Annotated in this window: 52 protein-coding genes (2 of these 52 only partly in view); 33 read left to right on the top strand and 19 right to left on the bottom strand. The window is 66.2% G+C overall.

The features are described from left to right. Positions 1-304, bottom strand: partial view of a P-II family nitrogen regulator gene (locus tag IG178_RS11225; protein ID WP_035610395.1) — the 5' portion only. Its footprint begins 44 nt before the window's first position; the window shows 304 of its 348 coding nt (coding positions 1-304); the start codon lies at positions 302-304; its stop codon lies beyond the left edge, outside the window. Between the two features lie 210 nt (positions 305-514). On the opposite strand from IG178_RS11225, the gene IG178_RS11220 reads away from it, so the two are divergent. The 5 genes from IG178_RS11220 to IG178_RS11200 all read left to right on the top strand — a co-directional run bounded on the left by IG178_RS11220 (position 515) and on the right by IG178_RS11200 (position 3,941). After that, positions 515-1,855 (top strand): radical SAM protein, encoded by a 1,341-nt coding sequence (locus IG178_RS11220; RefSeq protein ID WP_193212639.1) that lies wholly within the window; start codon positions 515-517, stop codon positions 1,853-1,855. Next, positions 1,852-2,202: a hypothetical protein gene (locus tag IG178_RS11215; protein ID WP_193212638.1), complete on the top strand. Its 351-nt coding sequence runs from the start codon at positions 1,852-1,854 to the stop codon at positions 2,200-2,202. The genes IG178_RS11220 and IG178_RS11215 overlap by 4 nt, the downstream gene beginning before the upstream one ends. A 9-nt stretch (positions 2,203-2,211) precedes the next feature. Beyond that, the gene (locus tag IG178_RS11210) at positions 2,212-2,907 is read left to right on the top strand and encodes a prolipoprotein diacylglyceryl transferase family protein (RefSeq protein WP_193212637.1); all 696 of its coding nucleotides are present in this window, start codon (positions 2,212-2,214) and stop codon (positions 2,905-2,907) included. A 115-nt stretch (positions 2,908-3,022) separates the two neighbouring features. Then, entirely contained in the window at positions 3,023-3,490 is a 468-nt protein-coding gene (locus tag IG178_RS11205; protein WP_193212636.1) for a c-type cytochrome, read from the top strand. Positions 3,491-3,494: 4 nt separating this feature from the next. Next, the gene (locus IG178_RS11200; protein ID WP_193212635.1) at positions 3,495-3,941 is read left to right on the top strand and encodes a plastocyanin/azurin family copper-binding protein; all 447 of its coding nucleotides are present in this window, start codon (positions 3,495-3,497) and stop codon (positions 3,939-3,941) included. A gap of 5 nt (positions 3,942-3,946) precedes the next feature. On the opposite strand, the gene IG178_RS11195 is transcribed toward IG178_RS11200, so the two are convergent. The 3 genes from IG178_RS11195 to prfB all read right to left on the bottom strand — a co-directional run bounded on the left by IG178_RS11195 (position 3,947) and on the right by prfB (position 6,399). Next, positions 3,947-4,654 (bottom strand): putative signal transducing protein, encoded by a 708-nt coding sequence (locus IG178_RS11195; protein ID WP_193212634.1) that lies wholly within the window; start codon positions 4,652-4,654, stop codon positions 3,947-3,949. 31 nt (positions 4,655-4,685) lie between these two features. Continuing rightward, complete coding sequence (gene mscL, locus IG178_RS11190) at positions 4,686-5,108, bottom strand: large conductance mechanosensitive channel protein MscL (RefSeq protein ID WP_193212633.1); 423 nt, start codon at positions 5,106-5,108, stop codon at positions 4,686-4,688. Positions 5,109-5,258: 150 nt separating this feature from the next. Beyond that, positions 5,259-6,399, bottom strand: a protein-coding gene (prfB, locus tag IG178_RS11185) for a peptide chain release factor 2 (protein WP_226895317.1) whose coding sequence is annotated in 2 segments (ribosomal slippage) — positions 5,259-6,320 and positions 6,322-6,399 — 1,140 coding nt in all. Because the reading frame shifts where the segments join, the coding sequence is not laid out codon by codon here. A gap of 327 nt (positions 6,400-6,726) precedes the next feature. Between prfB and IG178_RS11180 the strand changes: the two genes are divergently transcribed. The 8 genes from IG178_RS11180 to IG178_RS11145 all read left to right on the top strand — a co-directional run bounded on the left by IG178_RS11180 (position 6,727) and on the right by IG178_RS11145 (position 19,155). Continuing rightward, positions 6,727-7,002, top strand: coding sequence for a metal-sensitive transcriptional regulator (locus tag IG178_RS11180; RefSeq protein ID WP_193212631.1), 276 nt, complete (start codon positions 6,727-6,729; stop codon positions 7,000-7,002). Continuing rightward, positions 6,999-8,132, top strand: coding sequence for a permease (locus IG178_RS11175; RefSeq protein ID WP_193212630.1), 1,134 nt, complete (start codon positions 6,999-7,001; stop codon positions 8,130-8,132). Before IG178_RS11180 ends, IG178_RS11175 begins: the two co-directional genes overlap by 4 nt. Then, positions 8,129-10,408 carry a heavy metal translocating P-type ATPase gene (locus tag IG178_RS11170; protein WP_193212629.1) on the top strand — a complete coding sequence of 760 codons (2,280 nt, stop codon included), beginning with the start codon at positions 8,129-8,131 and terminating at the stop codon, positions 10,406-10,408. Before IG178_RS11175 ends, IG178_RS11170 begins: the two co-directional genes overlap by 4 nt. Positions 10,409-10,486: 78 nt before the next feature. Then, the gene (locus IG178_RS11165) at positions 10,487-10,858 is read left to right on the top strand and encodes a hypothetical protein (protein ID WP_193212628.1); all 372 of its coding nucleotides are present in this window, start codon (positions 10,487-10,489) and stop codon (positions 10,856-10,858) included. Between the two features lie 151 nt (positions 10,859-11,009). Next, on the top strand, positions 11,010-11,294 hold the full coding sequence (locus IG178_RS11160; RefSeq protein ID WP_193212627.1) for a hypothetical protein: 285 nt from the start codon (positions 11,010-11,012) through the stop codon (positions 11,292-11,294). A gap of 34 nt (positions 11,295-11,328) precedes the next feature. Then, the gene (locus tag IG178_RS11155; protein WP_193212626.1) at positions 11,329-12,651 is read left to right on the top strand and encodes a TolC family protein; all 1,323 of its coding nucleotides are present in this window, start codon (positions 11,329-11,331) and stop codon (positions 12,649-12,651) included. A 257-nt stretch (positions 12,652-12,908) separates the two neighbouring features. Next, positions 12,909-15,116, top strand: coding sequence for a heavy metal-binding domain-containing protein (locus tag IG178_RS11150; RefSeq protein WP_193212625.1), 2,208 nt, complete (start codon positions 12,909-12,911; stop codon positions 15,114-15,116). Positions 15,117-15,264: 148 nt separating this feature from the next. Then, entirely contained in the window at positions 15,265-19,155 is a 3,891-nt protein-coding gene (locus IG178_RS11145; protein WP_193212624.1) for an efflux RND transporter permease subunit, read from the top strand. Between the two features lie 64 nt (positions 19,156-19,219). Here the strand turns inward: IG178_RS11145 and IG178_RS11140 are convergent, their stop codons facing one another. After that, positions 19,220-19,720: a hypothetical protein gene (locus IG178_RS11140; RefSeq protein ID WP_193212623.1), complete on the bottom strand. Its 501-nt coding sequence runs from the start codon at positions 19,718-19,720 to the stop codon at positions 19,220-19,222. After that, positions 19,687-20,088, bottom strand: a complete 402-nt coding sequence (locus tag IG178_RS11135) for a hypothetical protein (protein ID WP_193212622.1) — start codon at positions 20,086-20,088, stop codon at positions 19,687-19,689. Before IG178_RS11135 ends, IG178_RS11140 begins: the two co-directional genes overlap by 34 nt. A gap of 39 nt (positions 20,089-20,127) precedes the next feature. On the opposite strand from IG178_RS11135, the gene IG178_RS11130 reads away from it, so the two are divergent. After that, positions 20,128-24,489 carry a LamG-like jellyroll fold domain-containing protein gene (locus IG178_RS11130; protein WP_193212621.1) on the top strand — a complete coding sequence of 1,454 codons (4,362 nt, stop codon included), beginning with the start codon at positions 20,128-20,130 and terminating at the stop codon, positions 24,487-24,489. 2 nt (positions 24,490-24,491) lie between these two features. Here the strand turns inward: IG178_RS11130 and IG178_RS11125 are convergent, their stop codons facing one another. Next, positions 24,492-25,805, bottom strand: a complete 1,314-nt coding sequence (locus IG178_RS11125; protein WP_193212620.1) for a cytochrome-c peroxidase — start codon at positions 25,803-25,805, stop codon at positions 24,492-24,494. A gap of 172 nt (positions 25,806-25,977) precedes the next feature. Here IG178_RS11125 and ilvD point away from each other — a divergent pair, with 172 nt between their 5' ends. Then, on the top strand, positions 25,978-27,819 hold the full coding sequence (gene ilvD / locus IG178_RS11120; RefSeq protein WP_193212619.1) for a dihydroxy-acid dehydratase: 1,842 nt from the start codon (positions 25,978-25,980) through the stop codon (positions 27,817-27,819). On the opposite strand, the gene IG178_RS11115 is transcribed toward ilvD, so the two are convergent. Further along, positions 27,765-28,202 carry a helix-turn-helix transcriptional regulator gene (locus tag IG178_RS11115; protein WP_193212618.1) on the bottom strand — a complete coding sequence of 146 codons (438 nt, stop codon included), beginning with the start codon at positions 28,200-28,202 and terminating at the stop codon, positions 27,765-27,767. The genes ilvD and IG178_RS11115 overlap by 55 nt on opposite strands. A 5-nt stretch (positions 28,203-28,207) precedes the next feature. Here IG178_RS11115 and IG178_RS11110 point away from each other — a divergent pair, with 5 nt between their 5' ends. Continuing rightward, entirely contained in the window at positions 28,208-29,215 is a 1,008-nt protein-coding gene (locus IG178_RS11110; RefSeq protein WP_193212617.1) for a Fic family protein, read from the top strand. A gap of 70 nt (positions 29,216-29,285) precedes the next feature. On the opposite strand, the gene IG178_RS11105 is transcribed toward IG178_RS11110, so the two are convergent. Next, entirely contained in the window at positions 29,286-30,158 is an 873-nt protein-coding gene (locus IG178_RS11105; protein WP_226895316.1) for an AraC family transcriptional regulator, read from the bottom strand. A gap of 257 nt (positions 30,159-30,415) precedes the next feature. Here IG178_RS11105 and IG178_RS11100 point away from each other — a divergent pair, with 257 nt between their 5' ends. The 5 genes from IG178_RS11100 to IG178_RS11080 all read left to right on the top strand — a co-directional run bounded on the left by IG178_RS11100 (position 30,416) and on the right by IG178_RS11080 (position 35,092). Beyond that, on the top strand, positions 30,416-31,387 hold the full coding sequence (locus IG178_RS11100; protein ID WP_193212615.1) for an alpha/beta hydrolase family protein: 972 nt from the start codon (positions 30,416-30,418) through the stop codon (positions 31,385-31,387). A 58-nt stretch (positions 31,388-31,445) separates the two neighbouring features. After that, positions 31,446-31,805, top strand: coding sequence for a low temperature requirement protein A (locus IG178_RS11095; protein WP_226895315.1), 360 nt, complete (start codon positions 31,446-31,448; stop codon positions 31,803-31,805). A 122-nt stretch (positions 31,806-31,927) separates the two neighbouring features. Beyond that, a complete protein-coding gene (locus tag IG178_RS11090; RefSeq protein ID WP_193212614.1) occupies positions 31,928-33,028 on the top strand; it encodes a TlpA family protein disulfide reductase in 1,101 nt (366 codons plus the stop codon). Positions 33,029-33,062: 34 nt separating this feature from the next. Next, complete coding sequence (locus IG178_RS11085) at positions 33,063-34,598, top strand: sulfatase family protein (protein WP_193212613.1); 1,536 nt, start codon at positions 33,063-33,065, stop codon at positions 34,596-34,598. Positions 34,599-34,660: 62 nt separating this feature from the next. Next, positions 34,661-35,092 carry a hypothetical protein gene (locus tag IG178_RS11080; RefSeq protein WP_193212612.1) on the top strand — a complete coding sequence of 144 codons (432 nt, stop codon included), beginning with the start codon at positions 34,661-34,663 and terminating at the stop codon, positions 35,090-35,092. A gap of 28 nt (positions 35,093-35,120) precedes the next feature. On the opposite strand, the gene IG178_RS11075 is transcribed toward IG178_RS11080, so the two are convergent. Beyond that, positions 35,121-35,477 (bottom strand): DUF2200 domain-containing protein, encoded by a 357-nt coding sequence (locus IG178_RS11075; protein WP_193212611.1) that lies wholly within the window; start codon positions 35,475-35,477, stop codon positions 35,121-35,123. A 154-nt stretch (positions 35,478-35,631) separates the two neighbouring features. Here IG178_RS11075 and IG178_RS11070 point away from each other — a divergent pair, with 154 nt between their 5' ends. Beyond that, complete coding sequence (locus tag IG178_RS11070) at positions 35,632-35,907, top strand: hypothetical protein (RefSeq protein WP_193212610.1); 276 nt, start codon at positions 35,632-35,634, stop codon at positions 35,905-35,907. Between the two features lie 10 nt (positions 35,908-35,917). Here IG178_RS11070 and IG178_RS11065 read toward each other — a convergent pair whose 3' ends face one another. Both IG178_RS11065 and IG178_RS11060 read right to left on the bottom strand, forming a co-directional pair. Beyond that, the gene (locus IG178_RS11065) at positions 35,918-36,394 is read right to left on the bottom strand and encodes a cupin domain-containing protein (protein WP_193212609.1); all 477 of its coding nucleotides are present in this window, start codon (positions 36,392-36,394) and stop codon (positions 35,918-35,920) included. An 80-nt stretch (positions 36,395-36,474) separates the two neighbouring features. Next, complete coding sequence (locus tag IG178_RS11060) at positions 36,475-37,092, bottom strand: trimeric intracellular cation channel family protein (RefSeq protein ID WP_193212608.1); 618 nt, start codon at positions 37,090-37,092, stop codon at positions 36,475-36,477. Positions 37,093-37,099: 7 nt separating this feature from the next. On the opposite strand from IG178_RS11060, the gene IG178_RS11055 reads away from it, so the two are divergent. The 5 genes from IG178_RS11055 to IG178_RS11035 all read left to right on the top strand — a co-directional run bounded on the left by IG178_RS11055 (position 37,100) and on the right by IG178_RS11035 (position 42,396). Next, positions 37,100-38,308 carry a Gfo/Idh/MocA family protein gene (locus tag IG178_RS11055; protein WP_226895314.1) on the top strand — a complete coding sequence of 403 codons (1,209 nt, stop codon included), beginning with the start codon at positions 37,100-37,102 and terminating at the stop codon, positions 38,306-38,308. A gap of 63 nt (positions 38,309-38,371) precedes the next feature. After that, positions 38,372-39,214, top strand: a complete 843-nt coding sequence (locus tag IG178_RS11050; protein ID WP_193212606.1) for an NAD(P)-dependent oxidoreductase — start codon at positions 38,372-38,374, stop codon at positions 39,212-39,214. 57 nt (positions 39,215-39,271) lie between these two features. Beyond that, complete coding sequence (locus tag IG178_RS11045) at positions 39,272-39,829, top strand: hypothetical protein (protein ID WP_193212605.1); 558 nt, start codon at positions 39,272-39,274, stop codon at positions 39,827-39,829. 49 nt (positions 39,830-39,878) lie between these two features. After that, on the top strand, positions 39,879-41,906 hold the full coding sequence (locus IG178_RS11040) for a S46 family peptidase (RefSeq protein ID WP_193212604.1): 2,028 nt from the start codon (positions 39,879-39,881) through the stop codon (positions 41,904-41,906). Between the two features lie 31 nt (positions 41,907-41,937). Beyond that, entirely contained in the window at positions 41,938-42,396 is a 459-nt protein-coding gene (locus IG178_RS11035; RefSeq protein ID WP_193212603.1) for a tRNA (cytidine(34)-2'-O)-methyltransferase, read from the top strand. 6 nt (positions 42,397-42,402) lie between these two features. On the opposite strand, the gene rseP is transcribed toward IG178_RS11035, so the two are convergent. After that, positions 42,403-43,821: an RIP metalloprotease RseP gene (gene rseP, locus IG178_RS11030; RefSeq protein ID WP_193212602.1), complete on the bottom strand. Its 1,419-nt coding sequence runs from the start codon at positions 43,819-43,821 to the stop codon at positions 42,403-42,405. A 110-nt stretch (positions 43,822-43,931) separates the two neighbouring features. On the opposite strand from rseP, the gene IG178_RS11025 reads away from it, so the two are divergent. Further along, positions 43,932-45,056, top strand: a complete 1,125-nt coding sequence (locus tag IG178_RS11025) for a hypothetical protein (RefSeq protein ID WP_193212601.1) — start codon at positions 43,932-43,934, stop codon at positions 45,054-45,056. Between the two features lie 39 nt (positions 45,057-45,095). Beyond that, positions 45,096-45,275: a small secreted protein gene (locus IG178_RS11020; protein WP_193212600.1), complete on the top strand. Its 180-nt coding sequence runs from the start codon at positions 45,096-45,098 to the stop codon at positions 45,273-45,275. A gap of 28 nt (positions 45,276-45,303) precedes the next feature. On the opposite strand, the gene IG178_RS11015 is transcribed toward IG178_RS11020, so the two are convergent. The 3 genes from IG178_RS11015 to IG178_RS11005 form a co-directional block, all read right to left on the bottom strand. Beyond that, a complete protein-coding gene (locus IG178_RS11015) occupies positions 45,304-45,891 on the bottom strand; it encodes a hypothetical protein (RefSeq protein WP_193212599.1) in 588 nt (195 codons plus the stop codon). Positions 45,892-45,954: 63 nt separating this feature from the next. Continuing rightward, positions 45,955-47,415: a hypothetical protein gene (locus IG178_RS11010; RefSeq protein WP_193212598.1), complete on the bottom strand. Its 1,461-nt coding sequence runs from the start codon at positions 47,413-47,415 to the stop codon at positions 45,955-45,957. 260 nt (positions 47,416-47,675) lie between these two features. Then, the gene (locus tag IG178_RS11005) at positions 47,676-48,041 is read right to left on the bottom strand and encodes a hypothetical protein (protein ID WP_193212597.1); all 366 of its coding nucleotides are present in this window, start codon (positions 48,039-48,041) and stop codon (positions 47,676-47,678) included. Between the two features lie 23 nt (positions 48,042-48,064). Here IG178_RS11005 and IG178_RS11000 point away from each other — a divergent pair, with 23 nt between their 5' ends. Next, a complete protein-coding gene (locus tag IG178_RS11000; protein ID WP_193212596.1) occupies positions 48,065-50,128 on the top strand; it encodes a S9 family peptidase in 2,064 nt (687 codons plus the stop codon). A 9-nt stretch (positions 50,129-50,137) separates the two neighbouring features. On the opposite strand, the gene IG178_RS10995 is transcribed toward IG178_RS11000, so the two are convergent. Continuing rightward, positions 50,138-51,262 (bottom strand): substrate-binding domain-containing protein, encoded by a 1,125-nt coding sequence (locus IG178_RS10995; protein WP_193212595.1) that lies wholly within the window; start codon positions 51,260-51,262, stop codon positions 50,138-50,140. 110 nt (positions 51,263-51,372) lie between these two features. On the opposite strand from IG178_RS10995, the gene IG178_RS10990 reads away from it, so the two are divergent. The 3 genes from IG178_RS10990 to IG178_RS10980 are packed head-to-tail and all read left to right on the top strand — an operon-like array spanning position 51,373 to position 55,113. Beyond that, positions 51,373-52,758 (top strand): sugar porter family MFS transporter, encoded by a 1,386-nt coding sequence (locus IG178_RS10990; protein ID WP_226895313.1) that lies wholly within the window; start codon positions 51,373-51,375, stop codon positions 52,756-52,758. Positions 52,759-52,777: 19 nt separating this feature from the next. After that, the gene (locus IG178_RS10985; RefSeq protein WP_193212594.1) at positions 52,778-53,251 is read left to right on the top strand and encodes a hypothetical protein; all 474 of its coding nucleotides are present in this window, start codon (positions 52,778-52,780) and stop codon (positions 53,249-53,251) included. Further along, a complete protein-coding gene (locus IG178_RS10980) occupies positions 53,248-55,113 on the top strand; it encodes a glycoside hydrolase family 32 protein (RefSeq protein WP_193212593.1) in 1,866 nt (621 codons plus the stop codon). The genes IG178_RS10985 and IG178_RS10980 overlap by 4 nt, the downstream gene beginning before the upstream one ends. Before the next feature lie 10 nt (positions 55,114-55,123). Here the strand turns inward: IG178_RS10980 and IG178_RS10975 are convergent, their stop codons facing one another. Both IG178_RS10975 and IG178_RS10970 read right to left on the bottom strand, forming a co-directional pair. After that, entirely contained in the window at positions 55,124-56,083 is a 960-nt protein-coding gene (locus IG178_RS10975; RefSeq protein ID WP_193212592.1) for a carbohydrate kinase family protein, read from the bottom strand. A 118-nt stretch (positions 56,084-56,201) separates the two neighbouring features. Continuing rightward, a protein-coding gene (locus IG178_RS10970; RefSeq protein ID WP_193212591.1) for a beta strand repeat-containing protein crosses the window boundary here: on the bottom strand, positions 56,202-56,275 show its final stretch. It continues 3,778 nt past the right edge of the window; only the last 74 of its 3,852 coding nucleotides appear in the window; its start codon lies beyond the right edge, outside the window; it ends in the stop codon at positions 56,202-56,204.

The raw sequence follows: 56,275 nt of genomic DNA, 5'->3' as shown, positions 1-56,275 counted from the left end.
TGCGGATGGCTTCTTCGATGGTGGAGATGAAGACCTTGCCGTCACCAATCTTGCCGGTGTTCGCGCTCTTGACGATGGCTTCCGCCACGGAGCCCGCTTGCGCGTCGTCCACCACGATCTCGATCTTCACTTTGGGAAGGAAATCGACGGTGTATTCGGAGCCGCGATAGATTTCAGTGTGGCCTTTTTGACGGCCGAAACCTTTGACTTCAGTGACAGTCATGCCTTGAACACCCACTTCTGCGAGGGCTTCCTTCACTTCCTCCAACTTGAACGGTTTGATGATCGCTTCGATTTTCTTCATGGTGCGGCGGATTGGTCAAAGTCAGCTAAGCAATGCCCGTGCCAACGGCGGCAGGGAATTTTTTAAAACTATGTGAGGCTACGTAGGGGCATGGTTTTTGGCGAGTTAAAATCCGGTCAGTTTCTTTGATTTCCGGGCATTCGCTTGAATCGAACGAGCCCGCCGGTTTTTCGATGATGGCTTGTCGGGTGACTTTGTTAGCTTGAGACCATGTTGGTCTCCCTGAGGGAAACGTTGAAGCGGACGACGTCGCGTTGTCCGGTATGTCACGCGGCTTGTCCGGCGGAGGTATGGAAGACCGGAGGCAGCCCGGCGCAGGTCTGGATGAGCCGGACATGCCCGGACCACGGGGTCCACGACGCCTGCCTGGCGAGCGATGCCCGCTTCTACTGGCTCGCCCAGGGCGATCCCACGAATGCCTGCGGCGACGCTTGCGCCTGTGCGGCGGATCCGTCCGGGGCCGCCGGCACCCTGGGCCGCAACGCCGGCAAGGCGGGAACGCCGGAACTGCTGTCGACCTGCCTCGCGCTGATCGAGATTGTCGACTCGTGCAATCTCGCCTGCCCGACCTGCTTTGCCGATTCGCCGGCCGGTGCGGCGGGCGAGCGGCTCAAGGCCCATTCCCTGGCGTCGATCCAGCAGCGGATCCGCGGGGTCCTGGAGCGGAAGGGCAAGATCGAGCTCCTGCAGCTTTCCGGCGGCGAGCCGACGCTGCATCCGGACTTCTTCGAGCTGCTCGACTGGATCCACGCGGAGCCCCGGATCGACTACTGCCTGGTCAACACCAACGGCGTCCGGATCGCCCGCGAGCCGGACTTCGCCGCCAGCCTTGGCGAGCGTGGCCGGCGCGGGGCGCTGCAACTTTACCTCCAGTACGACGGCCCCCAGGAAGCGGGGCAGGTGGAGCTGAGGGGCAAGGACTTGCGTTCGCTCAAGCACGACGTGATGGAGTGCTGCGAGCGGGAGAAGGTTCCCTTTACGCTGGCGATGACGGTGACGCCCGACAACCTCCCGCATCTCTGGGACACGGTGAAGACGGGGTTGATGTTCGATACCTGCCGCGGGGTGGCCTTCCAGCCGGTCTTCGGCAGCGGCCGGGGAACCGCAAGCCGGCGCTTGAACTCGGCCGACCTGCTGCTGGCGTGCATCGGGCAGTCGGGAGGTGCCCTCGGCGAGCGCGACTTCACCCCGCTGCCATGCGGCGACCCGAATTGCGCGATCATCGGTTACCTGCTGCGCACGCCATACGGCACCCGTAGTATTTCGGAGTTCGTCGACTTCGCCTCCGTCCAGGGCTTCCTGCGCGACAAGGTGCGCTACGAACTGTCCGACCTGATCCAGTGCGGCTGCGAAAATACCGAGCTCGGTGAAATGCTGCACCGCCTCGAGATGAAGGAAAAAGATGCGTTCCGCCTGTTCATCAAGCCGTTCATGGATGCCTGGACCTGGGACGAGGACCGCATCGACCGCTGCTGCACCCACGTCATCCGGCCCGACGGCAAGCTGGATTCGTTCTGCCGCTATTATTCGGGATTCCCGGGCGCCAAATGACGGATGATCCCCCTTCCGCGAACCGGGCGCTCGGCTGGTACCGCTTCGTCCTGTGGTGCTTGCCGTGGTCGGTCGCGGTGATCACATGGATCGGGGTGGCCTGGTTGGGAGCGAAGTTCCGTGGGCTCGAGCAACTGTTGAGCGGGGTCTGGTTGATGGGAAATCTCGCGGCCACCGTCGGAATCGGTGCCCTGGACGACCGCGTGAAATCGTCGCTGCTACGGGAGACCAGGCCGGTGAACCGGGCTAACGTGGCGAATTTCGTGTTCGTCCAGATCCTGTTGGTGCCGTGGTTCGTGATGGCCATCCTCTTTTCGGTTTGCGCGCTGGTTGGAAGCCTCTTCTGAATTTCGGCCATGCCCCAGCCCTCCGGATCTCCCGTCTACGCCCTGATGCTCGTTCTCGGCATCGGGCTGAGCGTAGTCTACTGGGTCCGCGTCTCGAAGAGCGACGAGCGCCTGCCGCTGATCTATTTCGGCGGGCTGGCGGGAGCGTTTGTCGGCGCGAAGGTGGCCTACTTGCTCGCCGAAGGCTGGATGCACTTCGACGACCCGCACCGGTGGGTGCTGTGGCTTTCCGGCAAGTCGGTGATGGGTGCCCTGCCGGGAGGCTGGCTGGGGGTGGAAATTGCCAAGGCGGCGATGGGCTACCGCGAGCCCACCGGTGACCGCTTCGCGCTGATCCTGCCGCTACCGCTGTTGTTAGGAAGGCTCGGATGCCTGCACGCGGGATGTTGCCCGGGCATCGCCTGCTCCTGGGGCTCATGGCCGGCGGTCCCCGTCGAAATCGCTTTTCAGGTGACCATGCTGGTCGTGATGCTGATCCTGAATGGCCGCCGGCTATTGCAGGGCCAGCACTTCCATCTCTATCTGATTGCCTACGGCCTGTTCCGCTTCTTCCACGAGTTCCTCCGCGCGACGCCGAAATCCATCGCCGGGCTGTCCGGCTACCAGTGGATCGCGCTGGCCACGGTGATCGCGGCCTTGGTCGCCTGGAGGATTCGCGCCGAAAAAATGAATGGAAACCGCCGGGCCGCGTCGGAGCCGTCGTGAATGCACCTGGCGTCACGCCGTTGCGACCCCGGAGAAATTTCCGGGAATCGACATTCCGACGGTTGCGAAAGGCCGGGGTATCCACCATCGTAGACGCCACCTCATTCGAAATCTCATGAAGCATCTCCTCATTCCCGTCCTTGCCGCCACCGTTCTCAGCGCTTCCGCGGATGAAGCCGCCGACAAGGCCAAGCTCATCGAAACCGGCAAGGCGAACTTCGCGACCTGCATGGCATGTCACGGTCCCGATGGCACCGGACTGCCGGTCGGCGACAAGAAGATGGCCCCGACCCTGGCGGGATCCAAGGTGGTGAACGGTGACCCCGCTGTGTTCGCGCTCGCGGTTCTCAAGGGCATCCAGAAGGACCCGGCGAACACGGAGATCCTCGGGGTCATGGCGCCGCTCGAAGCGGCACTCGATGACGAGAAGCTGGCCGGCGTGTTGACCTACGTCCGAAATTCCTTCGGCAATTCCTCGTCGGTGGTGACGCCTGCCGACGCCGCCAAGTACCGCGCCCAGTTCAAGGACATCAAGGCGCCGGTCCTGCGCACGGATCTCGAGAAAACCGCTGCCAAGAAGTGAGGCGATGCGTGCTTTGATCACCTCCCTGGTTCTCGCCACGGCATCGACCCATGCGGCCGATGCCGTGAAGCTGGAACTCCATGCCGACGACCGGATGGTTTTCAACAAGACCTCGTTCGAGGTCGTCGAGGGCCAGAAGGTCACCATCGTCTTCAAGAACACCAGTCCGCGCGGGGACAAGTCGATGAAGCACAACGTGGTGCTTCTGAAGCCCGGCAACCTGATCGTGACCTTTGCGGTCAAGTGTGGCCGGGCGGCGGAGAGCGGCTATGTGCCGACCGACAAGGAGTCCAAGGAACAGATGGTCGGGGCGATCAAGCTGACCGGTGGGGGCGAAACGAATTCCATGACCTTCACCGCCGGTGAACCCGGCGAATATCCGTTTTTTTGCTCGTCGCCGGGTCACTTCGACAAGATGCAGGGCAAGATCATCGTGAAGCCGAAGAAGTAGTCCGGCTAATCCAGATCCTGACGGTAGGTTTCCCGGCCGAAGGGGTCGTAGTCGATGACGAGATCCCAGCCGCCGTCGGCGTCGGTGTCCTGCCATGCTCGGGCCAGGACGCCTTTCGCGTATTCATAGCGGAACAACAGCGGACCCTTGGCGCCGTCCCGCACCCAGGTTTGGGTCGGGATTCCGAGGCGATGTTCCGTGGTGCTGTCGAAGTCGCCGTCGAAATCGAGATCGACCTCGACCCGGCTGAGCAACCCGTTCTCGTAGTCGCATCGATAGTCCCAGACCCCGTCGAAGTCGTTGTCGAACCACGACTTGACCAACTCGTCCTTGCGGTAGTCGTGGCGCTCGTCGGCACGACCGTCGCCATTGCGGTCGTGATCGACGGATGCGGCGGGCGTTCGGATCCCGGAACGCTGGCGAATAGCCTGGGCGAAGAGGGTGAAAACGCCCACGCCGGCGATCGCGAACACCCACCAAGGGATGCCCTTGCGGGGCGGTGCCGCCATCATCGCCGGCAGCCCGAGGATGTCGCGGGCCCGGACGACATCCTCGTCGTCCACGGTCAGCCGGATCCCGCCGGCAAAGGCAATGTGCGGTGCCGCGGACGCCAGTGCCTCGTCGATGACTTCGGCCTCGATCCCCTCGTTGGCGAGGCGCATGCGCGCCAAATGGGCCTCTTCGAGGGAGGAATAGCTGCGGATCACCGTCACGCCCGCAGGGAGCGATGGGAGGGCGACCGGATCAAGCCTTGGTCTTCAGAAGATCCCGGATCTCGGCGAGCAGCTTCTCCTCGGCGGTCGGTTCGGGCGGCTTCGGGTCCGGCTTGGCTTCCTCTTTCTTGAGGGCACCCAGCGCCTTCTTGACGACGATGAAGACGGCGAAGGCGAGGATGACGAAGGCGATGAAGTCGGTGACGAACTGGCCCCAGCCGATCACCGGAGCGCCGGCTTTCAGGGCCTCGGCGTAGCTTGGGTAATCCTTGTCACCGAGGTTGAGATACTTGTCGCTGAAGTTCACGCCGCCCGTGATCTTGCCGAGTACCGGCATGAACACGTTGTCGACCAGCGATTTCACCACGGTGCCGAAGGCGCCGCCGATGATGATGCCGACCGCCATGTCGATGAGGTTGCCCTTGAAGGCGAATTCCTTGAATTCCTTGAGCATGATATTTGAGGGAGTTTCGCTGCCAGCCAAGCAGCGAACCTAACACCACGCAACGCAGATCCGACCCGCCGGGCAATTTCCGGGACGACAAGCCGCTGCCGTTGATGGTCGCGACTTCCGGACGATCTCGGCGGGAAATCGCCGGATTGCTCAATCCTCGTCGCCGCCGGCACCCTTGACCCGGATCTTGCCGCGCATCTTGGCTTCGATGAAGTCGTCGATTTCGCCGTCCATGATGTTCTGGATGTTGCCGCTTTCCTCGCCGGTCCGGAGGTCGAGGACCTTCTGGTAGGGCTGGAAGACGTAGGAACGGATCTGGCTGCCCCAGCCGATCTCGCCCTTCTCGCCGTAGGCACGTTCGGCTTCGGCGGCGCGCTTGTCTTCCTCGATCTGGAAGAGCTTCGCCTTGAGGATCTGGAAGGCCAGTTCCTTGTTCGCGCCCTGGGTCCGCGCGGCGGTCGACTTGATCAGGATGCCGGACGGAAGGTGGCGGAGAATGACCGCGGTCTCGACCTTGTTGACGTTCTGGCCGCCCTTGCCGCCGGACCGGGCGGTGGTGATCTCGATGTCCTTGTCGAGGATTTCGATCTTGATCTCGTCGTTGATCTCCGGGGTGGCGTCGATCGAACAGAAGGAGGTGTGGCGCTTGCCGGCGGAGTCGAAGGGGGAAATGCGGACGAGGCGGTGCACGCCGCGCTCGTTCTTGAGGTAGCCGTAGGCGTGCTCGCCGTTGATCTTGATGGTGGCGGAGCGCAGCCCGGCACCGTCGCCGTCTTCCCAGTCGAGCGTCTCGCAGGTGAAGCCCTTCTTTTCCGCCCAGCGGGTGTACATCCGGTGCAGCATCTGCGCCCAGTCGCAGGCTTCGGTGCCGCCGGCGCCGGCCTGGATGATCAGGTAGCAGTTGGCCTCGTCGTTGGGCTTGTTGAGCAGCGTGATCAACTCGAAGGAAGAGATGTCCTTGTCGAGCTGCTTGGCCTGGGCGACGGCCTCCGCGGCGGAGTCGTCGTCATCGAACTCCTTGGCAAGCTCGATCGAGGCGAGCACGTCGTCGTAGCTGCTGTTCAGCTTGTTGAGGGACTCGAGCTTCTTCTTCAGCCCGGAGACCTTGGTGTTCATCTCGCGGGCACGATCCTGGTTGTCCCAGAAATCGGGCGCGCCCATGGCCTCCTCGATGGTGGCGATTTCGCGTTCCAGGGCGGGGACGTCAAAGATACCTCCCGAGCTGGGTCAGACGCTTCTTGAGCGCGTCCGTATCCAGCGCCGAGAGGTCGGCGGTGTGGGGTTCAGCCATAACTTGGCCGGAGGGAACGGCAGGACCGGATGCGACGCAAGGACGAAGCCGGATCGTTTTCAATTTCGCCCTCTGCCGGGACCCGGCTCAGGCCAGGAGGCCCTTCAGCAGGAAGGCCGCGGCCGCGATGGCGACGGCAAGAATCGCGAAGGTGAAGGTGACCACGAGGCGATCAAAGGAATCGACGAGCTTCATTGCGTGACAAATACGTCACAAAACGGGGTGCCTCAAGGATTGGAATGTGACGATTTAGGGCTCCACGGTGACAATTCACCGCTTCCGAATCGCCATTTGACAAAGCCACTATACCCCCTATGGGTATCCGACATGGAACGGGACGAAGGAACAAAAGGGCCGCTGGTCAACCGGCTGAAGCGGATCGCCGGGCAGGTTCAAGGGATCGGCCGGATGATCGAGGAGGACCGCGACTGCGTGGAAATCCTCAACACGATCTCGGCGGTCCATTCGGCGCTGCGCGGACTGGAGGCCAAGCTGCTCGAGGATCACGTGTGCCATTGCGTCCACGACGCCGCCAAGGATCCCGCCCGCTTGGAAAAGCGCCTGGAGGAGCTGATCAATCTGTACCGGAGGAAACTGGCATGAGCGATTGTTGCGGAAACAAGAAAGCCGCCGCGCCGGAGAAGAAGTCCTGCTGCGCCCCCGCGGCAGAAGAGAAGAGCTCCTGCTGTGGTGGCTCCAAACAAGAGGACTCCTGCTGTGGCGGTGGTGGTGGCGGCATCGACTGGCTGCTTTGGGGCTCGCTGATCCTGGTCGCCGCGGGCATCGCCGGTCATTTCATCGGTGGCGGTCCGGCCTGGTGGAGTGTCTTCTCTCACGGCTCTTGGGAGCTGATGTCGAAGGCCTGGTGGGGAATCCTGGTTGGGATCGCGGCGGTTGGCATCCTAGGTCAGGTGCCGAAGGAAGTGGTCGCCAAGTTGCTCGGCAAGGGCGGCAGTATGGGCGGAATCGTTCGCGCCACCCTCGCCGGGACCCTGCTCGACCTCTGCAACCACGGCATCCTGATGGTCGGCATGCAGCTCTACCGCAAGGGTGCCTCGCTCGGCCAGACGATCGCCTTCCTGGTCTCCAGCCCTTGGAACTCGCTGTCGCTGACGCTGATCCTGGTCGGGCTGATCGGGCTCAAGTGGACGCTTGCCTTCATCGTGCTCTCGATGCTGATCGGCATCGTCGCCGGCCGCATCGCCGATGCGCTGGTGAAGCGCGGCAAGCTTCCCGCCAACCCGCATGCGGTTGAGGTCGACGGCAGCTACCGCCTCAAGGACGGCCTGCGCGAGGCCTGGTCCGGGGTCCGTCCCGGCGACGGCAACCTGCGGCGGATCGTCCGCGACGGGCTCAGCGAATCGAAGATGATCCTGCGCTGGATCTTCTTCGGCATCGCCATGGCGGGTGCGATCCGCGCCTTCGTGCCCGACGACATCTTCTCGCAGTACTTCGGACCGAGCCTGATCGGCCTGCTGCTGACCCTGGTGGCGACCACCGTGATCGAGGTCTGCTCGGAGGGGTCGAGCCCGATCGCCGCCGACCTGCTGAACCGGGCCGGCGCCCCGGGCAATGCCTTCACTTTCCTGATGGCAGGCGCGGCCACCGACTACACCGAGATCATGGCGCTGAAGGAAACGACCAAGTCGTGGAAGGCGACCTTTGCGCTGCCGCTGCTCACCACGCCACAGGTGCTGGTGATCGCCTGGATACTGAACCACTACCCAAGGTGAACCCGCACTCCCATGATCATTCCGCGAAGCCGTCCTGTTGCTCCGGCCGCCATCATCGCGACGCCTCGATCCGGCCGTCGAAGGCCTGGTTCTGCCCGATGTGTACCGGCGTCGAGAGCGACGAACCGGGCGATTGCCCGAAGTGCGGGATGGCCTTGGAGCGCAACCCCGCGGTGGCGCAGGCCACCACCTACACCTGCCCGATGCATCCGGAAATCCGCCAGGATGGACCGGGGAGCTGCCCGATCTGCGGGATGGACCTCGAGCCCGTCGAACCGGTGGCCGAGGATTCCGGCGAGGAAACGAAGCTGCGGAAGAAGCTGATCGTGGCCAGTGCGGCGGCGTTTCCGCTGCTGCTGATCGCGATGCTGCCGATGATCCCCGGCGTCTCCTTGCCCGCCTGGCTCCATCACGAGACCGGTGCCTGGTTGCAGGCGGCGTTGGCGACGATTTGCCTGGTCGCCGGCTTCTTCATCCTGGTCCGCGCCTGGAGGTCGCTGGTGACCTGGAACCTCAACATGTGGACCTTGCTCGGTCTCGGGATCAGCGCCGCCTACGGCTTCAGCCTGGTGTCCTTGTTTGCCGGTGAGCATTTGCCGGAAGCCTTCAAGGATCACGGCCGCGCGCCGCTCTACTTCGAGACCGCCGGGGTGATCATCGCGCTGGTGATCCTCGGCCAGTGGCTCGAGGCCAAGGCCCGCGGCCGCACCAGCATGGCGATCAAGGCGCTGATGGATCAGGCGGCGAAGACCGCCCGGCGGGTCGATGGCGAGAGCGAGGAGGAGATCCCGATCGAGCAGGTCCAGGCCGGCGACCTGTTGCGGGTGAAGCCCGGCGAGAAGGTGCCGGTGGACGGTGAGGTGGTCCGCGGCCGAGGCACCGTCGACGAGTCGATGATCAGCGGCGAGCCTGAGCCGGTCGACAAGCAGGAGGGCGATCCGGTCACCGGCGGAACCCTCAACCAGACCGGCTCCTTCGTTTTCCGCGCCACCAAGGTTGGCTCGGAGACGATGCTGGCGCGGATCATCCAGCAGGTGTCCGATGCCCAGCGCAGCCGCGCGCCGATCCAGGCGGTGGCGGACAAGGTCGCCGGCTGGTTCGTGCCGGTGGTGGTCGGCATCGCGGTGCTCGCCTTCATCCTGTGGTCGGTCTTCGGTCCGGACCCCAGCCTGGTGTTCGGGCTGGTGGCGGCGGTGTCGGTGCTGGTCGTGGCCTGTCCCTGCGCGCTCGGCCTGGCGACGCCGATCTCGATCATGGTCGGTGTCGGCCGCGGCGCCTCGGAGGGCATCCTGATCCGCGATGCCGAGGCCCTGGAGCGGATGGAAAAGATCACCACCCTGGCGGTCGACAAGACCGGCACCCTGACCGCAGGCCGGCCGGCCCTGGTCGCGGTTCACCGGGTGGCGGACGATGACGAGGACGCACTGCTTGGCATGGCCGCAGCCGTGGAGACGAGCAGCGAGCATCCGCTGGCCCATGCCATCGTCAGCGCGGCGGAGAAACGCGGGCTCGACCTGCCGCAGGCGGAGGATTTCGACTCGGTGGTCGGCGGCGGGGTCTCGGCCAAGGTCGGTGGGGAAACGATCCGCATCGGCAAGCCGGCCTGGCTGGAGGACCAGGGGGTGGGCGGCCTCGATGCCGCGCTGCCGGATGAATCCACCGCGACCCGGGTCTTCATGGCCCGCGGCGACCGGCTGGTCGCGGCCTTCGACCTGGCGGACCCGGTCAAGGACAGCACGCCGGCCGCGGTCGAGGCCTTGAAGGCCGACGGCGTCGAACTGGTCATGCTGACCGGCGACCGCGAGGCCACGGCCCAAGCCGTCGCCAGCAAGCTCAACATCGACGACTACCGCGCCGGGCTCTCGCCCTCCGACAAGCTCGACTTCGTCAAGCAGCAGGTCGCCGCCGGCAAGCCGCTGGCAATGGCCGGGGACGGCATCAACGATGCGCCCGCGCTGGCCGCCGCCGAGGTCGGGATCGCGATGGGCACCGGCACCGACGTGGCCATCGAAAGCGCCGGCATTTCGCTGGTGAAGGGCGACCTCCGCTCGATCCTGCGAGCCCGCGCCCTGAGCCGGGCGACGATGAAGAACATCCGCCAGAACCTGTTCTTCGCGCTGGTCTACAACGGCCTCGGCGTGCCGATCGCGGCCGGCGCGCTGTATCCCTTCACCGGTCACCTGCTGAGCCCGATGATCGCCGCCGCGGCGATGAGCTTCAGTTCGGTATCGGTGATCGGCAACGCCCTGCGCCTGCGCAGGATCCAACTCGATTAGGGGAAACCCATTGATTCAAAGGTGAAAATGGAATAGAGCCTCAACAGATCTCTTCCCACTGGAGGAGAGTTCTCCAAGATGCATCCCTTCCGCTCCATCCTCGCAACGCTGCTGGCGCTCCTGATCGCCAGCCCGCTGTGCTGCTGCTCCGCCCACGCGGCGGAGAAGGAGTCGCGGCCGTCGTGCTGCGAGGCGAGTGTGGAGCGCGATGGCAAGGGTAGTCCCGACCAGCAGCCGCACGCCTGCGCCTGCCGGACCAAGGAACCTCGCGACGAGGTGAAGAACTTCGAGCTGCCGCACGACATCGCGGTGCTCCTCGAACCGGCGGTGACCGACGTGGCCCGCCTGGTGCCGCCGGTGCCCGTGCGCCGGCCGATGGCGTCCACGCCGCACACCGGCTGTGACCCGCCGCGACTGTTGCTCGCGCGCTATTCCCGTTGGCTGATTTGAAGCCCGGATCCCTTTGATTCCCGGCATCCTTTGCGGATGTCCGGTTTTGCTGCGTCGCGTCGACGCGGCTTCGTGCCCTGTCGTCCCCTCGTGGCGTCGCGGCCATGCCCCTTTGTTCAGATTGTTAGAAACCGCAAAACCAACAGAAACCATGAAACCAATCCTACTCTTCAGTTCCCTTGCCTTCCTTCTCGCGTCCTGTGGCAAACAGGAAACGACCACCGTCGAGGCCCCGGCCCCCGAGCCGGCCGCCGCCACTGCCGGAAGCGCCGCCCTGTGCCCGGTCTCGGGCGAGGAGCTCGGCTCGATGGGCGATCCCTACGTCTATGTTTACGAGGGTCGCGAGATCAAGATGTGCTGCGAGCACTGCGTGCCGAAGTTCGAAAAGGACCCGCAGAAGTACCTCAGCAAGCTCGACGCGGAAGCGGCCGAGTGAACCACGACGGGCAACCCCGATGAGCCGCCGGACCATGAAATTCCGATCCCTGGGACTCCCTTGTCTTGCCGGCTTGCTGTGCTTGCCCGTGTCCTGCAGCCCCTCGTCCTCCACGGGCGAGGGGAAGGCGGCGGTGCTGGCCGTGCCGCCGCCTTCAGCTGCCGTGAACTACCCGGTGTCCGGCTCTGCCGGGCCCGACGAACTGGCGCGGCTGGCGATCGAGCACCATCCCTCGATCGCCGCCGCACGCCATCGCGCCGGCCGGCTGGAGGCCAAGGTGGCGCAGGAGCAATCGCTGCCGGACCCGGTCGCCGAGATTGCCGCGGGATCGATGGCGGAAACCGCCGCCGGCCGCACCGAGGCGATGGGCGGCATCAAGCAGAAGTTCCCCTTTCCCGGCAAACGCCGCGAGGCCGCTGCTGCCGCCGGCAGCGAGGCCGCCGCGGCCCTGGCCGAGGTCAAGGTGCTCGAGCTCAAGCTGACCGAGCAGGTCCACGCCGCGTGGTGGGACCTTTATCTGGCCGACCAGACCCTGGCGCTGACCCGCGAGAGCCGCTCCTTGCTGGAGGCGGTGCGCGATGCCGTCGACGCCCGCGTTGCCGCCGACCAGGCGGGCCAGGCCGACCAGCTGCGGATGGCCAACGAGCTGGCCATGCTGGACCGCGACCTGGCGGCTGCGGGACAAGTGGCGTCGACTGCCAGGGCGCGGCTGAATTCCCTGCTCAACCGCCCGGCCGGGGCCTCGCTGCCGGCCGCCCGCCAGGCCAAGATCCCCAGTGCCGGATCGCTGGACAGCCTGCTGGCGCGGGCGCAGAGCCGGCATCCCGAGGTGGCGGCCGCCGAGCAGCGCGCCAATGCCTTCCGCCATCGCCTGAAGCGGGCGGAACTGGAGAAGTATCCCGACATCACCGCGGGGGTTTCCGGGGCCGCGATCTCCGACTCCGGCCTGTCGCGGATGGCCAACGGCCGCGACCAGATCTACGCCACCCTGGGGGTGAACATCCCGCTCTGGCAGGAGCCGCGGAAGGCGATGATCCGCGAGGCGGAGGAAGGGATCGCCGAGACCGAGGCAATGATCGCCTCGACCCGCTCGGAGCTGCGCTTCCGGGTCGAGGATGCCTGGTTCCGGGCCAAGACCGCGCGCGACGTGGCGACCCTTTTCGAGACCCGGCTGGTGCCGGATGCTACCCAGGCCTACGAGGTCACGCTGACCGGCTACAGCGCCGGGACCAGCAGCTTCAGCGATCTGGTCGAAACCTGGCGCGGGCTGCTCGCCTACCGCCTGCAACTCGCCAGCAACCGAGCCCAGGTGGGCAAGGCCAGCGCCACCCTGCGCGCGGCGGCGGCACTCGATTGATGCATGAAGGCGAAGGGCGTCAGATTGAAGGAAGCCAGGCACCGAGCTGGATTCTGGCTGGGCGGGTCGTCGAGTGGCGGCCGTGTTTTTGAGCTAGCAGGTGCGTTGCGTCCGCACCGTGGCGGGCTGGCCTGGATGGGCCGGGGGGTGCTTGTGCCGTTGCCCCCGGAATTTGCTCTCTTTGATTGTTTCGATCCGCCGGGGCGCCGCGAAAGCGGTGTCGCCGCTGCGCTCTGCCACCGCACTCCAAAGTTGTCATGAAGCCTTCCGAACTTTTCCAGCGGCTGCGCCGGTCGCCGCGCGCCATCCTGTCCGTCCTGCTGCCACTCGGGCTTTTCCTGCTGGGCTGGTGGTTCGGCCTGCCGCCCGCCAAGCACGACGAACACGACCACGATGCCGAAAGCGGGCAGGTCTGGACCTGCTCGATGCACCCGCAGATCCGCCAGCCGGGGCCGGGCCTGTGCCCGATTTGCAACATGGACCTGATCCCGTTGAGCGGCGGCGGAGGCGGCGGCCTGCGCGAGGTCAGCGTGTCCCCCGAGTCGGCGGCATTGCTCGACCTGCGGGTCGCGCCGGTGGTCCGGGAAGCGGCCGAGGCGGAGGTCAGGCTGTTCGGCCGGATTGACTACGACGAACGTAGTATGAATACCATCACCTCGAGGGTGGCGGGCCGGCTCGACCGGCTGTTCGTCGACTACACCGGCGCCCCGGTGCAGAAGGGCGACCACCTGGCCGAGATCTATTCGCCCGACCTGCTGGTCGCGCAGCGGGAACTGATCGAGGGGCGGCGGGCCGTCGATGGGCTCGCCTCCGGTGCCTCGGCGGTGGTGCGGGATACCCGCCGCCGCCTGCTTGAAGCGGCGCGCGAGAAGCTGCGGCTGCTGCAGTTCACCGAGCAGCAGATCGCGGACATCGAGCTCTCGCGGCAACCGCAGGACCACCTGACCCTCTACACGCCGCAGGCCGGTATCGTGACCTCCAAGCTCGCCAGCGAGGGACAGTATGTGAAGACCGGCGACCCCTTGTTCAAGATCGCCGACCTTTCGACGGTGTGGCTCAAACTCGAGGCCTACGAGAGTGACCTGCAGTGGTTGCGCTACGCCCAGGACCTGAGCTTCACGGTGGAAGCGCTGCCGGGCGAGGTGTTCCACGGCCGGATCGCCTTCATTGATCCGGAGATCGACCCGCTGCGGCGGGTGACGAGGGTGCGGGTGAATGTCGACAACGCGGGACTGCTCCTGAAACCGGGGATGTTCGCCGCGGCGGTGGCGCGCTCGAAGACAGCGGCCAACGGCAAGGTGATCGATCCCTCGATGGCGGGGAAGTGGGTCAGCCCGATGCACCCGGAGATCGTCAAGGACGGGCCGGGGCAATGCGATATCTGCGGGATGGATCTGGTGCCGGCGGAGACGCTGGGCTTTGTGACCGCCGCGGGCACGTCCGGCGAGCCGCTGCTGATCCCGGCGTCCGCGGTGCTCCGGACCGGCAAGCGGGCGGTGGTCTACGTGCGCTTGCCCGACGAGGACGGACCGAAGTTCGAGGGCCGCCAGATCGTGCTGGGCCCGCGGGTCGGCGACCGCTTCGTGGTGGCGGAAGGTCTCGAGGAGGGCGAGCTGGTGGTGACTCGCGGCGCCTTCAAGCTCGACTCCGAACTGCAGATCCGGGCCAAGCCGTCGATGATGAACCCCGGGGCGGGCCTGGACGAGAAGCCGGCGAATTCGGCGTCGAAGGAACTGGCCGGCCAGTGGTCGCCGGTACCGCGTGAACTGGGGCGCTTGCTACGGGAACCATCGGAGAAGGAGATCGCGGCGCTCGCCGCGCTGGTCCGCGGCATCGATAGCTCGGCCTTGCAGGACGAGGAGGCGGCGCTGTGGAAGGAGTTTTCCTCGCGCCTGCTCAATGAACTCGCGGAGGCACGGGAAGACGTCGCAGGCAATCCCGCCGCGGCGGCCCGCGGGGTGGCGCGGGCGGTCGAGGAAGCCGGTCGCTACCTCGGTCTGCCCTACCAGCCGGAAGCCCCGCCGCCGGCCGAACCGGCGACGGCCAAGGCCTTGAAGTCGGCGATCGCAGCTTACCTGCCGGTGGCCGCTGCCCTGGCGGGGGACGATGACGGGGCTGCGGCCAAGGCGGCCGGGGCGATGGCCGCAACTCTAGCTGCCAGTCCGCTGGCCGAGGCCCCCGATCTCGCTGCTCTGGCGCAGGAGTTGGCCTCAGCCGATGGCATCAAGCCGCGGCGCGCGTCCTTCCAGCGGCTCAGCGACAAGCTGATCGCGCTGACCCGCGAGAAGGGTCTCGATGCGGTCGGCAATGCCTACGTGGTGCACTGCCCGATGGCCTTCAAGAACCAGGGCGCCGACTGGATTGCCGACAAACCGGTGGTCGAGAATCCCTACTTCGGGGACGCAATGTTCAGTTGCGGCACGGTCACCGACACGCTTTCGGTGGAGAAAGGAGGCGGCGAATGAGGGCCTTGGAGTGCGGTGGCATAGCGAGCCTGCGAGCGACGACACCGCTTTCATGTCATCTCGGCGGCTTCCGTTTCCTGATCCACCCCGAATCGACCTTTCCCCGGAAAGCGGTGTCGCCGCTGCGCTCTGCCACCGCACTCCAAAGATGAACAAGCTCATCCATTTCTGCCTGCACCAGAAGCTGGTGGTGCTGCTCCTGCTGGCCTTCTTCATCGGCTGGGGCGTCAAGGTGGCGCCCTTCGACTGGGACACCGGGAACTACCCGCGCGACCCGGTGGCGGTCGATGCCATCCCGGACCTGGGCGACAACCAGCAGATCGTCTACACCGACTGGCCCGGGCGCTCGCCGCAGGACGTCGAGGACCAGATCACCTACCCGCTGACCGTGGCCCTGCTCGGGGTGCCGGGGGTGCGGGAGGTTCGCTCCTACTCGATGTTCGGCAGTTCGTATGTCTACCTGATCTTCGAGGAGGACGTCGAGTTCTACTGGAGTCGTAGTCGCTTGCTGGAAAAGCTCAACTCGCTGCCCGCCGACCTGTTGCCGGAAGCGGTGACGCCGACGCTGGGTCCGGACGCGACCGGGCTCGGGCAGGTCTTCTGGTATGTCCTCGAAGGCCGCGACCCGGACGGCAAGCCGGCCGGGGGCTGGGACCTCGACGAGCTGCGGGCGACGCAGGACTGGCAGGTCCGCTACGCGCTGCTGGCGGCGGAAGGGGTCGCGGAAGTGGCTTCGGTCGGCGGCTACCAGCGGCAGTATCAGGTCGATGTCGATCCCGACGCGCTGCGCGCCAACGGGGTCACCCTGGCCCAGGTCGTCGATGCGGTGCGCAAGTCGAACCAGGAGATCGGTGCCCGCAACCTGGCGGTCAACGGCGTGGAATACTTCCTGCGTGGCACCGGCTATGTCGACAGCCCGGCTGACCTCGAGAAGGCGGTGGTGGTGGTGCGCGGGAACACCCCGGTGACGGTGGCCGATGTGGCGACGGTGACGCTGGGACCGGCGATGCGCCGCGGCGGCCTTGACGTCAACGGCGCGGATGCCGCCGGCGGGGTGGTGGTCGCGCGCTACGGCGCCAACCCGCTGGAGACGATCCGCAACACCAAGAAGAAGATCGCCGAGCTCGAGGCCGCGCTGCCACTGCGGGCGGTGATCGACTGGACCAAGGTGGACCCATCCACGGCGGCGGGTTTCGCCGCGGAACACGGGATCGAACCGGCCTTCGAGGCCGACGGGACCATGGACCGGGAATCCTGGCTGGCCTTCACCCGGGGGACTGCGCGGGCGGAGTGGCCGGACTGGCTGACGACTTCCAAGATGACGATCGTCCCCTTCTACGATCGCTCCAAGCTGATCGGTGAGACGCTCAACACGCTCGACGACGCACTCTACCAGCAGGTGCTGGTGACGATCATCGTGGTGATCGTGATGGTGATGCACCTGCGGACCAGCGTGCTGATCTCGGCGATGCTGCCGCTCGCGGTGCTGATCACCTTCATCACCATGAAGATCGCCGGGGTGGATGCCAATATCGTCGCCCTGTCGGGGATAGCGATCGCTATCGGCACCGTGGTCGATGTCGGGATCGTCCTGACGGAGAACATCCTCAAGCACCTCGACGAGGCCCCGCCGGACGAGGCGAAGTCGGCGGTGATCTATCGCGCGGTCACCGAGGTGGCCTCGGCGGTGACCACTTCGGTGGCGACGACGGTGGTCAGCTTCCTGCCGGTCTTCACCATGACCGGGGAGGCAGGGCGGCTGTTCCGCCCGCTGGCCTTCACCAAGTCCTTCGCGCTGGTCGCCTCGATCATCGTGGCGCTGACCATTATCCCGCCGGTGGCCCACCTGCTGTTCGGCTCGGTGCCGAAGGCGCTGCGCGACCGCCGGGTGCTGGTGTCCGGCCTGCTGGTGGCCGCCGCCCTGCTGGCGCTCGGTTTTTCGGGCTGGCTGGCGCTGGCGTTGCTGGTGCTTGCCGCCGGACTCTGGTTCGAGCGCCGGGTCGCCGGCCGGTGGCGGCACGGTGTGGCGGTGGGAGTGAATGTGCTGGCCGCGCTGGCGGTGGTGCTGCTGTTGACGCTCGACTGGATGCCGCTCGGGCTGGACCGCAACACGCCGGAGAACCTGGTGTTCGTGGTGCTCGTGGTCGGCGGACTGCTGCTGGGCTTCCGCCTGTTTGAGCTCGGCTACTCATCGGTGCTGCGCTGGTGCCTGGCGCACAAGCCGCTATTCCTCACCGCGCCGGCGGTGATGCTGGCGCTGGCCTTCTGCATATGGCTCGGCTTCCCCCGGGTCTTCGACTTCGTGCCGCGGCTTGCGGGCGAAGGGATACGCGAAACGCGGCTGTGGCAGGACGCCACGGCGAAGTTCCCCGGACTCGGCCGCGAATTCCGGCCGGCCCTGGATGAGGGATCCTTCCTGCTGATGCCGACGATCAGCCCGCACGCATCGATCGACGAAGCGATGGAAACACTTGGCCAGCTCGACTCGGCGGTCGCGGCGATCCCGGAGGTGGAGCGCGTCGTCGGCAAGATCGGCCGGGTCGACTCACCGCTCGATCCGGCGCCGATCTCGATGGTCGAGACGGTGGTGAACTATGTTTCCGAATTCAAATCCGACGACAAGGGGCGGGTGCTGCGGTTCCGCACCATGGACGACGGCAATTTCGCCTACGATGCCTCCGGTCACCTGATCGAGGACCCCCGGGGCAAGCCGTTCCGGCAGTGGCGGCCGGAGATCCGCAGCCCTGACGACATCTGGGCGAAGATCGAGGAGGCCGCGCGGCTGCCCGGGGTGACCGGGGCGCCGAAGCTGCAACCGATCGAAACCCGGCTGGTGATGCTGCGCACCGGGATGCGGGCGCCGATGGGGATCAAGATCAAGGGCCGCACGCTGGAAGACATCGAGAAGTTCGGCCTGCAACTGGAGAGCTTGATGCGGACGGGGGAGATCCCCGGGCTGGCGGCCGAGACGGTCAATGCCGACCGGATCGTCGGGAAGCCCTACCTGGAGATCGTGCCGGACCGCGACGCGGCGTCGAGGTACGGGCTGAACATCGCCGACATCCACGAGACGATCCAGACCGCGATCGGCGGCCGGGTGGTGACGACGACCGTGGAAGGGCGCGAGCGCTTCGCGGTCCAGGTCCGCTACCAGCGCGAGATGCGCGACAGCCAGGAGGCCCTCGGCCGGGTGCTGGTGACGGGCAAGGAAGGTGCGCAGGTGCCGCTGTCCCAGCTTGCCGGCATCCGCTACCTGCGGGGACCGCAGATGATCAAGGCCGAGGACACCTTCCTCACCGGCTACGTCACCTTCGGCTCGCAGCCCGGCCACGCCGAGGTCGACGTGGTGGAGGCGGCCCGGCGTTATCTGGACGGCAAGGAGCGGGACGGCAAGCTGGTCCGGGCGCCGGGCATCCGCTACGAGTTCGCCGGAAATTACGAGGCCGCGCTCGAGTTCAACCGGACGCTGATGGTGATGGTGCCGCTGTGTCTCGGCGCGATTTTCATCCTGCTCTACTTCGACAACAAGTCGGTCACCACGACGTTCATCGTATTTTCCGGCGTCGCGGTGGCTTGGTCGGGCGGCTTCCTGCTGCTGTGGCTCTACGGCCGGTCGGGTTTCCTCGACTTCGAGCTGTTCGGCCACAACCTCCGGCAGCTGTTCCAAGTCTCGCCGATCAACCTCTCGACCGCGGTTTGGGTCGGCTTCCTGGCCTTGTTCGGGATCGCCACCGACGACGGCGTGGTGATGTCGACCTATCTCCGCCAGCGCTTCGACGAACTGAAACCGCGGGGAACGGCGGCCATCCGCGAGGCGGTGGTCGACGCCGGCAAGCGGCGGGTGCGCCCCTGCCTGATGACCACCGCCACCACGCTGCTGGCCTTGCTTCCCGTGCTCACCTCGACCGGCCGCGGCTCCGACCTGATGGCGCCGATGGCCGTGCCGATCTTCGGCGGGATGCTGGTCGAGCTGATGACGATGTTCGTGGTCCCGGTGCTCTACTCGCTGAAGCAGGAGCTGGTCGGCAAGGAAGACTGACCCGTTGGGCCGCGAAGTTGCAGCCCCTCTTGAATCTGGATGATATCCGGCCCGTCCCCAAAGCCTAGTGATGACGTCCCCAGAAGGCTTCCCAGTAGGTGCGGGTGAAGATTCTGGCGCTCCCGTCCACGATTTCTCCCGCGGCCGAACCAAGGTCGTCAGACCTCGCCTGATATTGTTTGGCGAGTGTCAGGCCCTCTTCGGGTGAGATCTGATAGATGCTCGTTAGGGCGACTCTTCGAAAAGTATCCTCTTCGCTCTCGTCGGCAAGGATTGTGCGAAGAACCGGCAAGGCCTCGGTCACTCCGGCGACGCCGAGGAAACCGATGGCGTAGAGTCGTTTTGGTATCGTCCGATCCACAACTTCTGCGATCACCCGATCCTTCACCAGGTCGGTGTGCAGGATCAGTGGGTCCATGAGCATGTCTTCCGCCCGTCCGGCATCGTTCAGGTAGAAGTCGTTCATCACGCTCTCCGGTGTCGGGCGCAGGAAAAAGTAGCATACCACTGCGCCGGCGAGGAAGGCAGCGGCTATTCTGGGACGGCGGCTCTTGTTCGTTGGCAAGCAAGGAACCTACTTGAGCCCCAACTGCGGGCACCAGCCCGAAACAGGACCAGATCCTTCGTCCGTTGAATCGGTTCGATGCCCCTCCGGGCTGCGAATGCACGATTCAGCTCGGTGGCGCCAATTCGGACCGCAAACGCCACGGTGCCGGTCTGGGTGGCCTTGAGGATCGGATGGATCACGAACAAGGGCAGCGCAATGGCGGCGTGGCATTCCCACTTGTCGGGGAGCTCTGGTTTGGGAATAATGCGCATTATTGAAGTCAAATGGTGATGTTGATGGCCGTTTTTCAGCCGGTCTTTCCTGCAATAAGCCTGCCAGGCGCTTTCTTCTGCATCCGCATGTTTCCTTCCAAGCTTTTCTCTCATCTGCGCTACCGGTCCCTCTCTTCTCTGGTTCTGGTGGCCATGACATGGGCCCCGTCGACTGCGGTAGGCCAGGTGCCGCCGGCGAGCTTCACCCGCACGATCACCAAAGGGGCGGAAACGGTCACGGTTCGTTTCGCCCTGCATCCCATCCGCAGCGCCAACTTCGAGGTCCTGGTGCAGCAGCCGGACGGGACCTACCTCGCTCACGATCCCGACCTGGCCCGCACCTATCTGGGCACGGTGGACGAGTTGCCCGGGGCGCTTGCCTGCGGGCTGCTCCACGAGGACGGCACCTTGTGGGCCCGCATCAGCCTCGAGGACGGCAAGACCAGGACCACCACCGGGGGTGACGCCTCCGTCGGAGGGCCCGATGTGACGCCTGCCTGGCCGACGACCGTGGTCGGGGAAGGGGGCGCGGGATCAGATGTCCGCGTGGCGGAGGTCGGGATCGACTCGACCTTCAGCCACTTCACCGCCTGCGGGGGAAGTGCCGCGGCCGTCGTCGCCAAGTGCGAGTTCTCGGTGCTGTGCACCGACATGATCTATCTCCGCGATGCCGCCATCCTCCACCGGATCGGGAAAATCGTCATCCGCGCCGATGCCGGTCAGGATCCCTATGCTCCCGACGGCGGGACCACCGGCGAGCTGCTGCCCCACGTGAAGTCGCTGTGGAATGCCGGTGTCCCGATGGGCACGGGCCATGACGTGGCGGCGGTCATCCACGCCTCCGCGAACGGCGGCCTTGCCTGGGTCGGCGCGATCGGCACCTCCAACCGCTACTCGGCCAACGATTCGGACGGCGGTGGCGACTTCTGGAACGTCTGGCGGCACGAGGTCGGCCACAACTGGAGCTCGTCGCACTACGAAGGCGGCGGCAACCCGGAAGGCACGACGATCATGTCGGGCAACTCGTTGTCGCGTCTTTCCAGCCCGGAGCTGAGGAAAGTCATCGCCCATCGCAATGCCAAGTCGGCCATCCTGGACGGGATCGGCAACTATCCGTTCCCCTTGCCGCCGCGTGCCAACCAGGACACCGCCGCCTTCCTCCGCGACACTCCGGTCCGCATTGACGTCCTCGGCAACGATTCGGACTCGAACGGGGAAGCGATCAGCCTGCTATCCTTCGACGACGTCTCGAGTGCCGGCGGCAGCCTCGAGCGATCGGCCGGCACCGGTCCGGGCGGACGCGACGAGGTGCTCTACACCCCGCCCGCCGGACTTTCCGCGGGCACCGACTGGTTCCGCTACCGGATCGTCGATGCCTCGGGCATGCAGGCGGTCGGCCATGCCATGCTGCGACCCCGTGCGGAAACCCTGACCTTGGCCGACCACTGGCCGCTCGACGACGGCTCCGCTGCCAACCTCGTGCGGGCCACTCAAGACGGCAGCCATGAAAACGGGGTCCTCGGCGGCCAGCCCGGCGCCTGTCCGGTGACCCGCGGGGCTGCCGGCTACGATGGCATCGACGATCAGACCACGATCCCCGCGCCCGGCTACAACACCAACACCCTGACCTTCACCGCCTGGGTCAAGCGCGACGGTCCACAGTATCCCTTCTCGCCCTTCATCTTCACCCGCGCCGGCTCGTCCGTGTCCGGCTTCCATTTTGGAAATGCCAACGAGCTCCGCTACACGTGGAATGGGAGCGGCCACACCTGGGACTCGGGCCTGGTGGTTCCGGACGACACCTGGTGCCTGGTCGCGATGTGCGTGTCGCCCGGCGGGACCACGCTGCACCTGCGCTCGCCCGGCGGCCTGCAAAGCGCCACCAACGCCGCCAGCCAGCCGACCGAAGCGTTCAACGGGACGATGTATCTCGCATGGGATCCCAACAGCGTGAGCCGCCACTACAAGGGCTGGCTCGACGACGTCCGCGTTTACACCAGCACCCTGGACGGCGCCGACATCGAGTCGCTCTATCAGCAGGCACTCACGCCCCCGGCCGTGACGCTGACCTCGCCGGTGGCGGGATCGGAGATTTCACCGCTGAGCGTAGGCTTCGCCGCCAGCGTCGGTTCGCTGCCGGAGCTCGTCGACCGCGTGGCCTTCGTCGAAGGCAGCACGGTGTTCGCCGAGACGAGCCAACCGCCCTACCAGGCGACGGCCTTCGCGATTCCCCCCGGCGCCCACACCGTCACCGCGCGGACGAGTTATGGCGACTGGGGTTATCAGGTGGATTCCGCGCCGGTTTCCTTCACCGTTCAAGCCGCGCCGTTGCCGGTGGTGACGGTCCGCGCCTCGTCGTCCGCGTCGAAGCTGGGACCGCGGCCGGGCTCGTTCACGATCGCCCGCGATCACCCGCTTGGTGAGATCACGGTCCCGTTCGCGACCGGGGGTGACGCGGTGGCCGGTATCGACTATGTGGCGATTCCGTCCAGCGTGACGCTGCCGGACGGCGTCCTGTCGCAAACGATCATTGTCGAGCCCATCGCGGCCGCGCCGGACGGCCTGACTGAATCCGTGGTCGTTTCCCTGTCGCCCGACCCGAAGTACCAGGCGGGCGATCCGGCGGTTGCCACCCTGGTGATCGACGACCACATCACGTCCATCGCCGACGGCGCGTGGAACGCCGGGACCACCTGGAACGACGGGCTGGCAGCCCCGGTGACCGGCAGCCAGGACAGCGGCGAAGCCTATGCCGTCGCGCATGTCGTCACCTCGAACAACACCGGCTCTAACAGCCAGGCGCTGGTCGCCGGCGGACTGCGGATTGCGGCCGGGGGCATCCTCGATCTGGCGCGGCTCCATTCGACCACCGAGCAGAAGGTCACCTACAACCTGCCGGCGACCCGGGTCGAGAACGGCGGCGGGATCCGCTTCCGCTGTTCGGTCGGCACCTCGACCCACACCGTGGCGGCGGCGCTCGGATTTGCGGGCGATGCGGAAGTCCGCCTGAACGGCGGCAGCTACGGCAACCGTGCGATCTTCAGCGGCGAGATCTCCGGCGACGGCAACATCGCCGTGGTTTCCGACAGCAACGCGGGGGCGACCACGGCCAACCTGCGGGCGCTGTCGGTCGTTTCGGCGGACAATCCTTTCCGCGGGCACTGGTCGGTGAGCCACACCGCGGGCGGCGACGACTTCGCGGCGCTGCGCGCGGAAGCCGCCAACGCGCTGGGGACCGGCACGGTCACGCTCGGCCGCCGGTCGCGCTTGACCAACGAAAGTCCCGCGGGCCTCGACTCGCTGTCCGCGGTGATCCTGAACGGCGACGAATCCCTGCTCCAGCTGGACCATCCCTGGAACAACCCGGACGCGTCACTCCGCCTGGAAGGCGGCAGCCCGGTCGTCCAGGTCGGCGACGCGGCCTCGTCCATCGGTGAGCTCGCGGGCACCCGCGGCATCATCCGGGGCAGCGGTGCTTCGTCGTCCTTGACCGTCCATCCGGTCACCGACCGGACCTATGCCGGCGATCTGGGGGAAGACCTGGCCTTCACCAAGGCCGGGCCGGCCGCCCTGACCCTGGCCGGGGCCTTGGATCCGGGGCTTGCCTTGACGCTCGGGGAAGGGGAGCTGCGGTTCGGGACGACCGCCGTGACGGTGGGGTCGTTCGTCCAAAGCGGCGGCAACCTGGTGCTCCCCCTGTCCGGCCCGGGCGAGGTGCCGCTGACGATCAACGGCGACTGCGATTGGTCCGGCGGAGCGATCATCGTCGAGCTCCCCGGCGGGCCGCCGGCCGCGGGATCCGCCCACACCCTGGCCGAGTACACCGGCACCTTGAGCGGCCAACCGGTGATCCAGTTGCCGGCGGGCCTCCACGCCGAGGTCGACTACGGCAGCGGCGAGAACTCGCGGATCCGGCTCAGCTTCGTGGAGATGGTGGAGCTTCAGGTCGTCGCGTCGCCCGCCGAGGGCGGTGAAGTCACCGGCGGTGGCATCGTGGAGGCCGGATCCCACGTCGCGATCACCGCCACTCCCGCCAGCGGCTGGGAATTCACGGGGTGGACCGGAGCCGGGGTCGAGGAGCCCGGAAGTACGTCGACCAGCGTACTCGTGGACGCGGCGAAGACCGTGGTTGCCGGTTTCCAGCAGATCGATCCCTACGTCGCCTGGGCGGCCGCGAAGGGACTGGAAGGCGCCGATGCCCTGAAGTCGGCCGACCCCGACGGCGACGGAATGGCCAACGGGGTCGAGTTCCTGTTCGACTTCGATCCCGCCGATCCCCATTCACGCCTCCAGCTGCGGCTCGTCCGCGGCCCGTCGGGCGAGCCCCTGCTCGTCGTGAACAAGGTGATCCCCACGGGAACCTTCACGCTCGAGTGGGGCGCGACGCCGGGACCGGATTGGGAGGGCAGTGCCGACCTCGACATCGCCGGGGTGGAGCTGGATTTCGAAGTCGTGCCGCCCACCCGGCCGGAGAGGTGCTTCTACCGGCTGCGCTACACGGCACCATCGACCTAGGATCACGGGCCGATTTCCAGCTCGCTCCGGAACGGATCCGAAAAGGCCGGATCGTCCGGGGCGGTATCATCCAGCGAGCGGAGGAACGCCTCGAGGGCGAGCTTGTCCGCCTCGCTGAGGTTTATCGGTTGTTCCAGCTTCGACGACCGGTTCGGATGGGGCCGGGTGCCGTGGTCGTAGAACTCGATGACCTCGCGGAGCGTCGCGAAGCGTCCGTCGTGCATGTAGGGGGCGGTCCGGGCGATGTTCCTCAAGGACGGAGGCCGGAACTTTCCCATGTCGCTCGCGAGACCGGTCACCGCGCCCCGTCCCGGATCGGTGGTGACGGCGTCCAGCCCGTTGTTTTCGAAGCTCTGGCCGGAGACCAGTGGTTGGATGTGACAGCCATTGCAGCGCTGACCGAACACCGTTCGACCCTGTTGCTCCTGGGCGGTGAGCGCCTGCAAATCTCCGGTCAGGAAGGCATCGTAGCGGGTGGAGAAGGTGGGCATGGCCTCGACGAATTGCGCCAACGCTTCCACCACCCCCTCGCCCGACACCGGCAACTCGCCGAAGGCGGCTTGCCACAGCGGCTGGTAGTACGGCTCCGCGGCGAGCTTCGCCGGCAGGGACTCGAGGCTCATACCCATTTCCGAGGGATGCTCGATGACGCTCGAGATGGCTTCGCGGAGGTTGGTTGCACGGCCGTCCATGAAGACCTCGCTTGTCCGCCCGCCATAGGTCCGGACGCCCAACAAGGTGTGGGTATTGCGATCGGTCAATCGTCCCTCGAAACCCGGGCTCAGGCGCTGCGGATCTGCAAAGGCGTTCTCCTGGAGGTGGCAGGACGCGCAAGAGACCGCATTGTTCGCCGAGAGGCGGCGGTCGTAAAACAACACCCGGCCGAGGGTCGCCTTCCGGTTGTCGATGGTAACCCGGCTCACGATCCGCGCCAGGTGCGACGGGGTGTTGTTGGCCTTGGCATAGTTGTACGTGGTAGCCGGGAGGGCCAGGGCTTCCTCGAGGGAAAGGGGGGGCGTGCTGCCGACGGAAACCGCCCGGAAAAAGCCCTTCGCGGGGTTGGCAGGGAGCTCGAGGCCCCGGATCGACAGAGTCGAATTGGGGACCCTTACTGATTCCAACGAGGTCCACTCGCGGCCATCGGGCGAGGTTTGGAGCAGCCACGAGGCATTCGCCCGATCTTCGAGCTCAAGCGCGAGCTCCCCGGCGGTTCCGCTCTCGATCCGCAGTTGAGCCGGGCTTTCGGCGGCTTGCTCCGCCCACGATACTTGCATCATCGGGCAAAGGAGCAGGCCGGGGAGAAGGTTCTTGAGCATTCCTCATGGAACTATCGGGAAGATTTATATTGTAAATACATTTCTGAGGCCGGTTCCGACCCGCGGGCATTGCCATGGCGCATCCCGGGGCTTGCCGGCGGCCCGATCTTCGGCAAGACCGGGGGCGTTCCCCGCCGACACGCCGGGCGTGTCCGCCAAGCATTCAACCGACATGAAGCCCTACCGCTCCAGCACTTCCACCTCCGGCCGCAACATGGCCGGTGCCCGCGCCCTGTGGCGCGCCACCGGCATGAAGGACGGCGACTTCGGCAAGCCGATCGTCGCGATCGTCAATTCCTTCACCCAGTTCGTGCCCGGCCACGTCCATCTCCAGGACCTCGGCCAGATGGTCGCGCGGGAGGTCGAGGCCGCCGGCGGGGTGGCCAAGGAGTTCAATACCATCGCCGTCGACGACGGGATCGCGATGGGCCACGACGGCATGCTCTACTCGCTGCCGTCGCGCGAGATCATCGCCGACAGCGTCGAGTACATGGTCAACGCCCACTGCGCCGACGCGATGGTCTGCATTTCCAACTGCGACAAGATCACGCCCGGCATGCTGATGGCCGCGATGCGCCTCGACATCCCCGCCGTGTTCGTTTCCGGCGGGCCGATGGAGGCCGGCAAGGTCGTCTTCAAGGGCAACGAGATCGCCGTCGACCTGGTAGACGCCATGGTCCAGGCCGCCAATCCCGACCTCAGCGACGCCGAGGTCGACGAGTTCGAAAACAACGCCTGCCCGACCTGCGGTTCGTGCTCCGGCATGTTCACCGCCAACTCGATGAACTGCCTGGCGGAGGCCCTCGGCCTCGCGTTGCCCGGCAACGGCTCGACCCTCGCCACCCACGCCGACCGCAAGGAGCTCTTCCTCCGGGCCGGCCGGCTCATCGTCGACCTCGCCAAGCGCCACTACAAGGACGGCGACGACTCGGTCACGCCGCGCGGGATCGCCACCAAGGCGGCCTTCGAGAACGCGATGGCGCTCGACATCGCCATGGGCGGCTCGACCAACACCGTGCTCCACCTGCTGGCGATCGCCCGCGAGGCGGAGGTCGACTTCACCCTCGCCGACATGGACCGCTTGAGCCGCATCACGCCCTGCCTGTGCAAGGTGGCGCCGGCGGTCAGCACCGTGCACATGGAGGACGTCCACCGTGCCGGCGGGATCTTCGGGATCCTCGGCTGCCTCGAAAAGGCCGGCCTGATGAACCGCGAGGTCACCACCATCCATGCCCCGACCCTGGGCGAGGCCATCGACCGCTGGGACATCACCCGCACCGATGAAGCCGCGGTCCACGAGCTCTTCAAGGCGGCCCCCGGCGGCGTGCGCACCACCCAGGCCTTCAGCCAGTCGCGCCGCTACAAGGAACTCGATGCCGACCGGGAAAAGGGCGTCATCCGCTCGCGCGAGCACGCCTTCTCCCAGGACGGCGGCCTGGCGGTGCTGTTCGGCAACATCGCCGAACAGGGCTGCGTGGTGAAGACCGCGGGCGTCGACGACAGCATCCTCAAGTTCTCCGGCCCCGCCCGGATCTGCGAAAGCCAGGACGAGGCGGTGAAGCGCATCCTCGGCAAGGAGATCGGCGAGGGCGACGTCGTCATCATCCGCTACGAAGGCCCGCGCGGTGGTCCGGGCATGCAGGAGATGCTCTATCCGACCAGCTACCTGAAGGCGATGAAGCTCGGCAAGGCCTGCGCGCTGATCACCGACGGCCGCTTCTCCGGCGGCACCTCGGGACTTTCCATCGGCCACGTCTCGCCGGAAGCCGCCGAGGGCGGTGCCATCGGCTTGCTGGAGGAAGGCGACCTCATCCAGATCGACATCCCCAACCGGACCATCAACGTCGCGCTTTCCGCGGAAACCCTCGCCGAACGCCGCGCCGCCATGGACGCCCGCGGCGATGCCGCATGGAAGCCCGCCGAAGCGCGGCCGCGCAAGGTCTCCCGCGCCCTCAAGGCCTACGCAGCCCTGGTCGGCAACGCCAGCGTCGGCGCCGTGCGGCTCGACCCGTAAGCTGGTTCCCGCCGGTGGTCCCGATGCGGGCCACCGGCGATGATCATGATGTCCCAGATCGGCGGGGCGCCGAAGAGGCGGCTGTATTCGCGGCTGAACTTTGAGGGACTTTCGTAGCCGACCTCGAAGGCGGCGGTGGCGGCGTCCATCTGTCCGTTGAGCATCCGGCGTCTCGCTTCGTTCAGGCGCAGCCGCTTTTGGATCTCCAGCGGGCACAGGAAAATCAGCGCGCTGAAATGCTGGCGCAGGGTCGATACCATCGTACTCGCCCGTTGGGCCAAGTCCGCGATCCGGAGCCTTTCGGCAACCAACTCTTGACGCAAAACTGGACGCAAACTTGACTTATGGCCGATGGGCGCAAAACTGGACGCAAACTTGACCATCCTGCATGGCCTACGATCCCGTTTTCACCATCACGCCCCTCTTGCTGTCGCGGGTGGAGGAGATCACGGCGTTGCGCGAGCGGATTCTCGGGGCGTCGGTGGAGCTGTCGTGGATTCCCGCGCTGCAGAAAGATACCCGCACTCGCAACGTCCATGCGTCCACCGCCATCGAGGGAAATCCGCTGACGCTGGAACAGGTGCGTGCCTTGGCTGACGGCAAGGAGCTCGCCGCTGCCGACCCGCGGTCGGAGCGTGAGGTGACGAACTACTTCGCGGGCCTGCGCTTCGTGGAGCAGCACGTCGGCGAGGCGAGGATCGGACACGAGCATCTTTTCGAACTGCACCGGATCCTCGCAGGGGAGGTGATGGATCAGGGCGAAGCAGGCCGCTACCGGACGATCGGCGTGAAGGTCGGGCGCCACTTGCCTCCGGCTTCCGAGGATGTTTCGCCGCTGATGTTCGAGTTGCTCACCTGGTGGAACGAAAAGGCCCCGGGGATTTCGCCGATCCTCAGCTCCGCGATCCTTCACTACCGGTTCGAGCACATCCATCCGTTTGCCGATGGGAACGGCCGGACCGGTCGCGCGTTGGCACTGTGGGAGCTCTACCGGCGTGGCTTCGACACCCACCACATCTTCTCGGTGGACGAATACTACTGGGAAGACCGCCCGGCCTACTATGCGGCGCTCGATGCCGTGAGGCTCGCGGGAGAAGACCTCTCCGGCTGGTTGGAATACTGTGCCGAAGGACTGCGGCAGACGCTCGAGAAGGTCTGGTTGCGAGTCCAACGCCTGCGGGTCGAGGCCCCGACGAGAATGATCCTGAGCCCTGCGCAGGAGCGAGTCCTCCACCTCCTTCGCGATCACGGGAGCATGGCCCCGGCCAAGCTGCGGGAGGTGATGGACCTATCAAAGCAGGGCCTCATGAACGTGCTGAATCCGCTCATTGATGCAGGGCTGGTGGAGAAAGTCGGACCGCAGCGCACCGGACGCTACGCGCTGACCCGTCTGTGATGTTGGCCTTCGGTCCCGATCGGCGATAACCGGCGCGCTTTGGCCGTCCCCGCCGGATCCGCCACCCCTCTCAGCCCGCGATCGCTGCGCCGAGGCTCCTGATGTCCCGAATCGGCGGGGCACCGAAGAGGCGGCTGTATTCACGGCTGAATTGCGATGGGCTTTCGTAGCCGACCTCGAAGGCGGCGGTGGCGGCGTCCATCTGCCCATTGAGCATCCGGCGTCTCGCCTCGTTCAGGCGCAGCCGCTTCTGGAACTGCAGCGGGCTCAGGGAAGTCAGCGCGCGGAAATGGTGGTGCAGGGTCGACACGCTCATCCCCGCCCGTTGGGCGAGGTCCTCCACCCGGAGCCTCTCGGCCAGGTTCGCCTTGATCCAGTCGATGGTTCGTCCGATCTGCTGGGTCGGGCTGCCGCCGGTGGCGATCTGGCGGAGCTTCGCTCCGCACTCCGACGAGAGAAGCCGGTAGAGAATCTCTTTTTGGATCAGCGGCGAGAGCACGGGAATCGACTCCGGCTCGTCCGCCAGCGCCAGCAGTCGCTCGAAGGCGCCGAGCAGAGTCGGGGTCAGCGCTCCCAACTCGATCACCTCCTGCCTGGAACCCGCACCCGGTCCCGGCATCGGTTGCTCCATGACCAGCTCGGCGAGTTGTCGCCGGTCCAGCCGGAGCAGGAGGCCCACGTAAGGTTGATCGGGGCTGGCATCGAGGATCCGTGCGACCACCGGCAGGTCGAGCGAGGTGACGAAGAAGCGGCTCGCATCGTATACGTGCTGGTTCTCGCCAATCGCGACCCACTTGCGCCCTTGGAGAATCAGGCAAACGCTGGGCTCCAGCATGTAGGCATTCGGCGCGGTGGGTTGGTCGAAGCGATAAACCGTCAGGTTGGGGATGCCCAGGGCCTGCTCGCCGGGCCCGGGAATCCGCTCAAGGACGCGTTTCACCATGGAATGCATGGCCTTTTCGGTCCACGAGGCCGCGATGTCCCGAGATCTTCCACGATTCGCTGGTGACTTGCTTCGGCTTCTCATGGCGGCTTTCGAAGCAACCTACGACGGAGGCAGCCGGCGGCAATCCGATTCCGGCCGGCCGGACGATCGGGCAAGAATGCGACAGAATCGTTCTACCGCTGGAACAGGATCCATGGGTAGGGTGTGATCCGAAACGAATCCTTCGTTTCCCCAACCCCAACCCATCAACGATCATGAGCCGAATGCCCCAAGCCCGCCTTGAAAAAGCCCTCGAGCAACTCAAGACCATCTCCGAATCCGACCACGCCAAGGTCAAGGGACTGGCCGAGATCGTGCGGCCGCTCCGCAGCTTCCTCCACAAGACGCCGGACGACCACGGCATGACCGGCTGGACCGACGTCATCATCCCGTCCGAAGACGGCACCCCGCTGGAAGGCTGGTACATCACGGCCAAGGGCGGCGAGAGCGACAAGCTGATCATCTTCAACCACGCCTTGCCAATGTGCCGCTCCGGTTTCCCCGGTCACTTCGGCGCGCCGTGGAGCAACTACGACGCCGTCGAGATCGACTTCGTCCTCCAGTACAAGCACCTGACCGACGCCGGCTACAACGTGCTCACCTACGACATCCGCAACCACGGCAACAGCGCCGCGGCCAACGGCGGACTGAGCGGCATCGGCCAGTGGGAGTGGCGGGACTGCGTCGGCGTGAAGCGCTGGGTCGACGCCCACCCGCGGCTGTCGAAGATGAAGGTCGGCCTCTACAGCCAGTGCATGGGCGGCAACTCGCAGTACCACGCGATCCACCGCCACCCCGAGCTGTTCGCCAACGTTGCCTGCATGGTGAGTCCGATGGTGGTTTCGATGGCCGCCATCTACGACGCCTTCTCGTCGCTCCAGGGCGTGAGCCAGTACCAGGAGCTCATCGACCTCGAGCTGATGAAGATGGGCGGATTCGTCGCCGCCGAAATGACGCCCCACCTTTGGGCCTCGAGCGTGACGATGCCGGTGCTCATGGTCCAGGTGCACGACGACGAGTGGACCCGCAATCCGGAGGACGGCCAGAAGACCTTCGACCTGCTCGGCAGCGAGGATAAGGAGCTGTTGTGGATCCGCGACACGACCAAGCGCTTCCGCGACGGCTACAACCACTTCGGCCGCTATCCGGAGCAGATCCTGCCCTTCATCGACAAATACATGAAGTGAGACCGGCGGACCGGCGGAATTCCGGTGAAACTTCAGCCCCCGGCGGCAAGCGATTGGATTGCCCCGGGGGCCCGCGGTCCGTTGGAAAGGCTGCATCAGTCCTTCCGCCGCTCGTGCCCGTGGACGGGACATCCACGAGGAGCATCGTACCTCCACGCCGCTGGAGCTGTTGTTCGACCTGACCTTTGTCGTGGCCATCGCCCGGGCGGCGGCGCGGCTCCATCACGGCGTGGTGGAACATCACACGGCGCAGGCGGTGGCGGGGTATCTCCTCGCCTTCGCGGCGATCTGGTGGGCGTGGATGAACTACACCAGGTTCGCCTCGGCCGACGACATGCTCTACCGCATCCTGACGATGGTGCAGATGGGTGATCGACCTTGCTTATCAACGATAAGGGCGAATTGTGGCGAGAAATGACGCTTTTTCGTCGAAAAAACAATTTGAGGTGCTAATCCGGTCGGAAATTCGTCTCCGGTGCATGCGGGTTGTCCAGCCCGGCAACCGGGGCGTGATCCGTTTCACCGATTCCACACGATCCCATGAAGACCCGCTTCGGCTTGCTTTCCGCCCTGTTGATGACCCTTCCCGTCCCGCTCTTCGCGCAGAAGACCGGGGAGGCCGTGACCACCGCCACCTTCGGCAAACTCGACTGGATCCAGGGCGAGGCGCCGGCCGAATGGGAGCCGGGGAAAGTCTACCTGTTGGAGTGCTGGGCGACCTGGTGCGGCCCCTGTGTCGCCGCGATCCCGCACGTCGACGAGCTCTATGACCGCTACCGCCAGAAGGGCCTGCGGGTCTGTGGCATCAATGTGTGGGAAGATGGTCGCGACATGGTGGCGGCCTTCGTGAAGAAGAAGGGCGACGGCATGTCCTACCCGGTGGCCTACACCGGCAAGGGCGGGGCCTTCGAGACGGAGTGGCTGAAGCCCGCCGGGGTGACCGGCATTCCGTCCGCCTTCGTGGTGAAGGACGGCCGTGTGCTGCTGCGGACCCATCCGTCGCGCCTGACCGGGGAGGTCATCGAGGCGTTCCTGGAAGGCGGAGATGCCCAGGAAAAGGCGCTCGGGTCGATGTTGGAAGCGGACCGCCTGCAGGCGCAATCGCGGGAGGTGTCGCTCGAGCTGCACAAGGCGATGCGCGACAAGGACAAGGAGCGGATCGGGGCCAAGCTCGCGGAGCTCGAGGCGATTGATCCCAAGAGCCCTTCGTTGCCGCCGGTGCGGGTCATGGCCCTGGTCGCTTGCGGCGACTGGGAGGCGGCCGACCAGGCTTACGCGGCGGTGGCCGATGAGCGCACCCGGCAGACGGTGGCCTACAATCTCTTCATGTTCCCCGGCCGGACCGACGGCATGCCCGCCGACCTGAAGGAAAAACTCGCCGCCGACTACGAGCTGGCGGTCGCCCGGACGCCCGGCAACTACGGTTGGATCCGGCTGGCCGGCATCCGCTGGGAACTCGGCCAGAAGGACAAGGCGATGGCCGCGGCGCAGGAGGCCGCGAAGAAGGCCGAGGCGGAGGCCGGAGGAAAGGGCCAGTATACGGCGGCCGTTTGCCGGAAGTTGATCGCATCGCTGGAGGAGGGCACCATGCCCGACGCCGAAACCTTGGGTGGTTGGGCCGCTGAAAAGAGCGGCGACTGAGACACCGGAACCGACCCGCAACGATTTCTCCGAGATGCTCCCGAAAACTCCCTTGCTCGCCCTGCTGCTGGCCGCGGCTTCCGTCGCGGCCCGCGGCGCCGGCCCCAATATCGTGGTGATCCTCGCCGACGACATGGGCGTCGGCGACGTCTCGCACAATGGCGGCAAGGCGCCGACCCCGAACCTCGACCGCCTGGCGAAGGAGGGCATGCGGTTCACCGACGCGCACACCTCGTCGTCGGTCTGCACGCCCACCCGCTATGCGCTGCTGACCGGTCGCTACAACTGGCGTTCGCCGCTGAAGAAGGGCGTGCTGGGTGGCAACAGCCCGAGCCTCATCAGCCACGGCGAGACGATCCTGCCGAAGTTCCTCGCCGCGTCCGGCTACCATTCGATGGTGGTCGGCAAGTGGCATCTCGGTCTCGGCTGGAGCAAGCTCGACAAACCGGCCGAGGCGGTCACGGGACCGACCAAGGGCGTCGGCTGGAGCATCGACTACACGAAGCGGGTGAAGGGCGGACCGGTGGACCTCGGCTTCGACGAGGACTTCCTGTTTCCCGCGTCCCTCGACATGGCGCCGTATGTCTACCTGCGCGACGACAAGGTGATCGAGGTGCCGACCGTGACGAAGAACTTCCACCCGGGGCGCTTCGGGCCGGCGGTGAAGGACATGGAGCCCGACCAGTGCCTGGGTGACTTCGCCCGCGAGGCGCGCGCCTTCATCAAGCGGGAAGCGGCCAGGGAAGGTCCGTTCTTCCTCTACCTGCCGCTGACCAGCCCGCACACGCCGATCGCCCCGTCGAAGGCGTGGACCGGCAAGTCGGGCATCGGCAAGTACGGCGACTTCGTGATGGAGACCGATTGGGTGGTCGGCGAGGTCATGGCGGAACTCGATTCACACGGGATTGCCGGCGACACGCTGCTCTTCTTCACCACCGACAACGGCTGCTCGCCCTCGGCGGGGATCCCGGCGCTTGAAAAGCAGGGTCACTTCCCCTGCGGCAAGCTGCGGGGCCACAAGGCCGACATCTACGAAGGCGGCCACCGCGTGCCCTTCCTCGTCCGCTGGCCCGGGAAGATCGCGGGCGGGACGACGAGCCCACGAACCATCTGCCAGACCGACATTTTTGTGACCTGTGCCGACGCCGTCGAACGCAGCGTCGATGCCGCGACCGCCGTCGATTCGGTGTCCATCCTGCCGACCTTGCGCGGTGAGGAGCAGGAGGAGCGCGGGGCGACCGTGCATCACTCGATCAACGGCTCCTTTGCCATCCGCAAGGGGCCGTGGAAGCTGTGCCTCTGCCCCGGGTCCGGCGGCTGGTCGGATCCGAAACCGGAAGTCGCCTGGAAGGACGCGAAACTGCCGCGGGTGCAGTTGTTCCACCTCGGCGACGACCCGGCGGAAACCACCAACCTGCAGGCCACGCACCCCGGCAAGGTCAAGGAGCTGGCCGCGGAACTCGGGCGCTTGATCCGGCAGGGCCGCAGCACCCCGGGACCCCGGCAGGAGAATCACGGCAAGATCCCGTTCCGGCCGGAACTGATCGAGCTGTTCCCCGGACTGGACTGATCTTCGGGTGGAATTGCGCGGCGATTCGTGGCAGGTTGATCCGTTCCAACGAAAGGATCGACATGATGGATTCAATCTCCCCGAAACACGCCGACTTCCGGCGCGGCGAGGGCTACCTCGTTTTCATGGGCTACCTCCAGATCGTGACCGGCGCGTTGACGCTGCTGTTCTCGCTGATGGTGATGGCCCACGCCTGGGCGGTGAGCGACACCGTGCTGATGAGCCCGGCGCGGATCTTCCACGCCTTCGGCAGCGCCGACGCCGACCTCTTCACCAAGATGGTGGCCGCCTACATGTCCTTCCAGGTGATGTTCGGCTGGATCCTCGGCCTCGGCACCATCCTGGCGGGCATCTGGAGCCTGAACTGCCGCGCGCGCCGTTGGGTCACCGCGATGGCGGTCTTGAACCTGATCAATTTCCCCCACGGCACCACGGTCGCCATCATGGTGCTCCACGGCATGACCCGCCCGGGGATCGCGGGGGCGTTCCGGTGAGGCCGCGTTGTGGATCCTCTCAAACCGCTCAGCCCTCCCCGCGCAGGATCTTCTTCATCGGCCGGCCTTTCGCCAGTTCGTCGATGAGTTTGTCGAGGTAACGGATCTCCTTCATCAGGGGATCCTCGATCTCCTCGATCCGGATCCCGCAGATCGATCCCGTGATGAGGTGGCGGTAGGAATTCATGCGCGGCGCGGCGGCGAAGAACGATTCGAAGTCGACCGGGCCTTGCAGGATCTCCTCGAGCGCTGCCTGGTCGTAGCCGGTCAGCCAGCGGATCACCTCGTCGACTTCCTGCCGGGTGCGTCCCTTGCGTTCCGCCTTGGCGACGTAGTGGGGATACACGCTGGCGAAGGGGGTGGTGTAGATCCGGTGTCGGGCCATGGTTCGTCTCCTGACCGCTCTCTAACACAGCTGCGGGGACAAGGCCAAGGGAGAGCGTCTCGCCGGCCGGTCGCCTCGGACGCGCGGCACCCCGTTTTCGCCACGCGTCGCGATTGCGTTCCGCCGCGCTTTCCACTCCAATCCCGCGCTTTCCGTGAAAGCTGCCTTCGCTGTTCTCCTTTTGGTCGCCGGTCTTTCCTCCTGCCAGACCGCGGGCCCGACCTCCCGGCCGGTGTCGCAACGTCCCGCCGGGGTCCGGCCGTATCCGATGGTCACCTGTGCGGTGTGCGAGGATCTCCTCGACGGCCGCGGACCGGAAGTCACCGAGGTCCGCGGCCGGCAGGAGTTGATCTTCTGCTCGCCCGCCTGCCAGCAGCGCTTCCAGGCCAGCCCGTCGCGCTACCTCGCCGCATTGCCGCGGGCGAATTGACCGTGGTGCTTCAGGTGCCCGCCGGATCGACCTCGGGGTAGGTGATGCCGAACTCCGCGCTGAGCGCGACCACCCGGCCCATGTCGGGGCCGCCTTCGGCCTGCCATTCGGCGGCCATTGCGGCGAAGAAGTCCTCGAAGCCGGAGGGGGCGGTGTGGATCAACTGCCGCAGCACGGTGCTGCCGGTGTTGCGGAAGCAGTGGAGCGATCCCCGCGGTGCGAACACCGTGCTCCCCGCCTCGACCCGCGACCAGGTGCCATTGGCGAAAAACTCGACCTCTCCCTCGAGCACGTGGAACCACTCGTCCTCCCGCTCGTGGACATGCGGGGGCGGGCCGCTGCCGGGCGGGGTCTCGAGCAGGAACGCGGTGTATTTGCCCGCCGTCTCGCGGCCGGTCAGGCGGAAGGTGGCGCGGTCGCCGAAGGCTTCCAGGACCTTCATTTCAGGTGGCGTCACGAAGTGGCAATCGGTGGCATTCGGGTTCATGGCGTTCTCGAAAGGTCAGGTGGAATCGTGTTGCGGCCGGCTTCTAGCGGATGGCGCGGCCGCTGGGAAGGGAGCCATTCTCACCGTCCGTGCATGCGGAAGCCCGGCAGGCGCCATTTCCAGCGCATCGCGGCGAGGCGCAGCGCGACGATGAGGGCCATCGAGACCCAGCGGTGCCACTTGGCGGATGGCAGGGATTCCCGCAGCAGCACGAAGAACAGCGCCCCGGCGAAGACGGCGGTGGCGTAGAGCTCGACGTCCTTGCGGAACACCACCGGCACCTCGCTGCGGAGGACGTCGCGGAGAATGCCGCCGGCGACCCCGGTGACGATGCCGAGCACCACCGCGACGATGGCCGGCGTGCCGAAGGCGAGGGCTTTCTCCGTGCCGACGATCCCGAACAGGGCGAGGCCGAGGGCATCGACCACCGCGAGCGTCCTCGCCGGCAGGGTGACGAAGCGGACCAGGATGAAGGTGGCCAGCGCCGCGCCGAGGGCGGTCCAGAGATAGAGCGGCTGCTCGATCCAGAACATCGGGGCATCGAGGCAAAGGTCGCGCACGGTGCCGCCGCCGACCGCGGTGACCAGGGCGAGCACCAGCACGCCGAAAAGGTCGATGCCCTTGCCTTCCGCCGCCAGCACGGCGGTCATCGCGCAGGCCGCGACGGCGAGGTATTCGATCCAGACGGCGAGGGGCATGGCTGCGATGACAGGAGACCTTTTGCCGGCCGGGGTCACGAAGATTTCCCGCGTCGTCGCGGGCCGCCGGGCGCAGGGGGTGGAATCCGGGCCTGACTTCGCGGCGACCTGCCGTTTGGATGGGGGCATGGAGAAGAACGCATCGCCGCTCCGTTGGGGAATCCTCAGCACCGCCAGCATCGGCGTGAAGAACTGGAAGGCGATCCGGCTTTCGGGGAACTCGATCGTCCGCGCGGTGGCGAGCCGGAGCTTGGAGAGCAGCCGGCGCTTCATTGCCGAGCAGCAGGCCTGTGCGCCCTTCGATGCCGAGCCGGAAGCCCTCGGCAGCTACGAGGCGTTGATCGCCCATCCGGAGGTCGACGCGGTCTACATCCCGTTGCCGACCGGCCTGCGCAAGGAGTGGGTGATCCGCGCCGCGGAGGCGGGCAAGCACGTGCTCAGCGAGAAACCCTGCGCGGTCACCACGGCGGAACTCGACGAGATGCTCGACGCCTGCCGTCGCAACCGCGTGCAGTTCATGGACGGGGTGATGTTCATGCACAACGAGCGCCTCGAGCAGGTGCGCGCGGTCCTCGATGACCCGCAGCGCATCGGGCCGGTGCGGCGGATCCATTCGGCCTTCAGCTTCTTCGGTGCGGAGCGTTTCAAGGATGGCAACATCCGCTTCCAGTCCGACCTCGAGCCGCTCGGCTGCCTCGGAGATCTCGGCTGGTACTGCGTCCGCTTCGGCCTGTGGGTGATGGATTGGCAGCTGCCGCAGCGGGTGGCGGGGCGCTTGTTGAAGGCCGCGGAAAATCCCGACGGCGGACCCGGCTGCCCGCTTGAGTTTTCCGGCGAGCTGTTCTTCGACGACGGCGTCTCGTTCGGCTTCTATTGTTCCTTCCTGGCCAACCGCCAGCAGTGGGTCACCGTCAGCGGCGAGCAGGGCGCGCTGCGGATCGCCGACTTCGTGAACCCCAGCGACCTGTGCGACGTGGCCTACGAGGTCTGCCACGAGCGGGTGCCCAAGTCGGCGTGCGGGATCGACCTGACCAGCGAAACCACCGCCGGTTCGCAGGAGGCCAACATGTTCCGCGCCTTCGGCGAGCAGGTTCGCGGCGGCGGGGTGGACGAGCGTTGGCCGGAGATGGCGCGCAAGACCCAGCAGGTGGTCGATGCCTGCCTCGCCTCGGCCCTGGACGGCAACCGCGAGGTGACGCTTGCTCCGGACCGTTGATTCCACCGGCAGTCGCGCGGTGTTTTTGATCGCATCCGCGGCGTCCCCGACTTTGCTGGGGACATGAGCGAATCCACTCCGCAAAACATCGGCGTTCTCGGCCTCGGCATCATCGGCGCGATCTGGGCCGGGCACTACCACGCGGCCGGCAAGCTGGCCGGCGCCTGGAACCGCACCCCGCAGCCGGACCTGCCGGGATGGATGGACTCCGCCGCGGCGGTCGCCCGGGCGGCGGATGCGATCCAGATCGTTGTCGCGGACCCGCCGGCGGTGCAGGGCGTGCTCGACTCGATCCTTCCCGAACTCGACGCCACCAAGGTGGTGATCCAATCGAGCACCATCGATCCCGACAGCAGCGAACGCTTCCGAGCCCGAGTCACCGCCACCGGGGCGCGCTACCTCGAGGCGCCGTTCACCGGCAGCAAGCCGGCGGCGGAGGATCGCAAGACGGTCTTCTATCTCGGGGGCGACGACGCGCTGTGCGCCGCGGTCGAGCCGCTGCTGGCGCTGGTGTCGGAGCACCGACTCAAGATCGGCGACCACCGCCAAGCCTGCGCGCTGAAGCTGGCGATGAACCTGAACATTTCCGCGCAGATGCAGGCTTTGTCGGAGGCCTACTCGATCTGCTCCCGCGCCGGGATCGATGACGACACCTTCTTCGGCTCGCTGGCGCGCAACGTCAGCTATTCCGGCCTGACCCGCCTGAAGGAGCCGGTGCTGCGCGCCCGCGACTTCAGCCCGATGTTCTCGATCAAGCACATGCACAAGGACATGCGGCTCGCCTCCGGGATGGCGGCCGACCTTCCAGTGCTGGCCACGGTCACCTCGCGGCTCGCCGCCGCCGAGGAAGCCGGCCTCGGCGACCAGGATTTCGCGGCGCTGTTGAAGCTTCTGGAGCAGGGCTGAGGCCGCCGCGGTGGAATCAGGGTTGTCGAGCGGGCATTCCGGGGCTTGTTTCCCGCAATGGACCTGCCGCCGCTCGACGACGTGCCCTTTGTGCCGGTTCCGGGGATGTTGTTCTCGGACGAGACGGGCGCGCCTTTTGAAAAGTGCTGCATCTGCAGCGGCCACCTGCTCGCGGACGGGACGGGGTATTTGATCGAGAAGGGCTTTCACCGCGGCGAGACGGCCTTCGAGTATGCGATCTGTTTCGACTGCCACGGCCGGATCAAGTCGGAGCTTTCGCAGGCCTCGCTGAAGCGGGTCGAGCACTACTTCGACGAGCGGGTCGACATGGTGGCGCGGCGCCGCGGCTTGATCGCGGCGGCTCCCGACGACCCGGCGCCCTGGTTCTCGAAGTGCCTGCTTTCCGGCGACGACCTGGGCGACGAGTACCAGGTGTTCGCCCAGTGCGATGGCGGCGACCTGTTGTTCGGCTACCTGCCGTATGCGATCGGCGGGCGCGAACTTGAGAACCTCGCGCAGATCCTGTCGAAGGAGACGCGGGAGCGGCTGGATGACTTCATCGACGACGTGCTCGGGGTTCCCGGGGACGGCCTGCGCCTGCCGGTGATGATTTGAGCGGGATTCGTTTGGCGCTCGAATCGCGCTGTGTCTAGGGTCCCCGGCCATGCGCCCCCTCCATGCCGCGGTCCTGCTGAGTCTGGTCGTCCCTGCCACCGCCGACGAAGGCATGTGGTTGTTCAACAAGCCGCCGCTGCGGCAGGTGCAGGAGAAGTACGGCTTCGGGATCACCCCGGAATGGCTGGAGCACCTGCAGAAATCGTCGGTGCGTTTCGGCAACGGCGGTTCGGGCTCCTTCGTGTCGGGGCAAGGCCTGATCCTGACAAACCATCACGTCGGCGCGGGGATGATCGAGAAGCTCAGCACGCCCGATCGCGACTTGCTCAAGGACGGGTTCCTGGCCCCGGGGATGGCGGACGAACTGGCCTGCCCGGACCTCGAACTCAACGTGCTGATGAGCATCGAGGACGTGACGGAACGCGTGAACGCGGCGATCTCGCCGGACCAAAGCGCGGCCGAGGCGGCGGCGGCGCGGCGGGCGGTGATCGCGGCGATCGAGAAGGAATCGCTGGAGGCGACCGGGCTGCGGTCCGACGTGGTAACGCTGTATCAGGGCGGCGAGTACCACCTTTACCGCTACCAGCGCTATACCGATGTCCGGCTGGTCTTCGCGCCGGACTCGATGGCGGCGGCGTTCGGCGGCGACGTGGACAATTTCGAGTACCCGCGCTACTGCCTCGATTGCTGCTTTTTCCGCGCCTACGTGGACGGCAAGCCGGCGGTGACCCCGGACTTCCTGAAGTGGAATTCCAAGGGCGCGCGCGAGGGCGAGCTGGTCTTCACCTCCGGGCACCCGGGCCGGACCAACCGCTCGAACACCCTGGCCCAGCTGGAGGACCTCCGCGACGACAGCTTTCCCCACCGGCTGGAACAGATTTTCCGCAATGAAACCGTGCTGCAGGCCTGGGCGGAACGCGACGTCGAGAACGCGCGGCGCGCGGAGCGGTCGATCATCGGCACCCAGAACGGCCGCAAGGCGATCGTGGCGCGGCTCGACGGCTTGCTGGATGCCGGCTTCATGGCCCGCAAGGCGGAGGCGGAACAAAAGCTGCGCGGGCAGGCGGACGGCGCCTTCGGGGAGATCGAGGCGGCCGGAGCCGAGATGAACGGATCGGCGACGCGGCTGCGGATGCTGGAAGGCGGCGACGGTTTCGGCTCCGGACTGTTCTGGATCGCGCGCGAGTTGCTGCGCGCCGGCGACGAGGCCGGCAAGCCGGACGGCGAGCGGCTGAGCGAGTATCAGGACGCCGGCCGGGTTTCGCTGGAGCTGGATTTGTTCTCCGACGAGCCGGTTTACAAGGACATGGAGACGCTGAAGCTGGCGAGCTCGCTGACCTTCCTTTGCGCCAAACTGGGCGCGACCGATCCGCTGGTGGCGAAGATCCTGGACGGCAAGTCGCCGCAGGTTCGCGCGGCGGAACTGGTGAAGGGCACCGGGCTGGAGGAGGTCGCGCTGCGGCGGAAACTCTACGAAGGCGGCAAGGACGCGGTGGCGGCCAGCGACGATCCGATGATCGCGCTGGCGCGGCTGGTGGATGCGGAGTCCCGCGAGTTGCGGACGCTGGCCGAGACAAACGGCGAGCGGGTGGCCCAGGCGCATGCGAAGATCGCCAAGGCGCGCTTCGCGGCCGAGGGCGATGCGACCTATCCCGACGCAACCTTCACCCTGCGGCTGTCGTCCGGCGTGGTGAAGGGTTACACGGAAGAAGGCGAGCCGGTGCCGGCGCAGACGGATTTCGGCGGCATGCTGGCGCGCCACGAGAAGCAGGGCGGGGTGAAGCCTTTCGACCTGTCACCGGAATGGAAAAAGCGTGGGGGTGACCTGAATCCGGAGGTGGCCTTCAACTTCGTCAGCACCAACGACATCACCGGCGGAAACTCCGGCAGCCCGGTGGTGAACCAGGCGGGCGAGCTGGTCGGGCTGATCTTCGACACCAATTCGCACGGGCTTGTTTCGGACTTCGCCTACACCGAGGACCGCGGCCGGGCGGTCTCGGTCAGCTCCGCGGGGATCCTGGAAGCGATGCGCGTGATCTACCGGGCGGACCGGGTGCTCGAGGAGCTGGGGCAGTGAAGCTCCCGCTCGCATTCCACCGATTTCTCCCATGCTCCACATCGTCCTCGTCGCCCCTGAAATCCCGCACAATGCCGGGGCTGCCGGCCGGCTGGCGCTGGCCACCGGCTCGCGCTTGCACCTGGTGAAGCCGCTGGGCTTCTCGCTCGACGATAAGCACGTCCGCCGCACCGGGCTCGACTACTGGCAGGATGTCGACCTGCGGGTGTGGGAGGATTTCGGGGAACTGACAGCCGCGGCCGATCCGGCGGCGCGGTTCTGGTACCTGAGCACCAAGGCCCGCCGGTCGCATTGGGATGCCGGCTTTCGCGACGGCGACTACCTGGTCTTCGGCCGTGAAAGCAAGGGGCTGCCCGAGGCGATGGTCAGCGGTGCCGGCGAGCAGGCGGTGCGGATCCCGATGGCGGAGGGTGGCACCCGCAGCCTGAACCTCTCGACCGCGATCGCGATCACGCTCTACGAGGCGGTGCGCCAGGGCGGGATCCTCTGATTCGGCTCAGCTTTCGGGGAAGACGTACTCGGCGCCCTTTTCACCGCCGGGCCGGATGCCGTCGCTGATATCCTTGGTGGTGACGAAGATCATCAGGCCGAAGAGCAGCATCGCGAAGCCCATCTGGACGAACTCCAGGGCCTTCGCTTTCACCGGCCGGCCGGCGACCGCCTCGGCCAGCGCCAGCGTGATGTGACCGCCGTCCAGCACCGGGAAGGGCAGCATGTTGAGGATGGCGAGGTTGATGTTGAGCAGCACCATGAAGCCGAGGATGCGCTGCCAGGGGTGGTCCATGTTGAGCATGCGGTACTGCAGCCGGGCGATGCCGACCGGGCCGCTGAGGTGCTGGACGCCGAGGCTGGAGCTGGGGGAAATCACCCGGGTGATGGTGACCCACATCATCTCAACCGTGTCGGAGATCTGCTCGAGCGGCTTGGGGTGGATGATGGTCTTCTCGTAGACCGGCGACTCGTCGAATCCCACCCCGATCATCGCCTGCTGGCCTTCCGGCTTGATCGGGACCTTGGGTTGGATGGTGAAGTTCAGCAGCTCCTTCTTCCGCTCAAGCACGAAGGCAATTGGCTGCTCGCCGCGGGAACGAATGTAGTCCCGGACTTCATCGAGGGTCTTGTACTCGTTGCCGTCGACACTGACGACGCGGTCCATCTCCTCGATTCCGGCCGCGGCCGCCGGGCTGCCGGGCATCACCGAGGTGATCAAAACCCAACCGGACTCCGGGGCAATGCCAACCTGGCGCAGACCCTTGCGCTGCCACCACAAGGTCTCGGGAATGTCGAAGTGCGAGGTCAGGGTCAGCGGGGCGCTTTCACCCGGGCGCTCGACCGTGAAATCGATGTCATCGCCTTCGCTGGTGACGATCTGCATGAAGATGCTGTCGAGGCGCCCGTCCCACCCGTTGACGGCCTTCCCGTTGATGTGGGTGATCTTGTCGCCGGCCTTGAGACCGGCCTTGTCGCCGGGGCTGTCGGGCAGGACCTCGGCGATCACCTGGGTTGGTGCGAAATCCTTCGGCTTGCCGACGATGTAGACGCCCACCGCCGCGGTCAGCGCGAGCAGGAAGGAAAACAGCGGTCCGGCGAAGGCGACGATGATCTTGTCGAGCGGGGTGATCGGCGGCAGCGGTTCCTTGTCCAGGTTGCCGCCTTCGATGCTCTCCATCGGTGCCATCTGCGGCAGCGCGACGAAACCGCCGGCGGGGATCCAGCCCAGGCCGTACTGCACGCCGTTGATGGTCTTGCTCCAGATCGGCTTGCCGAACCAGATCTGGAAACGGTCGATCTTGAGCCCGCGCCATTTCGCGGCCCAGAAGTGCCCGAGCTCGTGGACGAAAATGATCGTGTTGAAGATCACGATGACCACGATGATCAGAAGCGCGATCTGGGGGACGTTGCTGAGGGCTGCCATGAGGATGATGAGCGTAGCGTAGCCGAGGAGGTGGTTGCTTCAAGAAGTTAAACAATACCGCCATCCAACAGCATTGACGCCACCCGCCGGGAGGTCCGAGTCTCTACGACATGGCTTGGAAAATCGATCACGCCGTGGTGCGCGGCGAACTCGACAACACCGTCGAGGGCAAGACCGCGGGCCGGGTGTGGTTGATCGGGAGGGAGGCACCGATGGAGCTGGAGCTGGAGGGCGACTGCTGGCGTGACCTGGCGGGGCTGCGGCTGAGCTTCAGCAATCCGGCGCCGCGCGCTCAGGAAGGTCTCGACCTTGCGAGGACGCAGCGGGGAATGATCGGCGACATGACCGCCTCGCGGAAGTGCAAGGTGCCAGAGCTGGCGGAAGGCGAGAGCCCGCCGCCCGGAACGCGCGTGGAAGACCTGCCGTTCTCATGGCGCAGCGCGCTTTACCTGGAATGGTTCAGCGAAGCCGATGGCCGGGTTTTCCTGGAGCTATACGATTTCGAGATCGACCTCTCCGACCGCGAGTGGGTGATGGACGAGGATGCGGAGCAGGCGCAGAAGCAGGCCAACATGCAAGCAATGCGGGATTCCGTGAGCCGCGACGTCCAGCGGGTCGAGCCGCCGACCGGGGAGCCGGAGGACGAGTACCGCTGGGAAGAGCGCCTCAAGGAGTCTGAGCGGATGTCGGTGGCCTTTCAGCAGGTCCGCGAAAAATACCGCGACGATCCGGATGCCGAGCGCAAGGAGGCCTTTGCGATGAGCTGGGACGGCCTGCTCGACGCCTTGGCGCGCAAGAGCGAGGGGCTGCCCGAATTCGTCCCACCGCCCGACGGCGACGAGTGGCAGGAGGAGGAAATCGACTGGGCCGAGGAGTTCATGGGGGAGCCGCACCCGCTGCAGGGGATGGCCCACGAGGTCGTGCTGCGCGGGATCGACCTGACCCAGCCGATCAAGGAGCACCCGGAGGCGGTGAAGCTCAACCAGATGCTGATGATGGTCGGCTGCAAGCTGGCGGGGGCACTCAACGGCAGCTACCGGCCGGAGACCGGTTTCATCCTCGCCCAGCTCAAGCGCACCTTCGGATTCGTCAACGATGCCCTCGCCGCCTGCACGGCCCTGATCGAGGAAGCGGAGGACAACGACCACTGTCGGGCGCTCGAGGCGCTCAAGGACTCGATCTTCGAGATTCGCGAAGGGATCGTGAACATCCGAAAAGAACTTAAGGGAAATTAGACGATTGCATCCGTGGAAATCCGCGGTAACACGTCGGCCATGAAGAAGTTGTCCGTTGTGCTGGCCCTCGCCGGCGTCGTTTCCCTGAGCTCTTGCAACACCGCGATCGGCTTCGGTCGCGACCTTCGCCAACTGGGCACGGGCATGGAAAACAAGGCGCACGGCCGCACCTGGGACGGTCAGCAAGAGCAGTCGCAGGACACGCTGCCGACCTACTGACCCGCGGCGGTCCAGCCGGCCCCGGGAGTCATTCGTAATCCGGGAATTCCCCTTCGTTGGGAGACGACGGCTGGGAGGCAAGCCAGTTCCTCGCCTCTTCGCCCGAGTCGAACTCTCGGCCCGAGAGATTCAGCAGCTCAAGTCTGGCGGACTCGCGGATGGTGTCGTCGGGATTGTCGAGTGCCGCGGCGTATAATTGCAGGCCGATCCCGTCGGGGGCACCGTGGCCCGTTGCCAGCAAGTAAGCGGCCACATCGGGACGCCCTTCCTTGGTGATCTGTTGCTGGAGGACCTCCGAAACGTCCTGCCACTCCCTGGCGTCCTGGCTTTGGGACAGGCGTTCCAGTGCGACCAGGAGCTCCTTGGCATGACCGCGGGCACAAAGGAGCTTCAATTGCTTGGCCGCCGGTGATTCCGGATCCACCGGGGGGCGAGTCAGCCGGGTCGTCGGGCGGGTTCCGGGGGACGCCATCGTGTCCCCCGTCGAACCGCGAACCGTCGCCAGATCGCCGGCATTGCCGTCCCGGGATTCCACCGGATCGCTGCGGAGAATGGCGATTCCGAGGGCTACGGCTACCGAGGCCGAAGCGGCAATGAGGGTTGTCGAGGTCTTCATGGGAAAAAAGAACCCGCCAAGTCCGGGACTTGGCGGGTTGAATGAATCAGTGTTAGCCGGTGGTCAGGGGGCCGTGGTGACCGTGCAATTCACGGTCGTGATCACCTGGGGTGTTGCGCCGGTGCTGGTGGCAACCATGCGGTAGATCCCGGGGCCGTTGATGGCGGAGTTGTTGCCGGTGACCGTGTAGGTGGCCGAGGTTCCGCCATCCCCTGCCGCGATTGCGGTGAACACCGTGGGGTTGGCGAGGCTCGCCTTGAACCACTGGCGGGAGGCGACGGCGGGGTTGGCCGAGGCATTGACGACTGGCGACAGCACGCTGGTGCCGGCAAATGCCACCGAAACGGCACGGGGCACGTTGGTGGTGAAGGCGAAGTTGCTTCCGGCCGCTCCGACCGAGACGGTGCAGTTGGAGCTCACCAGTGTGCCGGCGGAATTCGTCACTTCGACCCGGTAGACGCCGGCGCTGGTGGCGGCTTCTCCGCCAATGACGGTGAGGGTCGCATCATTTCCGCCGTTGGCTGCGGCCACGGCGACGGCGCCCTTGTACCACTGGTAGGTCGGCGCTGTGACCGGCAGCGGATCGAGAACCACGCTGAGGACCGCGGAGTTCGCGCCGACCAGCGGCTGCGTCGCAGGCAGATCGGTGGTGAAGGCATTGGCCAAGGCGCTGACGACCGCATCGCCGCTGATGACGGTGCCCGCCGAAGTCGAGATTTCGACGCGATAAGTGCCGGGGCCGTTCACTGCGCTGCCGCCGGTCACGGTAAGGTTGGCGGAAGTGCCACCGTTGGCAGCAGAGACCGCGACGTCATCCTTGTACCAGCGGTAGCTTGGTGTCGGGAAGACATCGGCGCTCAGCGTGACACCGAGCAGCTGGGATTGGCCGTCCTGCAGGGCGAGGGTGGCCGGCAGGTCGGCGGTGATCACCGGGACCACCGCGGCACGATCGTATCCCGACCGCTGCAGGCGCGCCGTGAGTTCTGCGGTGGCTCCAGCGATGGTGGAGGCCCTCACCTTCATCTTGGTCGCGCTGCCGCTGATGACGGACCGTTGGATCGTGCCGCCATTGGTGAGAATCAAGGGTCCGGTCAAGCCATCGGCGGCACCGGTCTGCACCACTGCATTGTCCATGGTGAGGCGGGTGGGGGCTCCTGCACCCACGGAGTTTCCGGAGAAGCTGAGAGACGTGCTGCTGGCGTCGGCGATATAGACCGGAGCATAAACCTGGCCATAGACCCGGCGGCTGCCGCTCGCGCCTTCGACCTGATCGGCACTGAACGCGCGGAAATCGCTGTTGATAGTGTAGATCTTGTCGACGATGCCGGCTTCTCGGATGTCGCGGTACTCGATCAGGGTACCAGGTCCCGGTGTGTCGCTGAAGATGCTGGTGTCGAAAATCAGGTAGCCATGGGTGGCTGCCACCGTTCCGGGATTGGAAAGGATGGTGCCTTCCGGAGCGTTGACCCCGCGCTCTTTCCAGACAGCACTATAGACGAGAACTTCAGCTTGTGCGGCAGCCACAAGTGAAGCGGTGGCAAGGAATTTAGATAGCATCGTGTGCATCGACATTGCCCCAACTATCCGAGCATGAAATTACCTGCAACCAAGAATATGTTATTTTTCTGCGACCTCTCAAACTCGTTAGAAGATATTTTCAAGTCCGGCACCAAGATTATGTGGCATCGGGTGTAAAGTTGGAAAAATCGTCATAAGTCATAGGACTCCAACAATAAGAGAGTCCAGATGAAGGGTTCGGACTGAGGGGCGGCGCGGGCGAGAATTCAAAGCCGGTGGGAAGCGCGGCACTTGTTCCAGGGGTTGTCGTGGGGGTGGTCGAAGCCGGCCTGGTAGCCGCGCAAGTAGTCGTCGCTCCGGAAATCCGGATGCTGCTGCGGTTGGAAAGGCCGGTTCATCCGCCGGTCGCGGCTGCCGTCGCCGTGGCCGCTGCGGTAGGCGGCGGTGTCGTTGCCGGCCCAGCCGGAGGCAGGCGGGGCTGCGGGATCAGCAGGAGTTCCACAGGACGATGCGGCAAGCAGGAGGAGGATCGCGAGGGTGGCGGAAATGGATGCTTTCCCGACTGCCTGCTGCAGTTTCAGCCGCAAACCGGACAAAGGATGGAATGGCTGATCGGAGTGCCGCAGATTCATCGTTCCCTAGCGCTATTCCCGTCATGAGATTCCGTCCAGTCCTCCTCATCCTGCTGTCCGCGATGGTCGCCCGGGCCGACCACGGGGAGCTTTCGCGTTTCAATGAACTGACCGGGCATTGGTACGGCGTGGCGAAGACCCCGGTGCTGAACGAAGCGCTGGAGATCACGTGGACCGACGATGACTCGACGCTCTATTTCACCCTCGACTCCGCCGCCGGCAAGCAGCTGATGAAGATGGATCCGGCGCTCGGGAAAGCGGTGGCCGCCGCCGAAGGGGAAGCGCCGCCGGCTCCGGAGCGTCCCGACCGCCGCCGGCGGCAAGGCAGGGGACCGGGCCGGGCGCCGCGCGGGTCCTGGACCTCGCCCGACGGCCGGTGGCAGGTGTCGCTCCGTGACGGGGCGGTGAAGCTGAAGGACGGCCGGGACGGCACGGAGCGCGAACTCGCGAAGAATGACGGCGACGGTCGCTTCGGCGGTGAACCCTTGTGGGCGCCCGACTCGACGCGCTTCGCGATGTGGAAAAACAAGGATGTCGAGGAACGGCTGGTCCACTACATCGAGTCCTCGCCGAAGGACCAGTTGCAGCCGAAGCATTTCACCAACCGCTACCCGAAACCGGGCGATGTCATCGACACCCGTGCCCCGTGGATCTTTTTCACCGGCAAGGAAGAGCCGCTCGCCGCTGACCCGGAGCTGATCCGGGATCCCTACGAATGCAACCGGCTCGCCTGGCGCGGGGACTCGAAACGGCTGACCTTCGAGTTCGTCGAACGCGGCTTCGGCAAGCACAACGTCATCGAGATCGACAGCTCGACCCGCCGCCAGCGGGTGCTGGTGCGCGAGGAAAGCGACACCTTCGTGTTCGTCAGCGGTAATTCCTTCCGCCACGACCTCAACGACGGCGACGAGATCCTGTGGATGTCGGAGCGCGACGGCTGGAAGCACCTCTACCTGCTCGACGGCCGCGACGGCTCGACCAAGCGCCAGGTCACCAAGGGGGAATGGATCGTCCGCGCGGTCGTGGCGGTGGACGAGGACAAGCGCGAGGTGCTGCTGAAGATCTCCGGCTGCTACCAGGGCCAGGACTCCTATTTCATCCACTTCGCCCGCGTCTCGATCGACACCGGCAAGCTGGTCCCGCTCACCGCGGCGGATGGCACGCACGACCGCTTCGCGCGCTCTCCCGGCGGGAAATACTACACCTGCCGGTGGTCACGGGTGGACCACGCGCCGGTCACCGAGCTGCGCAAGTGGGCGGACGGCAGCCTGGTCGCCACCCTTGCCGAGGCGGATGATTCGCAGCTCCGCGCCACCGGCTGGCCGCTGCCCCGGCCCTTCGTCGCGAAGGACCGCGACGGCAGGTTCGACATCCACGGCGTCATTTGCCTGCCGCCCGGCTTCGACGCGTCGAAGAAGTATCCGGTGGTCGAGTACATCTACGCGGGCCCGCAGGACTCCTTTGTTCCGAAAGCCTGGAACCCGTGGCTCGCACCGCGCCACGAGGTCGCGGTCAACGGGTTCATCGTCGTCCAGATCGACGGCAAGGGCACCGCCAACCGCTGCGCGGAGTTCCACCATTTCTGCTACAAGAACCTCAAGGACGCGGGCTTTCCCGACCGCATCGCCTGGCTGAGGGCCGCGGCGAAGGAGGTCCCGCAGATGGACCTCGGCCGCGTCGGCATCTTCGGCGGTTCGGCCGGCGGCCAAAATGCCCTCGGCGCGCTGCTGTTCCACGGCGACTTCTACAAGGCCGCCGCCGCCGACTGCGGGTGCCACGACAACCGCATGGACAAGCTGTGGTGGAACGAGCAGTGGATGGACTGGCCGCCGGGACCGGAGTACGCCGACAACTCGAACGTCACCCACGCGAAGAACCTCAAGGGCGCGCTGCTGCTCACCGTCGGCGAGGTGGACACCAACGTCGACCCGTCGTCGACCTACCAGGTGATCAACGCGCTGATCGACGCCGACAAGGACTTCGAGTTCCTGCCGATGACCGGCCGCAACCATGGCGGCGGCGAGGACCGCTATGCGCAGCGCCGGCGCGTCGACTTTTTCAAGGATCACCTCGGCGGGCCGCGCTGACCGGGAGCCTCATGGATGCAGGTAGGCGCCGCAGCTTTCGCGCACCACCAGCCGCGGGGTCGTCATCAGGGTCCGGGGCGGCAGGGTGGAGCTGGCGATCCTCTCCTGCAGGGCGTTGAAGGCGGTGAGGGCTATGTCGCGGCAGGGCTGCTCCATCGTCGTCAGCGGGACCGTCAGCAGGCTGGCGAAGCGCACGTTGTCGAAGCCGACCACCCGCAGGTCCTGGGGCACCCTGACGCCGATGCGGTTCAGCGACTGGAGGAGCTGCGCGGCGATGTGGTCGCTGGTGCAGAGGACGGCGTCGAGGTTCCGGCCCTGGGCGAAACGGCGGACGAATTTCAGGTCGGTCGGAACGCCGGAGTGAACGAAGGGCTGGCGGCATTCCAGGCCGTGGTCGAGCATCGCGATCCGTGCGCCGGCGATGCGGGCGTCGACCGTCGATGCGGTGAGCGGCCGGGTCACGTAGCCGAGACGTTTCATGCCCAGCTTGATCAGGTGGCTGGCGAGCAGGTAGCCGCCGGCGAAGTTGTCCACCCCGACGAGGTCGTATTCGCTGCGGGTGGGGAAGGGGCCGATGTCGCGGTCGATCAGGACCACCGGGATGCCGGCCTGGCGCAGCCGCTCGGTGATCCGCCGGTTCGATGCCTCGCGGTCGGCCTGGTGCTCGAAGGGGACGAAGAAGACCCCGGCAACCCCGCTTTCGATGAAGCGGGCGCAGAGGGTCTCGGCCTCCTCGACGGTCATCTTCGCCTCGGTTCCCGGCGGGGTGCTGGCGTCCAGGCACAAGCCGTAGTCGTGGACCCGGGCGAGGCTGGCGAGTTCGCCGCAGATCGACTCGAAGATCTCGGTCTGGCGGAGGCTGGGCACGATCATGCCGATTTGGGCGCGGGTGGCATGACCGGTGGCCGCACGCGACTTGTCCGACCGGACATAGGTGCCTGAACCCGCGCGGCGCTCGATCAGGCCGTCGTCCTGGAGTGTGCGGAGGGCCCGCCCGATGGTTGGCCGCGAGACCCCGAAACGCTTGACCAGCTGGGTCTCGCTGGGCAGCCGGCCGCTTTGCCGGTACTTGCCCGCGAGGATCTCGCCGGCGAGCTCGCGGGCGACGGTGCGGTGTTTGGTGGTGCTGTCCACTTTTCGAAAGCTGTCAGTTCTGCCTGGAGATCAGACAAGTCCGGTTTTGTCGGATCTGTCAATTGCCCGGTTGCCCGGGAAAGCGGCTCATGGCGAAGCTCGGGCCTGCCATGAACGCATCGCAACCTGATCATGCCCCGGTTTCCGCGGAGGTCTCCCGGCCGGTGAAGCTCTCCGCCGCGCTGCTGGGGGCGACTTTGGTCGGGGCGTTGGGCGGATTGCTGTTCGGCTTCGACACCGCGGTCATCTCCGGCTGCCAGGACCAGCTGAAGGCGCTGTTCCAGCTCACCGCGAATGAGCAGGGATTCATGACCGCCTCGGCCTTGATCGGGGCGGCGATCGGATCCCTGGCGGCGGCGCGGCCGGGCGACCGCTTCGGCCGGCGCGACTGCCTCAAGGTCGCCGCGGCGTTCTACCTCCTCTGCGCGCTCGGCTGCGCGCTGGCGTCGGGACTGTGGATGATCGTCGCCGCGCGGATCCTCGGCGGGATCGCGGTCGGCGCGACCTCGGTGCTGGGCCCGATGTACCTTGCCGAGATTGCCCCGGCGTCGTGGCGCGGCCGCCTGGTCGCCTGCTTCCAGGGCAACATCGTGATCGGGGTTCTGGTCGCTTATTTCTCGAACTACCTGATCGGCCAGCTCGACCTCGGCGCGGTCGAGTGGCGGTGGAAGCTTGGCGTCCAGGCCTTGCCGTCGCTGGCGTTCCTCGTCCTGCTGTTCTTCATCCCCCGCAGCCCGCGCTGGCTGGTGATGACCGGGAAGGACGGGGAAGCGGAAGGCGTGCTGCGGAGGATCGGCGTCGCCGACACCGGCGCGCAGGTCGCGGTGATCCGCAATTCGCTCCACGGCGAGCAGGGGAAGCGCTCGGCGCCCTTGTTCGTGAAAGCGCACGCGCGGCCGGTCTTCCTCGCGGTGGCGGTGGCGATGTTCAACCAGCTCGGAGGGATCAACGCGCTTTGGTACTATGCGGATACGATTTTCGCGATGGCGGGTTTCAGCAAGGACTCCAGCGCGCTGCAGCCGGTGTTGCTCGGCACGGCGAACCTCATCGCCACACTCGTGGGCATGGCGATCATCGACAAGGCGGGCCGCAAGCCGCTGCTCATGTGGGGCACCGCGGGATGCGGGACCGCGCTCGCGCTGGTGGCCTGGATCTTCAGCGGCACCGCGCACGGCGGCTGGCTGGTCTGGTTGCTGGGCGGCTTCGTCGTTTGCCATGCCTTCGGCCAGGGCGCGGTGATCTGGGTGTTCATCAGCGAGATTTTCCCGACGGCGGTGCGCGGCAAGGGGCAGACGCTCGGCAGCTTCACGCACTGGTTCATGGCGATGCTGGTGTCGTGGACCTTCCCGCTGCTGGCCCGCGACGTCGGCGAGCCGGGTGCCGGCTTCCCCTTCGCGTTCTTCGCCGCGATGATGGTGGTCCAGCTTCTGGTCGTCGGCTTCCTGTTTCCGGAGACGAAGCAGGTCGCCCTCGAAGACATGGAGAAGACCCTCTAGTTTCCCAAGTCGATCCGCCATGCCCTCCAGCCCGATCATTCCCGCACGCGTCGTCCCCGGTCACCGGGTGGCTTCCGGCCTCAATGGCAACCCGCGCTTTCCCGGCGGAACCCTGCGCATGCAGCAGCCGTTTTTCCGCGAGCGGGGCCTCGACCTCGCGGCGTTCCACCCCGGCACGGTCAATGTCAGCATCGCGCCGTGGCGCTACCTCGTGGGCGGGGCGCGTCACACCTTCCGCCGGGTGAAGTGGCATCCGGTTGAACCGGCCGAGGACTTCTCGTTCTTCGACGTCGAGGTTCGCCACCGCGGCGGTCCGCCGGTGGCGGGGTGGATCTACTACCCGCACCCGGAGACGAAGCCGGAGCACCTGCAGGACCCCGATGTCCTCGAGCTGCTGCTGCCTTTCCTCGACGGACTCGGCTACGGCGACGAGCTCGAACTCCGCGTTCCCGAAGACCAGATGAGCTTCCAACTCCAAACGATCTCCTCATGAAAATACCCTGTTCCGCCTATGCCGTAATCTCCCTCCTGCTGCTGCCCGTGCAGGGCGCGGAGGACCTTTCGATCGCCGACTTCGAATCGTCAGACTACGGCAACTGGGAGGCGAGCGGCGACGCGTTCAAGGCGGGTCCGGCGGGAAAGGATGCCTGGCCAGCGCTCGAGATCACCAACGGCGCGGGCAAGGGGGTTGCCTGCAGCGAGAACCTCGACGCGGGGCGCGGCACGGGCAATGACCGGCCCACCGGCCGCCTGGTCTCGCCGCCATTCAAGATCGAGCGGAAGTTCATCTCGTACCGGATCGGCGGCGGCGACTACGAGCGCCACTGTTGCATGAACCTGACGGTTGGGGGCAAGATCGTCAAAAGCGCGACCGGCCGGAACTCCGACGCGATGTACGCCGCGAGCTGGGATGTTTCGCGATGGCTGGGGAAGGAAGCGCGGATCGAGCTGGTCGACGAGGCGCCGGGCGGATGGGGGCATCTCCTGGTCGATGACCTGGTGCAGACCGACGAGCCGCCGGTGCCACCGGTGGTGACCTTTCCGCTCTATCAGGAGCCGCTGCGGCCGCAGTTTCACTTCACCGCGCGGCAGTGGACGATGGACCGCCTGAACCCGGGAATGCGCCAGGACGGGTGGCTGAACGATCTCAACGGCATGGTCTACTACGACGGCGAGTATCACCTGTTCGCCCAGCGCTGGAACAAGTGCTGGATCCACGCGGTCAGCCGCGACCTGATCCACTGGGAGGAACTGGAGCCGGCCTTCTGGGAGGAGTGGCTCGACAGCGCGGTCCAGTCGGGCACCTGCGTGATCGACTACGCCAACAGTTCCGGTCTCTCGCCGGACAAGGACAACCCGCCGATGGTGGCGTTCTGGTCGAGGAACGCACCGGTCCACGGCATTTCCTACAGCCTCGATCACGGGCGCACGTGGACGAATTACGAGAAGAACCCGATCCTCGAGTTCCCCGAGCGCGACCCGAAGGTCTTCTGGTACGAGCCCGGGAAGCATTGGGTGATGATCCTCTACGGGCACGGCAAGTATCACGTCTTCACCTCGACCAACCTGCTCGATTGGAAAGATGAGCATCATCCGATCCCGGATGCCTTCGAGTGTCCCGACTTCTTCGAGCTGCCGGTCGTCGGCAAGCCGTCGGTGAAGAAGTGGGCGCTGATCCACGCGGACGGGAAGTATTCCCTCGGAACCTTCGACGGGCGGGAGTTCAAGGAGGAGACCCCGCGGTATACCAGCGACCTCGGCGGGCACAATTTCTACGCGACCCAGACCTTTGACAACACCGACAAGGCGGACGGCCGCCGGATCCAGTTGGCGTGGATGCGTGGATCGGACTTTCCCGGCATGCCGTTCAGCCAGCAGGTGTCCTTTCCCTGCGAGCTGACCTTGCACGAGACACCTGCGGGCCTGCGGCTGTTCCGCAATCCGGTCCGCGAGATCGAAAAACTCCACGGTGCCGGGAAAAACTGGAACTCTCGTACCTTGGAAGCCGGAGGGAAGCTCCAGCTCGCCGGAGCGGGGGAGCTCTTTCATCTCAAGGCGGAGGTCAGCATCCCGGAAGGATCGCGGCTTGAGTTCAGCCTGAGGGGGCATCCGGTGACGGTGACCACGTCGGCGGTCGATTCGGGCAACGGCACGCACGCGACACAGGGGCCGGTGCGCAACCTCGAGATCCTGCTCGACCGCGCCTCGGTCGAAACCTTCGCCAACGACGGCGAGTATTCGTGCACCCGCTACTTCCAGCCGTCGGCCGAAGGACTGACGGTCACCGCGCAAGGAGGCACGGTGGAGCTGAAGTCGATCGAGCTCCACGAACTGAAGTCGATCTGGGAGAAGTGATCCTGCCGGTTCAGCCGGCGCAGCGGTTGGTGCGCGGAGGTTCGGTCTCCGTCAGCGCGGGGTAGGGCGGGATGCCCCCGGCGTGGGAACAGGCGGCGGCGGCGGTCTCGCAGGCCGTCGCGGCGATCTCCCGCAGCGGCCGGCCTTTCAACCACCCGGTGAGGAGGGCGGCGGTGAAGGCGTCGCCGGCCCCGACCGTGTCGGCGACCCGGATCGGGATGCCCGGCTGGACGATGGTTTCGTCGCGCGAGACCAGCACCGCGCCGTCCGCGCCGCGGGTCATGGCGACGAGGTCGAGGTTCTCCTTTTCTAGCAGGTGGCGGAGAGCGGAATCCTCGGGATCTCCGGCAGGGATGCCGCAGGCCTCGAGGACGAGCGGGAATTCCTCCTCGCTCAGCTTCAGCACGCTGCACAGCCCGACGGAATCACGGATCATCATGCGGTCGAAGTAGGGGGCGCGGAGGTTGACATCGAGCACCCGGGCCAAGCCGGCCTCCGCCGCCAAGGCGAGGGCCTGGCGGATGGTCGAGCGGGTTTCGATCGAGCGCTGCGACAAGGTGCCGAAATAGATCGCATCCGTGCGGGGCAAGCGGTCCGCGAGGTCCGCCGACCACGCGACGTGATCCCAGGCGGAGTCCTCGCCGATGGTGAACACGGGCTTCCCTTCCGCGTCGAGCGTGACCCGCACCGTGCCGGTCGGGTGGCCGGGAACCTCCTGGAGGAGCGAGGTGTCGACGCCGAAGTGGCCGAGGATCGCGCGCGCCTCGCGGCCCGCGGCATCGCGGCCGAGCCCGCTCAGCAGCGAGACCCGGGCGCCCGACCGGACCGCCTGGCAGGCGAAGTTCGCGGCCGCGCCGCCGAAGCAGGCGCCGGACGGGAAGAGATCCCAGAGCACCTCGCCGATGCCGATGATCCGCGGCGCGGGGCCGGGCAGGTCCGATGTTGCGGGGTTGGGATGGGAAGAAGTCATGGATGAAGGGTGGGACAAGGAAAGGACGGGCCCGCCCGCGGGCCCGTCCGGTGGTTCCGGGCCACCGCCGTCCGCGCCGGGGATCCGCGGCGCAGGGGACGGCGGGGACCGGTTCAGGTCATTCGACCTCGACCGCTTTCAAGCGTGCGAACAGGCGGCCGTCGATGGCATTCGATGCCGGGATGGTCACGG

The organism is Neoluteolibacter marinus (assembly GCF_014904755.1).
GTDB lineage: Bacteria > Verrucomicrobiota > Verrucomicrobiia > Verrucomicrobiales > Akkermansiaceae > Haloferula > Haloferula marina.
Note: the sequence above shows the minus strand (reverse complement) of the source record. Positions and strands in the feature narration are given on the sequence as shown.

Bases quoted from the DNA above. Each gene is read 5' to 3' on its own strand.
- IG178_RS11220 (WP_193212639.1), top strand. From the start codon at position 515: ATGTTGGTCTCCCTGAGGGAAACGTTGAAGCGGACGACGTCGCGTTGT.
- IG178_RS11215 (WP_193212638.1), top strand. From the start codon at position 1,852: ATGACGGATGATCCCCCTTCCGCGAACCGGGCGCTCGGCTGGTACCGC.
- IG178_RS11210 (WP_193212637.1), top strand. From the start codon at position 2,212: ATGCCCCAGCCCTCCGGATCTCCCGTCTACGCCCTGATGCTCGTTCTC.
- IG178_RS11205 (WP_193212636.1), top strand. From the start codon at position 3,023: ATGAAGCATCTCCTCATTCCCGTCCTTGCCGCCACCGTTCTCAGCGCT.
- IG178_RS11200 (WP_193212635.1), top strand. From the start codon at position 3,495: ATGCGTGCTTTGATCACCTCCCTGGTTCTCGCCACGGCATCGACCCAT.
- mscL (WP_193212633.1), bottom strand. From the start codon at position 5,108: ATGCTCAAGGAATTCAAGGAATTCGCCTTCAAGGGCAACCTCATCGAC.
- IG178_RS11180 (WP_193212631.1), top strand. From the start codon at position 6,727: ATGGAACGGGACGAAGGAACAAAAGGGCCGCTGGTCAACCGGCTGAAG.
- IG178_RS11175 (WP_193212630.1), top strand. From the start codon at position 6,999: ATGAGCGATTGTTGCGGAAACAAGAAAGCCGCCGCGCCGGAGAAGAAG.
- IG178_RS11165 (WP_193212628.1), top strand. From the start codon at position 10,487: ATGCATCCCTTCCGCTCCATCCTCGCAACGCTGCTGGCGCTCCTGATC.
- IG178_RS11160 (WP_193212627.1), top strand. From the start codon at position 11,010: ATGAAACCAATCCTACTCTTCAGTTCCCTTGCCTTCCTTCTCGCGTCC.
- IG178_RS11155 (WP_193212626.1), top strand. From the start codon at position 11,329: ATGAAATTCCGATCCCTGGGACTCCCTTGTCTTGCCGGCTTGCTGTGC.
- IG178_RS11150 (WP_193212625.1), top strand. From the start codon at position 12,909: ATGAAGCCTTCCGAACTTTTCCAGCGGCTGCGCCGGTCGCCGCGCGCC.
- IG178_RS11145 (WP_193212624.1), top strand. From the start codon at position 15,265: ATGAACAAGCTCATCCATTTCTGCCTGCACCAGAAGCTGGTGGTGCTG.
- IG178_RS11135 (WP_193212622.1), bottom strand. From the start codon at position 20,088: ATGAGAGAAAAGCTTGGAAGGAAACATGCGGATGCAGAAGAAAGCGCC.
- IG178_RS11130 (WP_193212621.1), top strand. From the start codon at position 20,128: ATGACATGGGCCCCGTCGACTGCGGTAGGCCAGGTGCCGCCGGCGAGC.
- IG178_RS11125 (WP_193212620.1), bottom strand. From the start codon at position 25,805: ATGCTCAAGAACCTTCTCCCCGGCCTGCTCCTTTGCCCGATGATGCAA.
- ilvD (WP_193212619.1), top strand. From the start codon at position 25,978: ATGAAGCCCTACCGCTCCAGCACTTCCACCTCCGGCCGCAACATGGCC.
- IG178_RS11115 (WP_193212618.1), bottom strand. From the start codon at position 28,202: ATGGTCAAGTTTGCGTCCAGTTTTGCGCCCATCGGCCATAAGTCAAGT.
- IG178_RS11110 (WP_193212617.1), top strand. From the start codon at position 28,208: ATGGCCTACGATCCCGTTTTCACCATCACGCCCCTCTTGCTGTCGCGG.
- IG178_RS11105 (WP_226895316.1), bottom strand. From the start codon at position 30,158: ATGGTGAAACGCGTCCTTGAGCGGATTCCCGGGCCCGGCGAGCAGGCC.
- IG178_RS11100 (WP_193212615.1), top strand. From the start codon at position 30,416: ATGAGCCGAATGCCCCAAGCCCGCCTTGAAAAAGCCCTCGAGCAACTC.
- IG178_RS11090 (WP_193212614.1), top strand. From the start codon at position 31,928: ATGAAGACCCGCTTCGGCTTGCTTTCCGCCCTGTTGATGACCCTTCCC.
- IG178_RS11085 (WP_193212613.1), top strand. From the start codon at position 33,063: ATGCTCCCGAAAACTCCCTTGCTCGCCCTGCTGCTGGCCGCGGCTTCC.
- IG178_RS11080 (WP_193212612.1), top strand. From the start codon at position 34,661: ATGATGGATTCAATCTCCCCGAAACACGCCGACTTCCGGCGCGGCGAG.
- IG178_RS11075 (WP_193212611.1), bottom strand. From the start codon at position 35,477: ATGGCCCGACACCGGATCTACACCACCCCCTTCGCCAGCGTGTATCCC.
- IG178_RS11065 (WP_193212609.1), bottom strand. From the start codon at position 36,394: ATGAACCCGAATGCCACCGATTGCCACTTCGTGACGCCACCTGAAATG.
- IG178_RS11060 (WP_193212608.1), bottom strand. From the start codon at position 37,092: ATGCCCCTCGCCGTCTGGATCGAATACCTCGCCGTCGCGGCCTGCGCG.
- IG178_RS11055 (WP_226895314.1), top strand. From the start codon at position 37,100: ATGACAGGAGACCTTTTGCCGGCCGGGGTCACGAAGATTTCCCGCGTC.
- IG178_RS11050 (WP_193212606.1), top strand. From the start codon at position 38,372: ATGAGCGAATCCACTCCGCAAAACATCGGCGTTCTCGGCCTCGGCATC.
- IG178_RS11045 (WP_193212605.1), top strand. From the start codon at position 39,272: ATGGACCTGCCGCCGCTCGACGACGTGCCCTTTGTGCCGGTTCCGGGG.
- IG178_RS11040 (WP_193212604.1), top strand. From the start codon at position 39,879: ATGCGCCCCCTCCATGCCGCGGTCCTGCTGAGTCTGGTCGTCCCTGCC.
- IG178_RS11035 (WP_193212603.1), top strand. From the start codon at position 41,938: ATGCTCCACATCGTCCTCGTCGCCCCTGAAATCCCGCACAATGCCGGG.
- rseP (WP_193212602.1), bottom strand. From the start codon at position 43,821: ATGGCAGCCCTCAGCAACGTCCCCCAGATCGCGCTTCTGATCATCGTG.
- IG178_RS11025 (WP_193212601.1), top strand. From the start codon at position 43,932: ATGGCTTGGAAAATCGATCACGCCGTGGTGCGCGGCGAACTCGACAAC.
- IG178_RS11020 (WP_193212600.1), top strand. From the start codon at position 45,096: ATGAAGAAGTTGTCCGTTGTGCTGGCCCTCGCCGGCGTCGTTTCCCTG.
- IG178_RS11015 (WP_193212599.1), bottom strand. From the start codon at position 45,891: ATGAAGACCTCGACAACCCTCATTGCCGCTTCGGCCTCGGTAGCCGTA.
- IG178_RS11005 (WP_193212597.1), bottom strand. From the start codon at position 48,041: ATGAATCTGCGGCACTCCGATCAGCCATTCCATCCTTTGTCCGGTTTG.
- IG178_RS11000 (WP_193212596.1), top strand. From the start codon at position 48,065: ATGAGATTCCGTCCAGTCCTCCTCATCCTGCTGTCCGCGATGGTCGCC.
- IG178_RS10990 (WP_226895313.1), top strand. From the start codon at position 51,373: ATGAACGCATCGCAACCTGATCATGCCCCGGTTTCCGCGGAGGTCTCC.
- IG178_RS10985 (WP_193212594.1), top strand. From the start codon at position 52,778: ATGCCCTCCAGCCCGATCATTCCCGCACGCGTCGTCCCCGGTCACCGG.
- IG178_RS10980 (WP_193212593.1), top strand. From the start codon at position 53,248: ATGAAAATACCCTGTTCCGCCTATGCCGTAATCTCCCTCCTGCTGCTG.
- IG178_RS10975 (WP_193212592.1), bottom strand. From the start codon at position 56,083: ATGACTTCTTCCCATCCCAACCCCGCAACATCGGACCTGCCCGGCCCC.